Origin of the sequence: Palleronia sediminis, from assembly GCF_004358695.1 — a bacterium.
GTDB classification, from domain to species: domain Bacteria; phylum Pseudomonadota; class Alphaproteobacteria; order Rhodobacterales; family Rhodobacteraceae; genus Palleronia; species Palleronia sediminis.
In genome coordinates, this window is sequence record NZ_SNAA01000005.1 from 1 (window position 1) to 57333 (window position 57333).

At 69.0% G+C, this 57333-nt stretch carries 50 protein-coding genes and 1 pseudogene (1 of these 51 only partly in view); 38 read left to right on the forward strand and 13 right to left on the reverse strand.

The window, feature by feature from the left end:
• The 3 genes and pseudogenes from E2L08_RS05975 to edd all read right to left on the reverse strand — a co-directional run.
• A pseudogene (locus tag E2L08_RS05975) lies at positions 1 to 109 on the reverse strand (IS5/IS1182 family transposase); the annotation flags it as partial.
• 200 nt (positions 110 to 309) lie between these two features.
• Complete coding sequence (gene eda / locus E2L08_RS05980) at positions 310 to 951, reverse strand: bifunctional 4-hydroxy-2-oxoglutarate aldolase/2-dehydro-3-deoxy-phosphogluconate aldolase (RefSeq protein WP_133396163.1); 642 nt, start codon at positions 949 to 951, stop codon at positions 310 to 312.
• A 61-nt stretch (positions 952 to 1012) separates the two neighbouring features.
• The gene (gene edd, locus E2L08_RS05985; RefSeq protein ID WP_133396164.1) at positions 1013 to 2818 is read right to left on the reverse strand and encodes a phosphogluconate dehydratase; all 1806 of its coding nucleotides are present in this window, start codon (positions 2816 to 2818) and stop codon (positions 1013 to 1015) included.
• Positions 2819 to 2943: 125 nt separating this feature from the next.
• Between edd and E2L08_RS05990 the strand changes: the two genes are divergently transcribed.
• Both E2L08_RS05990 and E2L08_RS05995 read left to right on the forward strand, forming a co-directional pair.
• Entirely contained in the window at positions 2944 to 4134 is a 1191-nt protein-coding gene (locus tag E2L08_RS05990) for an RSP_2647 family RNA methyltransferase (protein ID WP_133396165.1), read from the forward strand.
• Positions 4131 to 4670, forward strand: a complete 540-nt coding sequence (locus E2L08_RS05995; RefSeq protein ID WP_133396166.1) for an RSP_2648 family PIN domain-containing protein — start codon at positions 4131 to 4133, stop codon at positions 4668 to 4670. Before E2L08_RS05990 ends, E2L08_RS05995 begins: the two co-directional genes overlap by 4 nt.
• 3 nt (positions 4671 to 4673) lie before the next feature.
• Here E2L08_RS05995 and E2L08_RS17365 read toward each other — a convergent pair whose 3' ends face one another.
• The 6 genes from E2L08_RS17365 to E2L08_RS06025 all read right to left on the reverse strand — a co-directional run bounded on the left by E2L08_RS17365 (position 4674) and on the right by E2L08_RS06025 (position 12652).
• A complete protein-coding gene (locus E2L08_RS17365; protein ID WP_133396167.1) occupies positions 4674 to 5813 on the reverse strand; it encodes a calcium-binding protein in 1140 nt (379 codons plus the stop codon).
• Between the two features lie 60 nt (positions 5814 to 5873).
• On the reverse strand, positions 5874 to 7088 hold the full coding sequence (locus E2L08_RS06005; RefSeq protein ID WP_133396168.1) for an NHL repeat-containing protein: 1215 nt from the start codon (positions 7086 to 7088) through the stop codon (positions 5874 to 5876).
• A gap of 168 nt (positions 7089 to 7256) precedes the next feature.
• Positions 7257 to 9611, reverse strand: coding sequence for a TRAP transporter large permease (locus E2L08_RS06010; protein WP_133396169.1), 2355 nt, complete (start codon positions 9609 to 9611; stop codon positions 7257 to 7259).
• A gap of 15 nt (positions 9612 to 9626) precedes the next feature.
• Positions 9627 to 10499 carry a TRAP transporter small permease subunit gene (locus tag E2L08_RS06015; protein WP_133396170.1) on the reverse strand — a complete coding sequence of 291 codons (873 nt, stop codon included), beginning with the start codon at positions 10497 to 10499 and terminating at the stop codon, positions 9627 to 9629.
• 92 nt (positions 10500 to 10591) lie between these two features.
• Positions 10592 to 11674, reverse strand: a complete 1083-nt coding sequence (locus tag E2L08_RS06020; RefSeq protein ID WP_133396171.1) for a TRAP transporter substrate-binding protein — start codon at positions 11672 to 11674, stop codon at positions 10592 to 10594.
• 126 nt (positions 11675 to 11800) lie between these two features.
• Positions 11801 to 12652 (reverse strand): YihY/virulence factor BrkB family protein, encoded by an 852-nt coding sequence (locus tag E2L08_RS06025; protein ID WP_133396172.1) that lies wholly within the window; start codon positions 12650 to 12652, stop codon positions 11801 to 11803.
• Positions 12653 to 13009: 357 nt separating this feature from the next.
• On the opposite strand from E2L08_RS06025, the gene E2L08_RS06030 reads away from it, so the two are divergent.
• The 8 genes from E2L08_RS06030 to E2L08_RS06065 all read left to right on the forward strand — a co-directional run bounded on the left by E2L08_RS06030 (position 13010) and on the right by E2L08_RS06065 (position 23198).
• A complete protein-coding gene (locus E2L08_RS06030; RefSeq protein ID WP_133396173.1) occupies positions 13010 to 14767 on the forward strand; it encodes an acetolactate synthase 3 large subunit in 1758 nt (585 codons plus the stop codon).
• Positions 14768 to 14855: 88 nt separating this feature from the next.
• Positions 14856 to 15413 (forward strand): acetolactate synthase small subunit, encoded by a 558-nt coding sequence (gene ilvN, locus E2L08_RS06035; protein WP_133396174.1) that lies wholly within the window; start codon positions 14856 to 14858, stop codon positions 15411 to 15413.
• A 136-nt stretch (positions 15414 to 15549) separates the two neighbouring features.
• On the forward strand, positions 15550 to 16113 hold the full coding sequence (locus tag E2L08_RS06040) for a CHAP domain-containing protein (RefSeq protein ID WP_133396175.1): 564 nt from the start codon (positions 15550 to 15552) through the stop codon (positions 16111 to 16113).
• Between the two features lie 46 nt (positions 16114 to 16159).
• Positions 16160 to 17194, forward strand: a complete 1035-nt coding sequence (locus E2L08_RS06045) for a ligase-associated DNA damage response exonuclease (RefSeq protein WP_133396176.1) — start codon at positions 16160 to 16162, stop codon at positions 17192 to 17194.
• Between the two features lie 28 nt (positions 17195 to 17222).
• Complete coding sequence (locus E2L08_RS06050; protein ID WP_133396177.1) at positions 17223 to 18818, forward strand: ATP-dependent DNA ligase; 1596 nt, start codon at positions 17223 to 17225, stop codon at positions 18816 to 18818.
• A complete protein-coding gene (locus E2L08_RS06055) occupies positions 18811 to 19674 on the forward strand; it encodes an amidohydrolase family protein (RefSeq protein ID WP_133396178.1) in 864 nt (287 codons plus the stop codon). The genes E2L08_RS06050 and E2L08_RS06055 overlap by 8 nt, the downstream gene beginning before the upstream one ends.
• Positions 19675 to 19734: 60 nt before the next feature.
• Complete coding sequence (locus tag E2L08_RS06060) at positions 19735 to 21555, forward strand: M3 family oligoendopeptidase (RefSeq protein WP_133396179.1); 1821 nt, start codon at positions 19735 to 19737, stop codon at positions 21553 to 21555.
• A 131-nt stretch (positions 21556 to 21686) separates the two neighbouring features.
• Positions 21687 to 23198 carry a calcium-binding protein gene (locus E2L08_RS06065; protein WP_133396180.1) on the forward strand — a complete coding sequence of 504 codons (1512 nt, stop codon included), beginning with the start codon at positions 21687 to 21689 and terminating at the stop codon, positions 23196 to 23198.
• A 9-nt stretch (positions 23199 to 23207) separates the two neighbouring features.
• Here the strand turns inward: E2L08_RS06065 and E2L08_RS06070 are convergent, their stop codons facing one another.
• Positions 23208 to 24179 (reverse strand): Gfo/Idh/MocA family protein, encoded by a 972-nt coding sequence (locus tag E2L08_RS06070; protein WP_133396181.1) that lies wholly within the window; start codon positions 24177 to 24179, stop codon positions 23208 to 23210.
• Positions 24180 to 24267: 88 nt separating this feature from the next.
• Here E2L08_RS06070 and E2L08_RS06075 point away from each other — a divergent pair, with 88 nt between their 5' ends.
• Entirely contained in the window at positions 24268 to 25767 is a 1500-nt protein-coding gene (locus E2L08_RS06075) for an AMP-binding protein (protein ID WP_133396182.1), read from the forward strand.
• A gap of 39 nt (positions 25768 to 25806) precedes the next feature.
• Here E2L08_RS06075 and E2L08_RS06080 read toward each other — a convergent pair whose 3' ends face one another.
• Positions 25807 to 27102, reverse strand: a complete 1296-nt coding sequence (locus tag E2L08_RS06080) for a DEAD/DEAH box helicase (protein ID WP_133396183.1) — start codon at positions 27100 to 27102, stop codon at positions 25807 to 25809.
• A gap of 335 nt (positions 27103 to 27437) precedes the next feature.
• Here E2L08_RS06080 and E2L08_RS06085 point away from each other — a divergent pair, with 335 nt between their 5' ends.
• From E2L08_RS06085 to E2L08_RS06130, 10 genes are all read left to right on the forward strand, one after another.
• Entirely contained in the window at positions 27438 to 28478 is a 1041-nt protein-coding gene (locus E2L08_RS06085) for a TRAP transporter substrate-binding protein (RefSeq protein ID WP_206076975.1), read from the forward strand.
• Between the two features lie 19 nt (positions 28479 to 28497).
• Positions 28498 to 29016, forward strand: coding sequence for a TRAP transporter small permease (locus E2L08_RS06090; RefSeq protein ID WP_240758132.1), 519 nt, complete (start codon positions 28498 to 28500; stop codon positions 29014 to 29016).
• Positions 29009 to 30331 (forward strand): TRAP transporter large permease, encoded by a 1323-nt coding sequence (locus E2L08_RS06095; RefSeq protein WP_133396184.1) that lies wholly within the window; start codon positions 29009 to 29011, stop codon positions 30329 to 30331. Before E2L08_RS06090 ends, E2L08_RS06095 begins: the two co-directional genes overlap by 8 nt.
• Positions 30332 to 30457: 126 nt before the next feature.
• The gene (locus E2L08_RS06100) at positions 30458 to 31693 is read left to right on the forward strand and encodes a lytic murein transglycosylase (RefSeq protein WP_133396185.1); all 1236 of its coding nucleotides are present in this window, start codon (positions 30458 to 30460) and stop codon (positions 31691 to 31693) included.
• Between the two features lie 77 nt (positions 31694 to 31770).
• Positions 31771 to 33435, forward strand: coding sequence for a thiamine pyrophosphate-dependent enzyme (locus tag E2L08_RS06105; RefSeq protein ID WP_133396335.1), 1665 nt, complete (start codon positions 31771 to 31773; stop codon positions 33433 to 33435).
• A 132-nt stretch (positions 33436 to 33567) separates the two neighbouring features.
• Entirely contained in the window at positions 33568 to 34755 is a 1188-nt protein-coding gene (locus E2L08_RS06110; RefSeq protein WP_133396186.1) for an ABC transporter substrate-binding protein, read from the forward strand.
• A gap of 71 nt (positions 34756 to 34826) precedes the next feature.
• Positions 34827 to 35615, forward strand: a complete 789-nt coding sequence (locus E2L08_RS06115) for an ABC transporter ATP-binding protein (RefSeq protein WP_133396187.1) — start codon at positions 34827 to 34829, stop codon at positions 35613 to 35615.
• On the forward strand, positions 35612 to 36451 hold the full coding sequence (locus E2L08_RS06120; RefSeq protein WP_133396188.1) for an ABC transporter ATP-binding protein: 840 nt from the start codon (positions 35612 to 35614) through the stop codon (positions 36449 to 36451). Before E2L08_RS06115 ends, E2L08_RS06120 begins: the two co-directional genes overlap by 4 nt.
• A gap of 116 nt (positions 36452 to 36567) precedes the next feature.
• The gene (locus E2L08_RS06125; protein ID WP_133396189.1) at positions 36568 to 37578 is read left to right on the forward strand and encodes a branched-chain amino acid ABC transporter permease; all 1011 of its coding nucleotides are present in this window, start codon (positions 36568 to 36570) and stop codon (positions 37576 to 37578) included.
• Positions 37575 to 38876: a branched-chain amino acid ABC transporter permease gene (locus E2L08_RS06130; protein WP_133396190.1), complete on the forward strand. Its 1302-nt coding sequence runs from the start codon at positions 37575 to 37577 to the stop codon at positions 38874 to 38876. The genes E2L08_RS06125 and E2L08_RS06130 overlap by 4 nt, the downstream gene beginning before the upstream one ends.
• On the opposite strand, the gene E2L08_RS06135 is transcribed toward E2L08_RS06130, so the two are convergent.
• Positions 38863 to 40140, reverse strand: a complete 1278-nt coding sequence (locus tag E2L08_RS06135) for a glycerate kinase type-2 family protein (protein ID WP_133396191.1) — start codon at positions 40138 to 40140, stop codon at positions 38863 to 38865. The genes E2L08_RS06130 and E2L08_RS06135 overlap by 14 nt on opposite strands.
• 199 nt (positions 40141 to 40339) lie before the next feature.
• Here E2L08_RS06135 and E2L08_RS06140 point away from each other — a divergent pair, with 199 nt between their 5' ends.
• Positions 40340 to 40768: a VOC family protein gene (locus tag E2L08_RS06140; protein WP_133396192.1), complete on the forward strand. Its 429-nt coding sequence runs from the start codon at positions 40340 to 40342 to the stop codon at positions 40766 to 40768.
• 78 nt (positions 40769 to 40846) lie between these two features.
• Positions 40847 to 41476 (forward strand): HAD family hydrolase, encoded by a 630-nt coding sequence (locus E2L08_RS06145; protein WP_168771065.1) that lies wholly within the window; start codon positions 40847 to 40849, stop codon positions 41474 to 41476.
• A 7-nt stretch (positions 41477 to 41483) separates the two neighbouring features.
• On the opposite strand, the gene E2L08_RS06150 is transcribed toward E2L08_RS06145, so the two are convergent.
• A complete protein-coding gene (locus E2L08_RS06150; RefSeq protein WP_133396194.1) occupies positions 41484 to 42176 on the reverse strand; it encodes a TetR/AcrR family transcriptional regulator in 693 nt (230 codons plus the stop codon).
• 122 nt (positions 42177 to 42298) lie between these two features.
• Here E2L08_RS06150 and E2L08_RS06155 point away from each other — a divergent pair, with 122 nt between their 5' ends.
• From E2L08_RS06155 to E2L08_RS06225, 15 genes are all read left to right on the forward strand, one after another.
• Positions 42299 to 43891 carry a gamma-glutamyltransferase family protein gene (locus E2L08_RS06155; RefSeq protein ID WP_133396195.1) on the forward strand — a complete coding sequence of 531 codons (1593 nt, stop codon included), beginning with the start codon at positions 42299 to 42301 and terminating at the stop codon, positions 43889 to 43891.
• An 81-nt stretch (positions 43892 to 43972) separates the two neighbouring features.
• On the forward strand, positions 43973 to 44977 hold the full coding sequence (locus E2L08_RS06160; RefSeq protein WP_133396196.1) for a TRAP transporter substrate-binding protein: 1005 nt from the start codon (positions 43973 to 43975) through the stop codon (positions 44975 to 44977).
• A 32-nt stretch (positions 44978 to 45009) separates the two neighbouring features.
• Positions 45010 to 45513 (forward strand): TRAP transporter small permease, encoded by a 504-nt coding sequence (locus E2L08_RS06165; protein WP_133396197.1) that lies wholly within the window; start codon positions 45010 to 45012, stop codon positions 45511 to 45513.
• A gap of 16 nt (positions 45514 to 45529) precedes the next feature.
• On the forward strand, positions 45530 to 46813 hold the full coding sequence (locus E2L08_RS06170) for a TRAP transporter large permease (protein ID WP_133396198.1): 1284 nt from the start codon (positions 45530 to 45532) through the stop codon (positions 46811 to 46813).
• Between the two features lie 79 nt (positions 46814 to 46892).
• Positions 46893 to 47090 carry a hypothetical protein gene (locus tag E2L08_RS06175; RefSeq protein ID WP_133396199.1) on the forward strand — a complete coding sequence of 66 codons (198 nt, stop codon included), beginning with the start codon at positions 46893 to 46895 and terminating at the stop codon, positions 47088 to 47090.
• Between the two features lie 7 nt (positions 47091 to 47097).
• Positions 47098 to 48357, forward strand: a complete 1260-nt coding sequence (locus tag E2L08_RS06180; protein WP_206076976.1) for a YlbE family protein — start codon at positions 47098 to 47100, stop codon at positions 48355 to 48357.
• Positions 48354 to 49868 (forward strand): acyl-CoA synthetase FdrA, encoded by a 1515-nt coding sequence (gene fdrA, locus E2L08_RS06185; RefSeq protein WP_133396200.1) that lies wholly within the window; start codon positions 48354 to 48356, stop codon positions 49866 to 49868. The genes E2L08_RS06180 and fdrA overlap by 4 nt, the downstream gene beginning before the upstream one ends.
• A complete protein-coding gene (locus E2L08_RS06190; RefSeq protein ID WP_133396201.1) occupies positions 49865 to 50827 on the forward strand; it encodes a carbamate kinase in 963 nt (320 codons plus the stop codon). Before fdrA ends, E2L08_RS06190 begins: the two co-directional genes overlap by 4 nt.
• The gene (locus tag E2L08_RS06195) at positions 50824 to 51696 is read left to right on the forward strand and encodes an oxamate carbamoyltransferase subunit AllH family protein (RefSeq protein ID WP_133396202.1); all 873 of its coding nucleotides are present in this window, start codon (positions 50824 to 50826) and stop codon (positions 51694 to 51696) included. Before E2L08_RS06190 ends, E2L08_RS06195 begins: the two co-directional genes overlap by 4 nt.
• A gap of 57 nt (positions 51697 to 51753) precedes the next feature.
• Entirely contained in the window at positions 51754 to 52446 is a 693-nt protein-coding gene (locus tag E2L08_RS06200; RefSeq protein WP_133396203.1) for a VIT1/CCC1 transporter family protein, read from the forward strand.
• Positions 52447 to 52544: 98 nt separating this feature from the next.
• Positions 52545 to 53315: an SDR family NAD(P)-dependent oxidoreductase gene (locus E2L08_RS06205; RefSeq protein WP_133396204.1), complete on the forward strand. Its 771-nt coding sequence runs from the start codon at positions 52545 to 52547 to the stop codon at positions 53313 to 53315.
• A 59-nt stretch (positions 53316 to 53374) separates the two neighbouring features.
• Positions 53375 to 54502 carry an ABC transporter permease gene (locus E2L08_RS06210; protein ID WP_133396205.1) on the forward strand — a complete coding sequence of 376 codons (1128 nt, stop codon included), beginning with the start codon at positions 53375 to 53377 and terminating at the stop codon, positions 54500 to 54502.
• Entirely contained in the window at positions 54502 to 55293 is a 792-nt protein-coding gene (locus tag E2L08_RS06215; protein WP_133396206.1) for an ABC transporter ATP-binding protein, read from the forward strand. The genes E2L08_RS06210 and E2L08_RS06215 overlap by 1 nt, the downstream gene beginning before the upstream one ends.
• Entirely contained in the window at positions 55293 to 57008 is a 1716-nt protein-coding gene (locus tag E2L08_RS06220) for an MlaD family protein (protein WP_133396207.1), read from the forward strand. Before E2L08_RS06215 ends, E2L08_RS06220 begins: the two co-directional genes overlap by 1 nt.
• A 1-nt stretch (position 57009) precedes the next feature.
• On the forward strand, positions 57010 to 57333 hold the 5' portion of the coding sequence (locus E2L08_RS06225; RefSeq protein ID WP_133396208.1) for an ABC-type transport auxiliary lipoprotein family protein. It continues 303 nt past the right edge of the window; 324 of the gene's 627 nt are visible here — the first part of the coding sequence; the start codon lies at positions 57010 to 57012; its stop codon lies beyond the right edge, outside the window.

Sequence of the window (57333 nt, forward strand, 5' to 3'; positions counted from 1 at the left end):
TCCCACTCAGCACCCGCCTGTCATCGACCCGTGGCTTCCCGTGCGACTTCGGAAAGAAAGGGGAAAGCTTGGCCATCTGCTCGTCGCTCAGCCAGTAGAGGTCGTCCATGTCACCGCTCCGTTTTTCGGGCCGTGAATCACGCCGAACAGCAACAATCAATGCATCCTGACCCTAGGCTGCAAAGTGGGTGAGGAAGCCAAAACCCCAACCCAACCACCAATCCATGCATTAGCACAGGAAACTTTAACTAGTCGGTATTCTCCTGCAACCGCCTGATTTGCGGAACGGCCACCCCCGCCCCAGACCGGTCAGCGGGGCAGTCTTGCTGCCTCGGCCGCGAGGGTTTCGATGGCGTTCCAGTCGCCGGCCTCGAGCGCTGTCTTTGGCGCGACCCACGAGCCTCCGACGCAGAGCGTGTTGGACAGGGCGAGGTAGTCGGGCGCGTTGGACAGGCCGATGCCGCCCGTGGGGCAAAAGCGGATCTGCGGGAGCGGTGCGGCGAGCGCCGCGAGGGCGCGCGCCCCGCCCGCCGCTTCGGCGGGAAAGAACTTCTGCACGGTATAGCCGCGATCGAGCAGCGCCATAGCCTCGGTCGCGGTGGCGGCGCCCGCCAGCATCGGCAGTCCCGCCTCTTCGGCCGCGTCGAGCAGCACGGGCGTCGAGCCGGGCGACACGCCGAAACGCGCGCCCGCCTCGACCGCCAGCGCCACGTCCGCGGGGGTGAGCAAGGTCCCCGCCCCGACCGTGCCGCCCGCGACCTGCGCCATCTCGGCGATCACCTCGAGCGCGGCCGGCGTGCGCAGCGTCACCTCGAGCGCGGGCAGCCCGCCGCGCACCAGCGCCTCGGCCAGGGGGCGGGCCTGCGCCGGGTCGTGGACCACGAGAACCGGGATCACGGGCGCGAGGCGACAGATGGATTCGGTTGACTGGCTGGCCTCGTAAGGGGTCATGGGCGGCTCCGGGCTGAGGGGTCGATGGGTATTTGAGAAAGAGAAGACGAGGAGCGCGGCGTCAGACGACGACGCCCGCGCCCTGGCTGGCAAGGCCGACATTGGCGCGGAAGACCTCGAACATCTCGCGCCCGATGCCGTGGCCGTTGTCGGCAAGATCGGGCTGCGCGGGCACGCGCGCGTCGAGATCGACGCCGACCGCCTCGAGCGTGCCGGCGGTCGCATCCACGCGCACGATATCGCCGTCCCGAAGCCGCGCGATGGGGCCGCCATCGGCCGCCTCGGGCGAGACATGGATGCAGGCGGGCACCTTGCCGCTTGCCCCGGACATGCGCCCGTCGGTAACGAGCGCCACGCGTATGCCGCGATCGAGCAGCACCGCGAGCGTCGGCGTCAGGGAGTGCAGTTCGGGCATCCCGTTGGCCCGCGGCCCCTGGAAGCGGACGACGACCACGGTATCCCCGGTGAACTCGCCCGCGCGGAAGGCGGCCTTGACCGAGTCCTGGTCGTGGAAGATGCGGCAGGGTGCCTCGATCGCGTGGTATTCCGGCTTGACCGCCGAGACCTTCATCGCGCCGCGTCCGAGATTGCCCTGCAGGTCGGCCATGCCCCCGGTCTTTTGGAAGGGGTCCGCGGCGGGGCGCAGGATCTTGTCGTTGCGCGTCAGACGCTCGGCCGTTTCCCATGTGACGGTGTCGCCGTGGAGCTTGGGCTCGGCCACGTAGTCGCGCAGCCCCGCGCCCATCACCGTCATCGTGTCGTCATGCAAGAGCCCCGCATCGAGGAGCTCTCCGATCATGTAGGCCAGCCCGCCCGCCGCGTGGAAATGGTTCACGTCGGCCAGGCCGTTGGGATAGACCTTGGCCATGAGCGGGGTGACGGACGAGATCTCGGCGAAATCCTCGAGATCGAGCAGCACCCCCGCGGCGCGGGCCATGGCCGGCAGGTGGATCAGAAGGTTGGTCGAGCCGCCCGTCGCCATCAGCCCGACCATCCCGTTGACGAAGGCCTTTTCGTCCAGGACATGCCCCGCCGGCCGGAAATCGTTGCCGAGCGCCGTGATCTCGAGCGCGCGCGCCGCCCCCGCATGGGTCAGCGCATCGCGCAGGGGCGTGCCCGGATTGACGAAACTGGCGCCGGGCAGGTGGAGCCCCATGAACTCCATCAGCATCTGGTTGGAATTGGCGGTGCCGTAGAAGGTGCAGGTGCCCGGCCCGTGATAGGAGGCCATCTCGGCCTCCATCAACGCGTCGCGCCCGACCTCGCCCGCGGCGAATTGTTGACGCACGCGGGCCTTTTCATCGTTAGGCAGGCCGCTTGTCATGGGGCCCGCGGGCAGGAACACCGCCGGGATATGGCCGAAGGTGGCCGCCGCGATGACGAGACCCGGCACGATCTTGTCGCAGACCCCGAGATAGACGGCCGAGTCGAAGACATTGTGGCTGAGGGCGACGCCGGCGGCGAGCGCGATCACGTCGCGCGAAAAGAGCGACAGCTCCATTCCGACCTGGCCCTGCGTGACCCCGTCGCACATCGCCGGCACCCCGCCCGCGACCTGCGCCGTGGCGCCTGCGCGGCGGGCCGTTTCGCGGATGAGGTCGGGGAATCGCTCGAAGGGCTGATGAGCCGACAGCATGTCGTTATAGGCCGTGACGATGCCGAGATTGGGCTGGCGTTCCTCGGCGAGTGTCGCCTTGTCGGCCCCCATCGCGGCATAGGCATGGGCCTGGTTGCCGCAGGTCAGATGCGCGCGGCGCGGCCCTTCGGCCGCGGCTGCGGCGATGCGGTCGAGATACCGACCGCGGCTGTCGCGGCTGCGGGCGACGATCCGGTCGGTCACGCGGGCGATGGTGTGGTCGAGGGGCATCGGGATCTCCTTGGCGTCCGGCTGGCGCCGATCCGGCGCGCGCTGCGCCGGACCATAGACGCGTTAGCGCCATCATCAACCCCGTGCGCTTTCCCTTTCCGCCGTCCCGGCGTATCGCGGCGGCCATGGAACATGCCCCTTATCCGACCGTGCGGCTTCGCCCCAAGGCCAATGCGCGCACCATCCGCCACGGCTTTCCCTGGATCTACGAGGACGAGCTGGTCGTCGACCGGCGTACGCGGGCGATGCCGGGCGGCACGATCGCGCTGCTCGAGGATGCCGAGCGGCAGCCGATGGGTGTCGTCGCCGTGAACCCGGCTTCCAAGATCATCGCCCGGATGCTCGACCCCGATCCCGAAGCGCGGATCGACACGGCCTGGCTCGCCGCGCGTCTGACCCGTGCCGCGGATCTGCGCGGAAGGCTTTTCGACGCGCCGTTCTACCGGCTCGTCCATGCCGAGGCCGACGGGCTGCCGGGGCTGGTCATCGACCGCTTTGGCGAGGTCGCGGTGGTGCAGCCCAACGCGGCCTGGATCGACCGTCTGCTCGATCCGCTATGCGATGCGCTGAACGGGCTCGGGGTTGCCCGCGTGGTCAAGAACGCGGCCGGCCGGACCCGCGCGCTCGAGGGGCTGGACGATGCGGGCGGGGTCCTGCGCGGCCATGTCGAGGGTCCGCTGCCGGTGCCGATGAACGGCGCGACCTACATGGCCGATCTGCTGGGCGGGCAGAAGACGGGGCTGTATTTCGACCAGCGCGACAATCACGCGACCGTCGCGCGGCTGGCCCGGGGCGCGCGGGTACTCGACGTGTTCAGCCATGTGGGCGGCTTCTCACTCGCGGCATTGGCGGGGGGCGCGGCCTCGGCGCTGGCGGTGGACGGCTCCGCCCCCGCGCTCGAGCTTGCCCGCGCCGGGGCCGAGGCGTCCGGGCTGGCCGGGCGGTTCGAGACGCGGCAGGGCGACGCCTTTGCCACGCTCGAGGCACTGGCGGACGAGACCGCGCGGTTCGACATCGTCATCTGCGATCCGCCGGCCTTTGCCCCGTCGAAACAGGCGCGCGACGCAGGTCTGCGCGCCTATGAGCGGATCGCGCGCCTGGCCACGCCGCTGGTGGCGCCGGGCGGGTTCCTTGTGCTGTGCTCGTGCTCGCATGCCGTCGACCTCGCCGCGTTCCGCGTGGCCTGCGGGCGCGGGATCGGGCGGGCGGGCGGCACGCCGCGGCTGCTGCATACGGGATTCGCGGGGCCGGACCATCCGCAACTGCCCCATCTGCCCGAAAGCGGCTATCTCAAGGCGCTGGTCTTTGCCCCGTGAGAGTTCTGCTCGATGCGTGCGTTCTCTATCCCACGGTGCTGCGCGAGATCCTGATCGGCACGGCCGCGCACGGCGCGTTTCGCCCCGTCTGGAGCGCGCGGATCCTCGAGGAATGGGCGCGCGCCACGCGCAAGCTCGGCCCCGAGGGCGAGGCGCTGGCCCGCGCCGAGATCGCCGCGCTGAGCGGTGACTGGCCCGAAGCGGCGGTCGCGCCGCGGGCGGGCGATCTCGGGCGGCTCTGGCTGCCCGATCCCGATGACGTGCATGTGCTGGCCGCGGCCATCGCGGGCCATGCCGATACGATCTGCACCTTCAACGCGCGGGATTTCCCGCGCGCGACCCTGGCCGCCGAGGGGCTCGAGCGGCACGATCCCGACCAGCTCTTGCGCGCGCTTCACGAACGCGACCCGCAACCGGTCGAGGCCGCCATAGCGGATGCCCACGCCAGGGCGGAACGCATTTCGGGCGAAGCGTTGTCGCTCCGCCCGTTTCTCAAACGCGCGCGGTTGCCGCGCCTCGCCCGCCGGATGGCGTGACGCTCAGAACAGGAAATCGCCCGCGTCGACGTCGCCCACATCCTTGAGCACCAGTTTGAACCCGTCGTCGATCACGACCAGGTCGTCGCCGCGCTCGCGGATGTCGAGATCGCGGAACGACGTGTCGCGGTCTTGGAAATCGATCACGTCGCGGCCGCCGAAATCGAGAATGACGGCCTTTTTGTCAGACTTGGAAAAGACAAAGGTGTCGGCCCCGCGCCCGCCGGTCAGGCGGTCGCCATCGCCGCCGCCGTCGAGCGTGTCGTTGCCGCCATCGCCGAACAGGTCGTCGCGCCCCTTGCCGCCGATCAGCAGGTCGGCCCCGCCGCCGCCCTTGAGCACGTCATTGCCGCCCTGGCCCTTGAGCACGTCGTTACCGCCGCCCCCCCTGAGCACATCATCGCCATTGCCGCCCTTGAGCATGTCGCGCCCGGCGCCGCCATCCAGCCGATCCTCGCCGCGGCCGCCATCGAGCTTGTCGCCGCCGGTGCCGCCCTTGAGCCGGTCGTCGCCGCCCTGCCCCTTGAGCGTATCGGCACCCTTGCCGCCCTTGGCGACGTCGTCGCCATTGCCGCCATTCAGAACGTCACGGCCGGAATTGCCGAACAGGCGATCCTCGCCGCCATTGCCAAACACGCGGTCGTTGCCCGCGCCGCCCGACGCCTTGTCGTCGCCGCCGCCGCCCTTGATCTTGTCGTTGCCGCCGCGGCCGAGGATCACGTCGTCGCCGCCCCGCCCGAGGATCACGTTGCCACCCTTGCCGCCGACCAGTTTTTCGCCCTGGCCGCCGCCAATGATATCAGGTGTGCTTTCGTCAACATCTCCGACCGAGATCTTGAACGTCTCCTGGATGGAGTCGATCCCATCCGAGACCTCGACCACGATCTCGTGCGAGCGCGCCGTTTCGAAGTCAAGCGACCCTTTCAGGCGCAGCGTGTCGCCGTCCAGCCGGAACAGGTTGCCGGGGTTCGACACCAGCCTGAAGTTGAGCGCATCGCCGTCGAGATCGAGCGCCGACAGCTTTCCGATTTTCGCGCCGCGCCCGGCATCCTCGGCGATCGTCCCGCCGTCGAAGGCAAGCTGTATGGGGGTCAGGTTCGGCAAGACGCTGCCGACGATCTCGAGATTGCCGAAGCCCTGCACATCGGACCCGATCTGCGTGATGTCGCCCGTTTCAGTGACATACCAGAACCGGTAGAAATCCTAATTCAACGGATTGGTCGTCTCGGGCGCGATCTCCTGCATGACCACCCAGCCGCCCGTGACGGCCTCGATATCGGCAATGCCAAGGGATTTTGAGCCCAGATCGTCTATCTCGATCGCCGTCAGTTGGCCCTCATTCCCTACGAGGAACAGCGGCGCCTTGTCGCTTTGTCCCCTCACCAGCGCACCGTCCGCAAGGGACGAGCCCATGAGTGCGGACTCGCCGTCGTCCGATATTTCGAGCTTGTCGGCTCCGTATACGTATTCGTCGACTCCAGAAGAGCTTAACATCATCAATCCCGAATCCATGGGATCGGCGTTGTCATACGTGAAATCGGTCATTCTGAAGAAGGACCGATTGCCGAACACCGCCTCGAACTCCATCCCGTACCCACCCTGGTCGCGGCCCTCGAACCCGGTGGCGCTTTGAATATTTTGAGCGTCGTTAAAAAAATAATAAACCTTATTGAGATTACCAGCTGTGGCGTCAGGTCGCACCAGAATCTGGAAGCCATTATCAAAGGCGATGATTCCGGCCGTTTCGATGGGCGAGCCGAAGTTGCTCGTGAAATCGAACACCGTGTCGTACCTGCCGGTCGCCGGATCGAACTGAACGATGTCGGAATTACCGAAACTGTCTTCGCCGATGGCATAAATGAAATCGCCGACCTGCGCACCGCCATCGAAATCGATATTCAGCCCCGAAGCCCCTCCCGAACCCGGAGTGTAGGTAACCACCTGCCCCCCATCGCCAAGTGCGTAGATGTTGCCGTCGTCGAATTCCTGCCAGTGCAGGACGCCGTCGATACTGCCGAAGTTGGTCCAATAGGCCTTGCCGGATCCCGTACCGCTTTGCAGCGTCATCTCATCCGACAATTTACCCGTCCGTTCGTCGATGACCTGGTAGGTGAACTCCTTGGAGAAGAAGTTCACCGTCAGGATTGCCGGCTTGCCGTCTATGAGGAAGGTAAACGCCGGATAGCCGGCAGGGTCGGCCAGGGATATCGTCTTGCCCTTTGCATCGACGAAATACAGATCACCCGAAAAGTTGTCGTCGTAGAACAGGGCACCCGCAGGGGTTTCGAGAATGAGATCGCCGAGCTCATCCCACGACCCCGGCCCCGGCAGACGGATATCGGTGTCAAAGCCGTTATCGTCAAAGGTATAGACCGGGTTGCCGCTGCGGTCGGATTTGAGAATGATTATGTCACGCACTGTTTTCTGCCTCAGCTGGTCGGGGCCTGTTCACCACACCCTGTAAGACACATTCCGTCGGGTGATCGAGTGCTCTCCGACACCTGGAGTTCACGTTTTGTCATGGTCGACCCCGCGCGGCTGCCCCCGGCCGGCGGCCGGGGGGGGCGGTCAGGCCGGTCGGGCCGGTCAGTTGGGGAACAGGCTCGGCACGATGGTCACGACACCGGGGAAGAACCACAGCAGCGCCAGCCCCGCCACCTGGATCAGGACAAAGGGCACGACGCCGCGATAGATATGGCCCGTGGTGATCTGCGGCGGCGCGACCCCGCGTAGGTAGAACAGCGCAAAGCCGAAGGGCGGGGTCAGGAACGAGGTTTGCAGGTTCACCGCGATCATGATCGTCACCCATTTCGGGTCCATCGTGCCGCCATAGATGACCGGCCCGACGATGGGGATGACGATATAGATGATCTCGAGGAAATCGAGCACGAAGCCCAGCACGAAGAGCACCAGCATCACGATCAGGAACACGACCAGTTCGTTGTCGAAGCTGCGCAGGAAGTTCTGGATGTAGTGCTCGCCTCCGAAGGAGATCACCACGAGGTTCAGAAGCTGCGACCCGATCAGGATGGTAAAGACCATGGACGTGACCTTGGCCGTCTCGCGCACGATGCCGGGCAGGATGCCCCCGAACCACAGGACGGCGCAGGAATAGAGCAGCCCGAAGATCGCGAAGAGGTAAAAGCCCTGCGCGAAGATATAGGCCACCACCTGCGCGAATGTCGTCTCGCCCACGCCGACGCGCAGGTCGAAATTCACCCCGATCAGGATCATGCCGACGATGGCCAGCGCCGTGAGGATCACGATGCGCCCCGTCTTTCCGTCATCCTGCAGCTTGCGATAGGCGGCAAGCATGATCGCACCGCCGGCGCCCAGCGCCGCGGCCGGCGTCGGGTTGGTGATGCCGCCCAGGATCGAGCCCAGCACCGCCACGATCAGCACCAGCGGCGGAAAGATCACCCGCACGAGGTCGTTCGTGCCGAGCCGCATCGCCGCCACGCGCAGCGCATAAAGACACAACAGTCCCGGTATGGCGAGGATCACGGTGGTCATTCCCGGCGTCGTCTCGGGGCCGATCAGCGCGATATCGGCAATGATGGCGAGCGCGACGCCCAGCCCCCCCGCGGCCAGCGGGCGGGGATCGTCGGCGGGCGCGATGCCCCGGCCCAGCGACAGCACCAGCCCCACGAAGAGAAAGAAGATCGCGACGCCGGTGCCGATGGGCGCGGCGTTGGCGATCTGCTCGGCGCGGAGTTCGGCGCGCTGCTCTTCGGTCAGGAGCTCGCCCCCCGCCGCCTGCCCCGAGGCGGCGATGGCCGCCTGTTCCGCAACCGCGCGGTCCCAGGCCTCCTGGCCGTGCAGCTCGATCATCGAGGCCTGGCATTGCGGCGAGACGCGGGTGCGCAGCGACGCGCTTTCGCCCATGTCGGAATAGCTCGAGACGACCGTGCTTTGCGATCCGACCAGCCCGGCCTGCGACAGGCCCACCGTGGCGATGACGGCGGCCAGTGGCACGGCGAGGAACCAGGTCAGCGCCTCGCCGCGGGTGACGTAATCGCCGGTCCCGCCGGTGCTGGGCACCGCGGGGGCCTTGGCCGGGTTCAGCACGGCAAAGCCGAAGGCATAGGCGGCGTAAAGCGCGGCCAGCAGGATGCCCGGCAAAAGCGCGGCCTGGAACAGCGTGCCGACCGAGACGACGGCGGCCTCGCCGAGATAGGTGAGCGCGTCGGAACAGCCCGCCGCCTGGGCGCGGGTCTCCTGCGCGGTGGAGTAGAGATCGCCCGCAAGCGTGCCCAGCAGCACGATCACGATCGAGGGCGGGATGATCTGGCCCAGGGTGCCGCTGGCCGCGATGACGCCGGTGGCCAGCTCGGGCGAATAGTTCGCCCGCAGCATGGTCGGCAGCGACAAAAGCCCCATGGTCACGACCGTGGCCCCCACGATCCCGGTCGAGGCCGCGAGGAAGGTGCCCACCACGACGACCGACACGGCCAGCCCGCCGGGCAGCGGCCCGAAGACGCGCGCCATGGTGGTCAGCAGGTCGTTCGCGATGCGCGAGCGTTCGAGCGTGATGCCCATGAGCACGAACATGAGCACCGCCAGCAGCGTCTCGATGGATTGCCCGGCCAGCACCCGCTCGTTGATCCGGTTCACGATGAAAGACAGGTTGCGGTCGAGCGCGACCTCCCACCCGCCGGGGAACAGCGGCTCGACGACGCGGGGCAGGTCGGGATAGCGGAATTTCGAGATGTTGAGCGGGTTCACCCCCTCGGCCACCAGCGCGCGATAGGCGTCCGACCCGGCATCGACGGCCGCATGTTGCAGGATGCCCGCCCCGTCGAGAATGGCGATGATCCCGAAGGACAGAATGGCCGATCCGGCGATGGCGAAGGCCACCGGAAAGCCCGACAGGATTCCTCCGAACAGGCAGAGGAAGACGATGATGAGGCCGATCTCGACCCCGTCCATACCGAAGAGCATGGTGAACCTCTTGCCTTAATGAGCTGCCGCGGACGCGACGTCGGGGTCGTGATACTTGCCCGCGGAGGACGGCCCCTCCTTGAGTTCGAGCAGCGAGCGGTAGAAGAACGCGACCGCCTGCAGGAACACCATCGCGGTAAAGACGACGAGCAGGACCTTGAACAGGAAATAGCCGTTGAAGCCGTTGGGCGAGAACCCGATCGTCTCGACGTTCCAGCGGATGATCGAGGCCTTGCGCAGCATGAGGTCGAGCTGGTCGCTGGCCGAGACCTTGGGCGTCACGAGATGGCGCCACATGAAATACCACGAATAGATCCACAGCAGCACCGCCACCGGCATCATGAACAGCAGCGCGCCGCACATGTCGACGATGCGCTTGGCGCGGTGCGAGATCGGGGCATAGATCAGGTCGACCCGCACATGCCCGCCCTGCACGAAGGTATAGGCGCAGCACAGGGTGACGACGATCGCGTTGTAGAGCTTGAGCTCCTCGGACCACCAGCTGATGTCGAAGGACACCGTGCTGCCGAAGCCGAAACCGAGCTCGGCCTGCGCGAAGATGCGTTGTGCAAAGACGATGACGATCTGTTGCAGCACCATCAGCAGGCCCGCCCAGGCCGCGACCCGGCCGACGCCGTTGGCAAAGGCCTCGAGCCCGCGCACGGTGCCCCACATGATCGAATTGCGCCACAGTCCGACCCCGGTGAGGATCGCAAAGAGCGTCAGCACGACGAAGAACAGTTCGGACGACGCGCCGTAATAGATGAAACGCACGAGGCTTTCGCCGTTCGACCAGTCGAGCCACTGGCCGGGATGGGTCAGCGCATAGGCCATATGCCAGAAAGATCGCACGATGCCTGTCGCGACCCACAGGATAAAGTCGAGCACGTCCCTTCTCCCCTATGCCGGGCCGTTGATCGGCCCTCGCATCATGGACACCCCCCGGCCGCCGGGCCGGGGGGTGCCGTAGCGCCGGGCGATCAGCCCAGGACGCGGTCGCGCTGGGCGCGGAACTCGGATTCCGAGGTGCGGATCCATTCGGCCGACTTGCGCAGCGACGCCATGTAGCTGTCGTGCGTCTCCTTGTAGATGTCGTCGCCCATCGGCTCGGCCAGAACCTCCTGCGAGGCGGCGCCGAACGCGTCCCAGACGGGTTCGGGGAACTGGCGGATCTGCGTGCCGCCCGACTTGAGACGTTGCAGCGCGGCGCCGTTATTGGCCATGAACTGCGACATGTTCCAGATATTGGCCGACCGCGCGGTGTTCTCGATGATCGCCTGCTGCGCGGGGGTAAGCTCCTCGTACACGTCGAGATTGATGTTGAGGTTCAGGTTCGGCCCCGGCTCGTGGAAACCGGCGGTGTAGTAGATGCTCGCGATTTCCTGGAAGCCCGCCTTTTCGTCGGCCCATGGTCCGATCCACTCGGTCCCGTCGATAGAGCCCGAGCTGAGCGCCTGGTAGACCTCGGCGCCGGGGATGTTCTGCACGCTCGCGCCGAGCTTGCCGAGAACCTGCCCGCCCTGCCCCGGCATGCGGAACCGCAGGCCCTGGAAATCCTCGGGGCTGTTGATCTCCTTGCTGAACCAGCCGCCCGATTGCGGGCCGGTATTGCCCGCGGCAAAGGATTTCAGGCCGAAGATCGAATAGAGGTTGTCGCCGAGCTCCTTGCCGCCGTCATGGTAATACCAGTTCGAGAACTCCATGAAGGTCATGCCGAACGGCACCTGGCTGAAGAACGACAGCGCCGGATGCTGCCCGAGGAAGTAGTAGTCGACCCCGTGATACATGTCGGCCTGCCCCGAGGTCACGGCATCGAACACCTCGAACGCGCCGACAAGCTCCCCGGCGGCTTTCAGATCGACCGTCAACTGCCCGTCCGACATCTCGGTGATGCGATCGGCGCAATATTGCGCGGCATCGTGGACCCCGGCGAGCCCCCGGCCCCAGGTGCTGACCATGGTCAGGGTGCGGTTGCCCTGCGCATAGGCCGGCGCGGCCAGCGACGACGCGGCGACGGCCGAGCCCCCAAGTGCCGAAGTCCTCAGAAACGAGCGACGATCCATGACATTCCTCCCAATAAACGGCCGCGGCATCGCCCGATGCCGCGGCGGATCGTAGATGGGAGGACGTTAGCCGCGATGGATCGTCCGATAAACAAAAAATACCCGCGTCGGGAAAATTACGCAACGTTATGAGCCGGCATCGGCGCGCTCGCCCCGCTGCTCCGGGGCAGCGTCACGCGCGTCCATCACCCGCGCCAGCAGCGCCCCGAGCAGCACGATCGTCGCCGAGAGCCAGAGCCACATGAGCAGGATCACGACCCCGCCCAGCGCGCCGAAAGTCTCTTGGTACGAGCCGAACATCCGCACATAGACCGCGAACCCCAGCGTGCCGATCAGCCACAGCACGCAGGCCAGCGCGGCCCCCGGCACGATCCAGCGCCACGGCAGGTCGCGCCCCGCCGGGCCCACGCGATAGGTCAGCGCCAGCCCCAGCGCGGCGATGACCAGCAGGACGGGCCAGCGCGCCACCGAGACGAGCGTTTCGGTGGACGAGCCCAGCGGCAGCCACGACAGCGCCACGGGGACCGCCACGGCGACCGCGACGCAGAGCAGAAGCCCCACGATCAGGCCGAATGTCAGCGCGAGCTTGAGCGCGGTGGTCTTGACGAAGGACCGCTCGTCGTCGCGCTCGGCCACGATGTTCATGCCATCGATCAGCGCCTGCATCCCCTTGGACGCGGAATAGAGCGCGACGAGGATGCCCAACACCGCCACCAGCCCCAGCCCGCCGCTGTCGCCCGACGCGACCTCGCGCGCCTGGCCCACCACGATCTCGGCGGCGGCCTGCGGCATGACACCGCTCAGCGTGTCGAGCGTCGATGTGACGGTCTCGGGTTCGATCACCAGCCCGGCCACGGCCATCGCCGCGCCGATGCCCGGAAACAGCGCGAGAAGCCCGTAGAACGCGACGCCGGCGGCGATCAGCGTGAGCTTCTTGTCGATCGCCTCGCCCTTCATCTCGTTCAGTATCGCCAGCATATGCGCGCCGTTCCTCTGCCAGATCCCGCTCCGCGCCGTGGGGGCCGCGGTATGAAGATCACAACAGACGAAGCGCGCGCCCGTTCCCCCGCAACATTCGATATGCCGAACGGGGTGGGCGAGACATTTTTGCGCATGTCGCGGCCGTTTCGCGTATTGACCCCCGCCCGGATGCCTCCTATCCCCGGCATGTGAACCGGAGCGGACACGATGGCGGACATCCTTATCGTACCTCGATGCGACAGGCGCGCGGGCTGATCCAGGGCCCGTTCCGGATTACATGCGCCCCCGACTGACCGCCGGGGGCTTTTTCTTGTCATGGATGCTAACAGACGGTCGCGACGACGGAGATACGAGATGACCCAGCCGATGACGGGCGCGCAAATGGTGGTTCAGGCCCTGAAGGATCAGGGCGTGGACGTGGTGTTCGGATATCCCGGCGGCGCGGTGCTTCCCATCTATGACGAGATTTTCCAGCAGAACGACATCCGCCATATCCTCGTGCGCCACGAACAGGCGGCCGTTCACGCGGCCGAGGGCTATGCCCGCTCGACCGGCAAGGTCGGCTGCGCGCTGGTCACGAGCGGGCCGGGCGCGACGAATGCCGTCACCGGGCTGACCGATGCGCTGATGGATTCGATCCCCATCGTGGTGCTGTCGGGGCAGGTCCCGACCTTCATGATCGGCAACGACGCCTTCCAGGAGGCCGATACCGTCGGCATCACCCGGCCCTGCACCAAGCATAACTGGCTGGTCAAGGATACCGCGGCCCTGCCCGGCATCCTGCACGAGGCGTTCCATGTCGCGCGCTCGGGCCGGCCGGGGCCGGTGCTGGTCGACATCCCCAAGGACGTCCAGTTCGCCTCGGCGATCTACACCCCGCGCGAGGCGGCGCGCACCGATCGCTACAATCCGCGGGTCAAGGGCGATATCGAGCAGATCCGCCGCCTCGCCCGCGCCATGACCGAGGCCCGGCGCCCGATCATCTATTCGGGCGGCGGCGTCATCAACTCGGGCCCGCGCGCCTCGCAACTGCTGCGCGAACTCGCGCGCGAGACCGGATTCCCGCTGACCTCGACCCTGATGGGGCTGGGCGCCTATCCCGCCAGCGGCGACGCGTGGCTGGGTATGCTGGGGATGCACGGCACCTACGAGGCGAACCTCGCCATGCATGGCTGCGACCTGATGATCAATATCGGCGCGCGGTTCGACGACCGCATCACCGGCCGGGTGCAGGATTTCTCGCCCCAGTCGGTCAAGGCCCATATCGACATCGACCCCAGCTCGATCAACAAGGTCATCCATGTCGAGATCCCGATCATCGGCGACGTGGCCAACGTGCTCGAGGATCTGCTGGCCGTCTGGCGCGCAGAGGAAGGGTCGCGGACCCAGCGCGAGGCCGTCAAGGGCTGGTGGGCGCAGATCGAGGAATGGCGCGAGGTGCGCTGCCTCGATTATGACACGAGCCCGCGGGTCATCAAGCCGCAGCACGCCGTCGCCCGTCTCGAGGCGCTGACCAAGGGGCATGACCGCTATATCTGCACCGAGGTCGGACAGCACCAGATGTGGGCGGCGCAGTATCTCGGCTTCGAGGATCCGAACCGCTGGATGACCAGCGGCGGGCTGGGCACGATGGGCTACGGCCAGCCCGCGGCCATGGGCGTGCAGGTGGCCCATCCCGATGCGCTCGTCATCAACGTGGCGGGCGAGGCGTCGTGGCTGATGAACATGCAGGAAATGGGCACGATGGTGCAGTACCGCCTGCCGGTGAAGCAGTTCATCCTCAACAACGAACGGCTCGGCATGGTCCGCCAGTGGCAGGAGCTTCTGCATGGCGAGCGCTATTCCCAGAGCTGGTCCGAGGCGCTGCCCGATTTCGTGAAGCTCGCCGAGGCCTTTGGCGCCAAGGGCATCAAGTGCTCGGACCCCGCCGATCTGGACGACGCGATCCGGGAGATGATCGACCATGACGGGCCGGTGATCTTCGACTGCCTCGTGGAAAAGCACGAGAACTGCTTTCCGATGATCCCGTCGGGCGAGCCGCACAACAAGATGCTGCTGGCCAATGCCGAGACGCAGGGGCAGATCACCGCTCCGGGGGCGGTGCTGGTCTGAACGGTCGCACGCGGGGGATGTCGCATCCCCCGCACCCCCTGCGGGGTATTTTCAAAGAGAAGAAACAGGACGGGGCCGGACGAGGGACATGGCGGAACTGAACATCGAGAAAGGGTCGTCGCGCAAATCGGCCTATGACCTGCGCGACCCCAACGCCCATGCGGTCGAGCGCCACACGCTCGCCGTGGTGGTCGACAACGAGGCCGGGGTGCTCGCGCGGGTGATCGGGCTGTTCTCGGGGCGCGGCTACAACATCGAAAGCCTGACGGTCGCCGAGATCGACCATAACGGGCACACCTCGCGCATGACCATCGTGACGACCGGAACGCCCGCCATCATCGACCAGATCAAGGCGCAGCTCGGCCGGATCGTGCCCGTCCACGAGGTCCACGACCTGACCGTCGAGGGCGCCAGCGTCGAGCGCGAACTGGCCCTGTTCAAGGTGTCGGGCAAGGGCAACGACCGGGTCGAGGCGTTGCGCCTTGCCGATATCTTTCGCGCGAGCGTGGTCGATTCCACCCTGCACAACTTCACCTTCGAGATCACGGGTAGCCCCGAAAAGATCGACGCCTTTGCCGAGCTCATGCGCCCCCTGGGCCTGAGCGAGATGGCCCGCACCGGCGTCGCCGCCCTGTCGCGCGGCTGAGCGGCAGGGCCGGGCGCGGCGGAAAACCGCCGGTCACGCCAGCGTGAGACTTGCCATCGTGGCGGTTTTCGCCACGATATCGCCACATTGGCCTGCAAGGGTCCGAAAAAGCGCGAAGCGCAAGGACGAGGGACAGATGAGACTCATGCCAGCCAGCGCCGCATCGCGACGCCTCGTTTACCTTTGCGCCGCCCTTGCCCTGACAAGCGCCTGCGCGCGCAGCCCCGTCACGGATTACACCCCCCGCGCCTCGGGGCTCGACCAGGTGGTCGTCACCCGCGCCATCCAGCAGGCCACCGATTTGCGCGCCCAGGGCAAGCGCGTCTGGTGCGTGCCCTTTGCGCGCAACGTCTCGGGGATCGAGATTCGCGGTAATGCCCACACGTGGTGGCACCAGGCCAAGGGCGAATATGCCCGCACGAACGAGCCGCATGTCGGCGCGGTGATGGTGTTCTCGAAAAGCTCGCGGCTGAGCATGGGCCACATCGCCGTCGTGTCGCGTATCGTGTCGGATCGCGAGATCGAGATCGACCACGCCAACTGGGAACGCAACGAGGTTTCTCTCGGCATGTCGGTAATCGACATCTCGGACCGGGGCGACTGGTCCGAAGTGCGCGTGAAATCGCAGGCCTCGGCCTATGGCAGCCCCTATCCCGTCTCGGGCTTCATCCTGCCGCACCGGATCGCGCGCGACGCCTGACCGCGCCCCCTCGCCCCGCGTGCCGGGCGGGCTATGCTGAAGCCGCATGGCCGACGCGCTCCTGACATTTACCGACCGGGGCATCCATTGCCCCCGCGCCGATGTGTATATCGACCCGTGGCGCCCGGTGGACCGCGCGCTCATCACCCATGGCCATGCCGATCACGCGCGCGACGGGATGGGACGCTACCTCGCGACCGAGGCCGCCGCGCCGGTCATGCGCCACCGTCTCGGCGATATCGTCCTCGAGACGGTCCCCTATGGCAAGACGGTCGAGATCGGCGGGGTCGCCTTTTCGTTCCACCCGGCGGGTCATGTGCCCGGCTCGGCCCAGATCCGCGTCGCCCATCGCGGCGAGGTCTGGGTGGTCTCGGGCGATTACAAGGTCGCGCCCGACGGGTTTTCCGAGCCGTTCGAGCCGGTGCGCTGCCATGCCTTCATCACCGAATGCACCTTTGGCCTGCCGGTCTTTCGCTGGGAGGATCAGGCTCGGGTCGCGGCCGATCTCAACGCCTGGTGGCGCCGCTGTGCGGGCGAAGGGCGCGCCGCCATCCTCGGCGCCTATGCCTTGGGCAAGGCGCAGCGGGTCTTGTCGATGCTCGATCCCGCCATCGGGCCGATCCTGACCCATGGCGCGGTCGAGAACACCAACAAGGTGCTGCGCGCGCAAGGGCTGACATTGCCCGACACGATCCGCGTGACACCCGAGACGCGCGGCGCCGATCACCCCGGCGCGCTGGTCGTGGCCCCGCCCGCCGCGCTGGGCACCCCCTGGGCGCGCCGGTTCGGCCCGGCCTCGTCGGGCTTTGCCAGCGGCTGGATGGCGATGCGGGGCGTGCGCCGCCGGCGCGGTGCGGATCGCGGCTTCGTGCTGAGCGATCATGCCGACTGGGCGGGGCTGAACGCGGCCATCGCCGAGACGGGTGCCGAGCGGATCTTCGTCACCCACGGCTATACCGCGATCTTCCGGCGCTGGCTGGCCGAACAGGGCTATGACGCAGCCATCGTCGAGACGGCCTACGAGGGCGAAAGCCTCGATACCGATACCGAGGCCGGCCCGGATGCCGAGAGCCCGGCATGACCGCCCCCGCCCCGACACCGGTGCCGCGATGAAACGGTTCGCCGCGCTTTTCACCGCGCTCGACCAGACGACGCGGACGAACGCCAAGGTCGATGCGCTGGCCGACTACCTGCGCGAGGCGCCCGAGGAAGACCGGCTCTGGACCATCGCGCTCTTGTCGGGGCGACGGCCCAAGCGCATCATCGCCACGGGGCGGCTGCGCGAATGGGCGGCCGAGCGGGCGGGCATCCCGCTATGGCTCTTCGAGGAGAGCTATCCCATCGTCGGCGACCTGGCCGAGACCATCGCGCTGATCCTGCCCGAGCCCACGCAAGGAAGCGACCTCAGCCTGACGGGCTGGATCGGCGAGATCCGCGCCCTGCCCGCGCTGGACGAACCCGCGCGAAAGGCCGCCATCCTCGACGCATGGGACAGGCTGCCCGCGCGCGAGCGGTTCGTGTTCAACAAGCTGCTCACAGGGGGCTTTCGCATGGGTGTCAGCCAAAAACTGATGACCCGCGCCCTGTCGCGCGCCACCGGCATCGACGAGCCCGAACTGGCGCACCGCTTAATGGGCGACTGGTCGCCCGACCGCACCAGTTTCGACCGGCTGGTGCTGGCCCCCGACCCGGCCGCCGACCTGTCGCGCCCCTATCCCTTCTACCTCGCCTATCAGCTCGTTGGCGGGCCCGAGGCGCTCGACGCGCCGCCCGAGGCCTGGGCGGCCGAGCGCAAATGGGACGGCATCCGAGGCCAGCTCGTCCTGCGCGGCGGGCAGCATTTCCTGTGGTCGCGCGGCGAAGAGCTGATGACCGACCGCTTTCCCGAACTCGCGACGCTGACCGATTTCGTGCCCCCCGGCACGGTTCTCGACGGCGAGGTGGTGGCCTGGGACGGGGCCGCGCCGCTGAGTTTCGCGACGCTGCAAAAGCGGATCGGGCGCAAGACGGTCCCGAAGAAACTGCTGAGCGAGGCGCCCGCGATCCTCTACGCCTACGACCTGCTCGAATGGCAGGGCGAGGATATCCGCGCCCGACCCTTCGACGCGCGGCGCGCCACGCTCGAGGCGCTGGTGGCCGGGCTGCCCGAGGACGCGCCGCTGCGGCTGTCGCCCCTGGTGCCGTTCGACGACTGGGACGCGCTGGCCGCGGCGCGGGACGAAAGCCGCGACCATGCCGCCGAGGGGCTGATGCTGAAACGCCGCGACAGCCCCTATCGCGACGGGCGGCGGCGGGGCGACTGGTGGAAGTGGAAGGTCGATCCCCTGACCATCGACGCGGTGATGATCTATGCCCAGCAGGGCCACGGGCGGCGGGCCAACCTGTTCACCGATTTCACCTTTGCCGTGCGCGACGGGGATGCGCTCGTTCCCTTCACCAAGGCCTATTCCGGGCTGACCGATGCCGAGTTTCGCCGCATCACGGCCTGGGTGCGCAAGAACACGCTCCAGCGGTTCGGGCCGGTGCGGCAGGTGAAACCGGAACATGTGTTCGAGATCGCCTTTGAGGGGATACAGGAAAGCCCGCGCCACAAATCCGGCGTCGCGCTGCGGTTCCCGCGCATGGCGCGCTGGCGCCATGACAAGCCGGTGACCGAGGCCAATACGCTCGACGATCTCAGGGAGATGCTGAACGCCTATGGTTGACGACCCCGACCGCCATCTGCCCGACGCAACGCCGGATCGCGACTACGACACCCTGTCCGAACGGCCCCCCGGCCTGTCGCCCGGCGACCGGCCCAAGGTGCCGTCGACCCTGCCGCCGCGCGGGGCGTTCGACACCCATCTGCCGCTGCCGGACGGCGGCGACACCCGGTTCGACGATTGGGCGCGGCGGCTGCGCACGCATCTCGCCACGCTCGAGATCGACCGCGGCGTGATCGTGGCGGGCGACCGGCGGGGCGGCGGGCCCGCGCTGATCGAGGCACTGGCACGGCTGGGCGACGGGATGCGCGGCGTGGGCGTGGTTTCGCCCGAGACGTCGGACGAGGCGCTCGACCGGATGGCCGCGGCGGGTATCCGCGGTCTGCGCGTGCTGCGGCATGGGCCTTGCAATTTTGACCGGATCGCCGTTGAGGCCCGGCGCCTCGCGCAGCGCGGGCTGCATATCGAGCTGCCCGGCGGGATCGCCGGCGAAAACCTTGCCGATCTTGTCGCCGCCCTGCCCTGCCCGGTCGTGCTGGCCGATTGCGGCGTCGCGCGCCTGCCGGGCGGCCCGGACGATCCCGCCTTCGACGCGGTGCGGCGCCTCGCGGGCGAGGGCCGGGGATATGTCAAGCTGATGGCGCCCGGCGACCCCGCCGATACCGATAGGCTCGCCCCCTTCGTGCGCGCGCTGGCCGAGACCGCGCCCGAGCGGTGCCTGTGGGGCTCGGGCGGGCCGCTCGATGCGGCCACGCACGATGCGGGCGTCCTGCTCGACCGCTTCTTCGACAGCGTCCGCGACCCCGCCGCGCGGCAGGCGATCCTCGTGGACACGCCCGCCGCGCTCTATGGCGGCTGAGCCCTTGGCGCGCGGGGGGTGGGGGCTTATGTCGGGACTTCCACCATTGACGGAGGCCCCATGACCCGCACCCCGATCCTCGATGCCAACGCCACACCGGGCGGAGGCGCGTTCGGCGACCTGCCGGAATGGGACCTGAGCGATCTCTACACCGCCCCGGACGCCCCCGAGCTGTCGGCCGATCTCGACTGGATCGACGGGGCCTGCGCCGATTTCGCCGCCCGGTTCGAGGGTAAGCTCGACACGCTCGACGCCGGGGGGATGCTAGATTGCATCCACCGCTACGAGCAAATCGACCTCAAGGCAGGGCGCGTCATGTCCTTTGCCGGCCTGCGGTATTACCAGCAGACGACCGATGCCGAACGCGCGGCCTTCCTGTCGGATTGCGAGGGGCGCATCACCGAGGCCACCGCCGCGCTCGTCTTTTTTGCGCTCGAAGTGAACCGCCTGCCCGACGATCACCTCGCGGGGCTGTTCGCCGCGAATGACGATCTGGCGCGGTTCAAGCCCGTTTTCGACCGGCTGCGCAAGATGCGGCCCCACCAGCTTTCCGACGAGCTCGAGAAGTTCCTGCACGATCAATCCGTCGTCGGGGCGAGCGCGTGGAACAAGCTTTTCGACGAGACCATCGCCGGGCTGGAGTTCGAGGTCGATGGCGAGGTCATGGGCATCGAGGGCACGCTGAACCTGCTCACCGAACAGGACAGGTCGAGCCGCGAGGCCGCGGCCCGCGCGCTGGGGCAGGTCTTTACCGCCAACGTCAAGACGTTCGCCCGCGTGCACAACACGCTCGCCAAGGAAAAGGAGATCGAGGATCGCTGGCGCAAGATGCCGTCGCCCCAGACCGGGCGGCACCTTGCCAACGATGTCGAGCCCGAGGTGGTCGAGGCGTTGCGCAATGCCGTGGTCGACGCCTATCCGCGACTGTCGCACCGCTATTACGAGCTCAAGCGCAAATGGCTCGGGCTCGACCGGATGCAGGTCTGGGACCGCAACGCGCCCCTCCCGATGGAGGACGACACCCGCGTGCAATGGGACCGGGCGCGCGGCATGGTGCTCGATGCCTATGCCGATTTCTCGCCCCGGCTGGCCGAACTGGCCGAGCCGTTCTTCGAGCGCGGCTGGATCGACGCGGCCGTGACCCCCGGCAAGGCGCCGGGCGCCTTTGCGCATCCGACCGTCACCGACGCGCATCCCTATGTGCTGCTGAACTATCTCGGCAAACCGCGCGACGTGATGACGCTGGCGCATGAGCTGGGCCACGGTGTCCACCAGCGGCTTGCGGCCGAACAGGGCGAATTGCTGTCCTCCACCCCCCTGACGCTTGCCGAGACGGCCAGCGTATTCGGCGAGATGCTGACGTTCCGCAAGCTGCTGGCGAACGCGGCGGACGACGCGCAGCGCAAGGTGCTGCTGGCCGGCAAGGTCGAGGACATGATCAATACGGTGGTCCGCCAGATCGCGTTCTACGATTTCGAGTGCAAGCTGCACGACGCCCGACGCGCCGAGGGCGAATTGACCCCCGACGAGATCAATGCGCTCTGGATGAGCGTCCAGGGCGAAAGCCTCGGCCCCGCCTTCGACTTCATGCCGGGCTACGAGACCTTCTGGGCCTATATCCCGCATTTCGTGCATTCGCCCTTTTACGTCTATGCCTATGCCTTCGGCGACGGGCTGGTGAACGCGCTCTACGCCGCCTACGAGGACGGCGCGCCCGATTTCCAGGAGAAATATTTCGACATGCTCCGGGCGGGCGGCTCCAAGCACCATTCCGAGCTGCTGGCACCCTTCGGGCTCGACGCGACCGACCCGACCTTCTGGAACAAGGGGCTGTCGATGATCGAGGGCATGATCGACGAGCTCGAGGCGATGGAGGGCTGATCCACCGCCCTCGATGCGTGGAAACGTGCCTCGGGGAACACGGATCGCGCGAAAATGACAGTATGGGCCGCAGACCTCTTCGGGCGGGGGGTGTGCGGCCTTAATCTGGGCCGAATCGAAAGGCCTGCGCGATGATCGACCCGACCTTCTACGGCAATGGCGCCCTCATGCTGGCGGCGCTGGCCATCGCGTTTCTCGACGTGAATTTCCTCGACGAGGCCGGCAAGGCGCTCGGGCTTAAAGATGACGACGACGAGATCGACACATCGGGCCCGATCATCGAGGGCACGGATGGCGACGATCTCGTGTTCTCGGACGAAGATATCGGCCAGAATATCGACCTCAAGGCCGGCGACGACATCCTCCAGGCAAGCTTTCGCGACGACACGATCTTTGGGCGCGAGGGCGATGACGACCTCAATGCCGGGGGCGGTGCCGACTCGGTGAATGGCGGCGCGGGGGCCGACACGCTGCGCGGGCAGGACGGCGCGGACCTGCTGGTGGGCGGCGCGGGCGACGACAGCCTCGTGGGCGGCGCGGGGCAGGATGCGCTGGTCGGCGGTGCGGGCGACGACATCCTGTCGGGGGGCCTGGCCAATGACGTGCTGCAAGGCGGCGGCGGGCTCGATATCCTCTTTGGTGGCTCGGGCGACGACGCACTTTCGGGCGGGCGCGGCGATGACGAGATCTCGGGCGGCGATGGCGACGATACGCTTGCGGGCGACGAGGGCGACGATATCCTCGGCGGCGGCGCGGGCGACGACATCCTGTCGGGTGGCGATGGCGACGACGTCATCGCAGGCGGCGGCGGCGCAGACAGCGCCACGGGCGGCGATGGCGACGACCGGTTCGACATGGGCGGTGGCGAGGACGAGGTGTTCGGCGACGCGGGCGACGACACCATCGTGACCGGCGGCGGCGCCGACGGCGTTTCGGGCGGCAAGGGCGATGACCTGATCCGCAGCGGCGACGGCGCCGACACCGTTCTGGGCGATGAGGGCGAGGACACCGTTTTCGCGGGCACCGGCGACGATATCGTGTCGGGCGGGCTGGGCGACGACTTGATCCGCGGCGATGCGGGGGCGGATACGCTCTCGGGTGGCGAAGGCGACGACATGCTTTTCGGCGGTGCGGGCAATGACGAGATCGCCGGCGGCGAGGGCGACGATGCGCTTTACGGCGGCGCGGGCGACGACCAGATGGCCGGGGGCGACGGGAGCGACCTGCTGGCTGGCGGCAAGGGCGACGATACGCTGATCGGCGCGGGCGACGATGCCGATGGCGATGTGCGCGGCGCGGCCGATACGCTGAAGGGTGGCGAGGGCGACGACCGGCTGGTGCTGGGCCGCGGCGACGAGGCCACGGGCGGTGCGGGCGCCGATACATTCGTCGTGACCGAGGGCGTGACCGACCCGCTGATCGACGATCCCGACGTCGCGAACGAGGGCGTGACGATCACCGATTTCGACCCCGACGAGGATACGCTGACGCTCGAGGTCGATGCCGACAATCCGCCCGACGATATCGAGATCGAGGATACGCCGGGCGGCGATGCCGTCATCCGCGTCGACGGGCGGATCGTGGCCACGGTCAAGGGCGGCGCCGGCCTGACCGAGGATCAGATCGAGATCCGCGGCGTCTGATCTGTCCGCTCAGGCGACACCGCCCGCGGCGAAAGCACGGTCGATCATCTCCTGCGTACCGCGCGCCGCCTCGAGCGGCCAGGCATAGGGCGTGCCTTTCCGCGCGGCCGCGGCGAAAGCCTCGACCTGGCAGACATATTGATCGACGCCCGGCCAACGCCATGTCCTCGTCTCGAAACTGTCCTGCCGCCGCAGATGCAGCTCGGCCATGTCATAGACCCGCGCGTTGAACGGCGCGGTCAGCGTCATGTAGCCGTCTTCGCCGTGAAAGGTGACGTATTGGCGCGCGGCCAGCCGCATCGACACCACCGCGTGATAGGCAAAGCCCGGAAAGCCCGCGGTGATCTGGGCGAAGGTGTCGAAATCGCCCTCCATCTCGAGCGTCGCGTGCAGCGTCTCGGGCTCGGCCCCGGTGACGAAGCGGGTGGCGCCGAACGTGTAAACCCCGATATCGCGCAGACCGCCCCCGCCCATACCGGACCGGTTGCGCACGTTCTCGGGGTCGGGGTTGTTGTAGGCGAACACGGTATCCACGAGCCGCAGCCTGCCGATGGCGCCCTCGGCCAGCAGGTCGCGGGCCTTGTGCCATTGCGGATGATGCACGATCATGAAGGCCTCGGCCGCCAGCTTGCCGGCCTTGTCCCGCGCCTCGATCAGCCGGTCGAAATCCCCCGCCTGCATCGCGACGGGCTTTTCGCAAAGCACGTGCTTTCCCGCGCGCAGCGCCTTGAGCGTCCATTCGACATGCAGGTGATTGGGCAGCGGGATATAGACCGCGTCGATATCCCCGGCCGCCAGAAGCGCGTCGTAATCGTCATACACGACGAGATCGGGGGCAAAGGCTGCGAACCCCTCGGCCTTTGCCGGGCTCGAGGTGGCGAGCGCGGCAAGCCGGTTGCCCTCGGCCGCGTGGATGGCGCGCGCCATCTGTTTCCGCGCAAAGCTCGACGCTCCCAGAACGCCCCAGCGCATATGCTCCATGATCGGACCCTTTCCTGCGCGACGCCCGCCATGGACAGGGCGGCGCCGCGGTTTCAAACTGGTCCCTGCCATCGCAAGGAAGACTCCGTTGCCCAACCCGCTTTACGACGAATTGTTCGCCCGCCACGCCGGATCGGACGCGCCCTTTGCCTTTCGTGACGGCGGGACTCTTGGCTACGGCGCCTTTCTCGACCGTGCGGCCCGCTTTGCCAATGCGCTGGCGCGCATGGGGCTCGGACCCGGCGACCGGTTGGCCGTGCAGGCCCCGAAATCGCTCGACATGCTGGCGATATATGCCGCCTGCATCCGGTCGGGCATCGTCTTTCTGCCGCTCAATACCGGCTACACCCCGGCCGAGATCGCGTTTTTTCTGCAAGACAGCGGCGCCCGGTTGCTGATCTGCGCGCCGGACCGGGCCGAGGCGTTGCTGGGCGCGCTCGGGGGCGCGATGCTCGAGACGCTGGACGCGACCGGGGGCGGCAGCATGGCCGCGGCGGCCGATGCGGCACCCGCGATCTTCGACACGGTTACGCGCGAACCGGGCGATCTCGCGGCACTGCTCTATACCTCGGGCACGACGGGGCGCGCCAAGGGTGCGATGCTGACGCAGGACAACCTGCTGAGCAACGCGCTGGCCCTGGCCGATCTGTGGCGTTTCACCGCGTCGGACCGGCTTGTACACGCGCTGCCGATCTTTCACACGCACGGGCTTTTCGTCGCGGTGAACGTGACGCTCGCGGCGGGTGGCGCGATGATCTTTCTGCCCGGTTTCGACGCCGACCGCATCGTGGCGGAACTGCCCCGCGCGACGGTGCTGATGGGGGTGCCGACCTTCTACAGCCGGTTGCTCGCGCATCCGGGGCTCACCTCGGACCGGACCCGCGACATGCGCCTCTTCATATCGGGGAGCGCGCCGCTTTCGGCCGCCACGCATCGCGCCTTCGAGGCGCGGACCGGGCATCGCATCCTCGAGCGCTACGGCATGACGGAAACCAACATGACCAGTTCGAACCCGTATGACGGCGCGCGGCGGGCGGGCACGGTGGGCTTTCCCCTGCCCGGAGTCGAGCTGCGGATCGCCGACGCCGAGGGGCGGGCGCTGCCCGAAGGCGAGATCGGGGGGATCGAGGTGCGGGGGCCCAACGTCTTTGCGGGCTACTGGAACCTGCCCGACAAGACAGCCCAGGAGATGCGCGCGGACGGGTTCTTTGTCACCGGCGATCTCGGCCGGATCGACGAAGAGGGCTATCTGCAAATCGTCGGGCGCAGCAAGGATCTGGTGATCTCGGGCGGCTACAACATTTACCCCAAAGAGATCGAAGAGGTTCTGGACGCCCAGCCCGGCATCGCGGAAAGCGCGGTGATCGGCGTGCCGCATCTCGACCTGGGCGAGGTTCCGGTGGCCGTCATCGTGGCGCGGGACGATCCGGCGCCCGCGCCCGAGACGATCCTGGCGCGCGCCGCCGAAAAGCTGGCGCGCTACAAGCTGCCGCGCCGCGTGATCGCGCTCGACGCGCTGCCCCGCAACGCGATGGGCAAGGTGCAGAAGGCCGAGCTGCGCGACCGGTTCAGGGACATCGTGGGCTGAGCCTGCGCCCGTCCGGGGATCGGACGGGCGCGGCGCGGATCACGCGGCGCGGGTGCGGCGCGGACGCCGCCCCTTGGGCGCGCTGGCGGGGCGACCGGCACCGCCCTGGGGGCCGCCGCTGCCGCCCGGCTTGCCGCCGCGCCCGCGACCGCCGCCATTGCCGCCACCGCCGCCGCGCCGCCGCGCGCCGGCGGGAACGGTGCCCTCGTGCGGGGTGCCGCTCGCCACGGGGATCTCGGTCTTCATGACCTTCTGGATCTGGCGCAGCAGATCGGCCTCGTCCGGGGCGCAGAACGCGATGGCCTCGCCCTCGCGCCCGGCCCGCGCCGTGCGGCCGATGCGGTGCACATAGGCGTCGGGCACGTCGGGCAGGTCGTAATTGACGACATAGGCCACGCCCGGAATGTCGATGCCGCGCGCGGCGACATCGGTCGCGACCAACGTCGTCACGCGGCCGTCACGGAACGCGCCGATGGCGCGGTCGCGCTGGCCCTGGCTCTTGTTGCCGTGGATCGAGGCGGCGTTGTAGCCATCGGCCACGAGCCCCTTCATCAGCTTTTCGGCGCCATGCTTGGTGCGCGCAAAGACGAGCGTGAGCGCCGTCAGGTCGCGCGACAGGATCTCGCGCAGGCGGGCGGGCTTGTCTTCTTTCTGAAGGAAATGCACCGATTGCGTGACCTTGTCGGCCGCCTTGCCGGGGGGCGAGACCTGAACCTTCTGGGGATTGGTCAAGTAGGCGCGCGACAGTTCTTCCATCTGCTTGGGCATGGTGGCCGAGAACAGCATCGTCTGGCGCGGCGTGCCCAGACGCGGCGCGATGCGGCGCAGCGCGTGGATAAAGCCCATGTCGAGCATCTGGTCGGCCTCGTCGAGCACGAGATGCCGGACCTGGCCCAGATCGACCGCGCCCCGCTCCATCAGGTCGATGAGGCGGCCGGGGGTGGCCACCAGGATGTCGGTGCCCCGGGCGAGAACGCCGATCTGGCGCCCGATGCTCTGTCCGCCGACCACGGTGGCGACGTGCAGCCTGGTCTTGTCGGTCAGTTGCCGCAGGTTGTCGGCGATCTGGTTCACCAGCTCGCGCGTGGGCGCGAGGATCAGCGCCTTGGCCGTCTTGGGCGCCGGGCGCCTGGGCTCGGCCAGCAGGTGATTGACCAGCGGCAGGCCGAAAGCCAGCGTCTTGCCGGTGCCGGTCTGGGCCAGCCCCATGATGTCGCGGCCTTCGAGCGCGGGCGGAATCGCCTGATTCTGGATCGGCGTCGGTTCCGAGAATCCGGCGGCGCGAATGACGTCGTTGAGTTCCGGCGCGAGGCCGAGCATGTCGAAATCGAACATGGAATATCCTGTGCGGACCGCACGTTGCGCGCGCGGCATGTGAGGCCGCGGGTCATCCACGCGGCGCAGGGGATGCGCGGGCGACCTATCGGGCGCCGCGAGCATGTCGAACCCTGCGTGAGGGGGAACGGGTGAAGCCTGGACGCCGTCCGCGAGCCGTCAGGTGCGGGGGGCTGCTCACGCGGCAGCGCAGCGTCACGGGGACCAGATGGGACCAACGGCACGACAAGTCAAGCGGCCCGGCCGCCACGCCCCACCAAGGCGGCACTGTTTTGGCTGGACCTCGCGCGTCCATGGCCCCAACAAGGGCGCAGCCGATCCTGCCCGGAGAATGCATGATGGACCGACGCACGTTCCTTGGCACCGCGACCGCGGCCGGCGCCGCGGCGTCCCTGCCCCACATGGCCCGCGCGCAAGAGGTGACACTGCGCCTGCACCAGTTCCTTTCGCCGATCTCGACGCTTCCCGCCGAGGTGCTCAAGCCCTGGGGCGAACGGCTTTCCGCCGCCTCCGACGGGCGGATCGAGGTGCAGCATTTCGACTCCATGGCGCTGGGCGGACGGCCGGGCGACCTCATGGACCAGGCGCGCGACGGGGTGGTGGACCTTGCCATGACGCTCGTGGGCTACACGCCGGGCCGTTTTCCCCGATCCGAGGTGTTCGAGCTGCCCTTTACCATGCGCGACCCGGTGGCGACCTCGCGCGCCTTCTGGCGCATGATGGAAGAGGATTTCCAGGCCTCCGAATTTGCCGACGTCAAGGTGCTGGCCGCCTGGGTCCACAGCCCCGGCGTGCTGCACAGTGCCGAGCCGATCACCCGGCTCGAGGACATGCAGGGCAGGACGCTGCGCGGCCCGACCCGGATCATCACCGACCTTCTGGCCGAGCTTGGCGCGACCCCGGTGGGAATGCCCCTGCCCGCCGTGCCCGAGGCCCTGTCCAAGGGCGTGATCGACGGCACCGCGATCCCGTGGGAGGTGGCGCCGACGATCCGCCTGGCCGAGCTTCTGGACAACCACACCGAGTTCGCCGGGCCCGAGGCGCTTTATACCGCGACCTTCGTTCTGGTGATGAACCGCAATGCCTACGCGGCCCTGCCCGACGACCTGCGCGCCATTCTCGACGCGGAAAGCGGGGCGGGGCTGTCGGCGCGCGCGGCCGCCACCCAGCTTGCCGCCGATGCGCCGAACCGTGCCGAGGCCGAGGCGATGGGCAACACCATCCACCGTCTCGATGCGGCCGAAACCGCGCTCTGGAAAGAGGCGGCGCAACCCGTGATCGCGGCCTGGATCGCCGAGATGGAGGGGCGTGGCATCGACGGCGCGGCCCTGATCGACCGCGCCGCGGAACTCATCGCGGAAGAAGGCGCCTCCTGACCCGAGAGGACCGCGACCCGTGTATCACCGGCTTTCGCGCATGGCCGAGGCGCTGGCCCGGCTGCTGGCGCTTGCGGGCGGCGCGGTGCTGCTGGCAATCGTCGCGCTGACCTGCGCCTCGATCGCCGGGAGGGCGCTCGCCCCCCTCGGCCTCGGCGCCGGACCGATCCGGGGCATCTATGACCTGACCGAGATCGGGCTGGCCACGGCGGTGTTCGCCTTCCTGCCGTGGTGCCAGTTTTCACGCGGTCACGCGACGGTCGATCTGTTCGCCGCGCGCATCCCGGCACCGGCCAACCGCGCGCTCGACTGGTTGTTCGACCTTGCCATGCTGGGGGTCGCGGGCGTGATCGCGTGGCGGTTGGCGCTGGGCATGCTCGACAAGGCGCGGTTCGGAGAGGTGACGCAGATCGCGCAAATCCCCGTCTGGTGGGGCTATGCCGCGGGTCTTGCGGGAGCCATGGGGTTTGCGCTGATCGCGGCCTTTTGCGTGCTGCGCTCGGGCCGGGCGCTGCTGACGGGCCGGACCGATGAGTGACCTGTCGCTGGCGCTGTGGTCCATCCCGCTTCTGCTCGGGCTGGTGCTGCTGCGCATGCCCATCGCGCTTGCGATGATCGTCGTGGGCGCCGGAGGCGGCATCGCGATCCTCGGGACGCCCGCCATGGTGCTCAACCAGCTCAAGACGCTGAGCTATGGCACCTTTTCGACCTACTCCTTTTCCATCGTGCCGCTGTTCCTGCTGATGGGGCAGTTCGCGACGCTGTCGGGCATGTCGCAGGCGCTGTTCCGCGCCGCCGAAGCGTTCCTTGGGCATCGGCGCGGCGGCGTCGCCATGTCGGCGGTGGGCGCCTGCGCGGGGTTCGGCGCGATCTGCGGCTCGTCGCTGGCCACCGCCGCCACGATGGGCCAGGTCGCCCTGTCCGAGCTGCGCCGCTACGGCTATTCGGGCGCCCTGTCGACGGCGACGCTGGCGGCGGGCGGAACGCTGGGCATCCTGATCCCGCCCTCGGTCATCCTGGTGATATTCGCCATCCTGGCCGAGCAGAACGTCGAAAAGCTCTTTGTCGCCGCGCTGGTGCCGGGCCTGCTGGCGGCGGGGGGCTACATGCTGACCATCGCGCTGTGGATGCGGATTTCACCCGGCGCGGCGGCGGTAAAGCCGCGCGTCGCGTGGCGCGCAAGGTGGCGCGCGCTCGGCGCGATCTGGCCTGTGGCGGTGCTTTTCGTGGCGGTGGTGGGCGGGATCTATGCCGGGATCTTCACCCCGACCGAGGCCGCGGCGGTGGGCGCCGCCGGCACCGCGCTGGCCGCGTTGGCCGCCGGGCGGCTGAACCGCGCGACGCTGGGCGAGGCGATCCTCGCCACCGCGCAGGCCACGGCGATGATCTTTCTGATCGTGCTCGGGGCGGGGCTCTACAACAACTTTCTCGCGCTGGCCCGCCTGCCGCAGGAGGCCGCCGCCTGGATCGGCGGTCAGGCGGTGTCGCCCTGGGCCGTGCTGTGGATCGTCCTCGTCATGTACCTCGTTTTCGGCTGCGTGATGGATTCGCTGTCGATGATCCTGCTCACGGTGCCGATCGTCTATCCGATCGTCGCGACGCTCGATTTCGGGCTGGGCCCGGACGAGTTCGGCCTGTGGTTCGGTATCCTCGTGCTGATCGCGGTCGAGGTCGGGCTCATCACGCCGCCGGTGGGGATGAACCTGTTCATCATCAACCGGTTGGACGCCCGCACCCCCATCGGGCAAACCTACCGCGGGGTGCTGCCCTTCGTCGCGTCCGACCTGCTGCGCGTGGCAGTGCTGGTCGCGTTTCCGGGCCTGACGCTCTGGCTCGTTCGGATCCTCGGGTGATATTCACCCTTCGTTCACATCTGGGGGCGATGCTACGGGAAATCTCAAGCCGGAGTGATCGAATGACCGCTGAAACCCCGCCGGTTCCGGGCTAGAAGGCCCCGATTCCAACCGAAAAGGCCCGTCATGCCCCTTCGTGTCCTCCTGATCGCGCTGATGTTTCTCGCGGCGCCGCTTGCCGCGCAGGACCGCGCGGCCGTCGAAAGCCAGTTCCGGACATGGCTCGAACAGACGGTCTGGCCCCGCGCAAGGGAACGGGGCGTGTCCCGCGCCACATTCGAGCGGTCGTTCGCGGGCGTCACGCTCAACTGGGATCTGCCCGATCTCGTGCCTCCGGGCACGACCCCGCGCACGCCCGACCGGCAGACCCAGGCCGAGTTCGGATCGCCCGGCGCCTATTTCAACCGTGGCAGCATCGACGGCGCCACGGCGGTCGGGCGCGAGATGGCGCGCCGCCACGCGGCCAGCCTTGCCGCCGCGGAAAAGGCGACCGGCGTGCCGGGCCATATCGTTCTGGGCATATGGGGCCGCGAAAGCGGCTATGGGCGCGTCGCCATTCCCCACAACGCCTTTCGCGTGCTGGGCACCAAGGGGTTCATGTCCACGCGGGCCGCGTATTTCACCGATGAACTCGTCGCGGCGCTGACCATCGCCCAGGGCGGGCACGCGCCCGGCGGCGCGCTGAAAAGCAGTTGGGCCGGCGCGCTGGGCCAGCCGCAATTCATGCCGTCCAACTTTCGCCTTTATGCCGCGGATGGCGACGGCGACGGGCGTGCCGATATCTGGACCTCCGAGGCCGACACGATCGCGTCGATTGCCACTTACCTGCAACGTCACGGCTGGGTGGCGGGCCGCGACTGGGGGTTCGAGGTCAGGGTGCCCGACGCGGTCTCGTGCACGCTCGAGGGGCCCGACCAGGGGCGCCCCATCGCGCAATGGGCGGCCATGGGGATCGAGCGGGTATCGGGCCGCCCCTTTCCCGCCAACGAGCTCGCGGGCGAGGGATTCCTGCTGATGCCCGCGGGGCGAGGCGGCCCGGCCTTCATCGTCACGCCCAATTTCTACGTCCTCAAGGACTACAACATGAGCGATCTCTACGCGCTGTTCGTCGGCCATGTCGGCGACCGCATCGCCTATGGCTCGGGCGATTTCGCGGCCCCCTGGGGGCAGGTCGGCGGGCTCTACCGCTCGGACGTGGCCAGGATGCAGCGCGCGCTCGAGCGGATGGGCCACGATGTCGGCGGGGCGGACGGGCTGCCCGGCTTCAAGACGCGGCGCTCCATCGGGCGCTGGCAGGAGGCGGCGGGCCGCCCGGCCACCTGCTTTCCCGAGGCCGCGATGAAATCTGCGCTGACACCGTGACGCAGGGGACGGCTTGCGGACCCGGCCGGGGTTGCGCCACGGTGCGCCCGGTCACGAACGGATCGGGGGACGGGGCGATGGGACATGGCGGCAAGGTTCTGGTCGAAAGCCTCGTGGCGCTGGGTGCGCGAAAGGCGTTCGGCGTTCCGGGCGAGAGTTTCCTCGCCGCGCTCGACGCGATGCACGACACGCGGGGGCGGCTCGACTTCGTCAACTGCCGCCACGAGGGCGGCGCGGCCTTCATGGCCGCGGCCTGGGGCAAGCTGACCGGCACGCCCGGCGTGGCCTTCGTCACCCGCGGGCCGGGCGCGACCAATGCCGCCATCGGCGTGCATACGGCCATGCAGGACAGCGCGCCGATGATCCTTTTCGTGGGGCAGGTCGGCACCGACATGCGCGACCGTGAGGCCTTTCAGGAGGTCGATTATCGCGCGGCCTTCGGCCCCCTCGCGAAATGGGCGGTCGAGATCGACAGCCCCGCGCGGCTGCCCGAACTGGTGTCGCGCGCCTGGACCACCGCGCTTTCGGGCAGGCCGGGGCCGGTCGTCGTGGCCCTGCCCGAGGACATGCTCTCGGCGCCCTGCCCCGCCGCCCCGCTGACGGGGTCCGTCCGCATCGCACCACCCGCCCCCGACGCCCCCGCGCTGGCCGAGGCGCAGGATATGCTCGCCCGCGCGAAACGCCCGCTGATCCTCGTGGGCGGGTCAAACTGGTCGGATGACGCCCGCGCCGCCCTGCGCGATTTCGCCGAAAACTCGGACATCCCGGCGATCTGCGCGTTCCGGTTTCAGGACCGGTTCGACAACCACAGCCCCTGTTACGCGGGCGAGGCCGGTGTGGGGATGCCGCCCCATGTCGCCCGCCTGCTGCGCGAGGCCGACACGATCCTCGCGCTCAACGTCCGCTTCGGCGAGATGACGACCGGGGGCTACACCCTGCTCAGCGTGCCCGATCCCGACCAGGCCCTGATCCACGTGCACGCCTGCGATCGCGAAATCGGCAAGGTCTATCGCCCCCGGCTGGGCCTGCATGCCCATCACGACGCGGTGGCGCGCGCGCTCAGCCCCGTACGGGCCGACCGCGGAACATGGCGCCGCGACGCCCGCGCGGCCTATGAGGCGGCGCTGAGCCCCGCGCCACAGCCCTCGCCCGTCGATATGGGGCAGGTCGCGATGCACCTGCGCGAGGTTCTGCCGCCCGACGCCATCGTGACCAACGGCGCGGGCAACTTCACCGTCTGGCCCAACAAGTTCCTGACCTACGGCCCCGATGCCCGGCTGCTGGCGCCGCAATCGGGGGCGATGGGCTATGGCCTGCCCGCGGCCATCGCCGCCCGGATCGCCCATCCCGGCCGCATGGTCGTCTGTTTCGCCGGCGACGGCGATTTCCAGATGACCGCGCCCGAACTCGCGACCGCCGCCCAGGAAAGCGCGGCGCCGATCGTGCTGATCGTGAACAACGGGACCTACGGCACCATCCGCGCGCACCAGGAACGGGAATATCCCGACCGCGTCTCGGGCACGACGCTCAGCAATCCCGATTTCGCCGCCCTCGCCCGCGCCCACGGACTGCATGCCGAGCGGGTCGCAACGACCGATGCGTTTCCCGCGGCCTTCGCCCGTGCCATGGCCGCGCCGGGCGGCGCGGTGCTCGATCTCGCGGTATCGGCCGAGGCCCTGACCCCCGGCGCGACCCTGTCGGCCATCCGCGCGGCCGCGCTGGCGCGCGACGCAGCAAAATGACCGGATCGAGGCGGAAAACGCGGTGTATAGGCCCTTGCGGCCTCTGGTGGCGTCGTGAAAGATGCCGTAATCTGCCGCGAGGCTGAACCGAATGCCGGGCGAAACCCGGCTGGAACGACGACAGGGAGCATCATGAAACACCTCTTGACCGCCACCGCGGCGGCCGCCCTTCTGGCGGCACCGGCACTTGCCCAAGACGACACCGTCAAGATCGGCATCCTGCTCGGCTTTACCGGGCCGATCGAATCCATGACCCAGGGCATGGCCACGGGTGCCGAGTTCGCGATCCAGGAGATCAACGATTCGGGCAACTTCCCCCTCGGCACGGTCGAGCCGGTGCGCGCCGATTCGACCTGCATCGACGCCGCCGCCGCGACCGCCGCGGCCGAGCGTCTGATCACCTCGGACGGCGTGGCCGCGATCATCGGCGCGGCCTGCTCGGGCGTGACCGGCGCGGTTCTGCAGAACGTGGCGCGGCCCAACGGCATCGTCATGATCTCGCCTTCGGCTACCTCGCCCGCTTTGTCGGATGCCGAGGATGACGGGCTGTTCTTCCGCACCGCGCCCTCCGACGCCCGCCAGGGCGAGGTCATCGCCGAGGTGCTGGCCGAGCGGGGCGTGAACGAGATCGCGCTGACCTACACCAACAACGACTACGGCAAGGGCCTCGCCGACTCGATCCAGAGCGCGTTCGAGGCGCAGGGCGGCACCGTCACGATCTCGGCCGCGCATGAGGACGGCAAGGCCGACTATTCGGCCGAGATCGGCGCGCTGGCCTCGGCGGGCGGCGATATCCTCGTCGTCGCGGGCTATGCCGACCAGGGCGGCCAGGGCATCGTGCGCGCCGCGCTCGACGCGGGCGCCTTCGACACGTTCCAGCTTCCCGACGGGATGGTCTCCGACAGCCTGACCGATACGTTCGGCTCGGAAATCGACGGCTCCTACGGGCAGATCGGCGGCTCCGACAGCGAAGGCGGCGTCACCTTTGCCGAGATGGCCGACGAGGCCGGGTTCGACGCGACCGGCGCCTACACCGCCGAAAGCTATGACGCGGCGGCATTGATGCTGCTGGCCATGGCCGCGGCCGGCTCGACCGAAAGCGCCGAGTTCAAGGACAAGATCACCGAGGTCGCCAACGCCCCCGGCGAGCCGATCCAGCCGGGCGAGCTGGGCCGCGCGCTCGAGATCCTGGCCGAGGGCGGCGATATCGACTATGTCGGCGCCACCGCGATCGAGCTTGTCGGCAACGGCGAAAGCGCGGGCAACTTCCGCGAGGTCGAGGTCAGGAACGGCGAGTTCGAGACGATCGGCTACCGCTGATCCCGTATCGCTCCAGGAAAAGCGCGGCTCGGAACCCCGGTTCCGGGCCGCGTCGTTGAAGGGTCCCGCGCATGATCGTGGTCAAGAACCTGCACAAGCATTTCGGCGGCTTCCACGCCGTCGACGGCGCGTCGCTGACAATCGAAAAAGGCACGATCACCGGGCTGATCGGGCCCAACGGCGCGGGCAAGACCACCTTGTTCAACGTGATCGCGGGGCTTTTGCCGCCGACCTCGGGCCGCGTCACGATGGAGGGGCGGGACATCACCGGCCTTCCCCCCCACGAGCTGTTTCACCGCGGGCTCCTGCGCACCTTCCAGATCGCGCATGAATTCGCCTCGATGAGCTGCCGCGAGAACCTGATGATGGTGCCGCCCCGCCAATCGGGCGAGACGCTGTGGAACACTTGGTTCGGGCGCCGCCGCATCGCCGACGAGGAACGCGCCCTGCGCGCCAAGGCCGACGAGGTGCTCGAATTCCTGACCATCGAACACCTGGCCGATCAACGCGCCGGACAGATCTCGGGCGGGCAGAAGAAACTGCTCGAACTGGGGCGCACGATGATGGTCGACGCGCGGATCGTCTTTCTCGACGAGGTCGGCGCGGGCGTGAACCGCACCCTGCTCAACACCATCGGCGAGGCGATCCTGCGCCTCAATGCCGAGCGCGACTATACCTTCGTCGTGATCGAGCATGACATGGATTTCATCGGCCGCATCTGCGGGCCGGTGATCTGCATGGCCGAGGGGCACGTCCTGGCCGAGGGCACCCTCGACGAGATCCGCGCCAACGAGGACGTGATCGAGGCCTATCTCGGCACCGGGCTCAAGAACCGCGCCAAGATCGGGGCCACGGCATGAGCGCCGGGAACGGCACCGGCCCCTATGGCGGGCGCGGCAATAACGACGCCTCCATCGTCAAGCCGGGCAGCGGCAGCTCGACCGTCGCGGCCGGGCCGGGCGGCGATCCCAGACCCGCGCGCGGCACCCGCCCCTTTCTCGAGGGGCGCGGCATGACCGGGGGATACGGGCGGGGGCCGGATATCCTCCACGATTGCACCATCGCCGTGAACCCCGGCGAGATCGCGGTGATCGTCGGCCCCAACGGCGCGGGCAAATCGACCGCGATGAAGGCGATCTTCGGCATGCTGGACCTGCGGGCGGGCACGGTCGTGCTCGACGGCACCGACATCACCGCCCTGTCGCCGCAGGACCGCGTGGCGCGCGGCATGGGCTTCGTGCCGCAGACCGGCAATATCTTTACCACCATGACGGTGGAGGAGAACCTCGAGATGGGGGCCTTCATCCGCCGCGACGACATCGCCCCGACGATGGAGCAGGTCTATGACCTTTTTCCGATCCTGCGCGACAAGCGCCGCCAGCAGGCGGGCGAGCTCTCGGGCGGCCAGCGCCAGCAGGTCGCCGTCGGCCGCGCGCTGATGACCCGGCCCAAGGTGCTGATGCTGGACGAGCCGACCGCGGGCGTGTCGCCCATCGTCATGGACGAGCTTTTCGACCGCATCATCGAGGTGGCCCGGACGGGCCTGCCGGTCCTGATGGTCGAGCAGAACGCCCGCCAGGCGCTCGAGATCGCCGATCGCGGCTATGTGCTCGTGCAGGGGGCCAATGCCCATACCGGAACCGGGCCGGGATTGCTGGCCGACGCCGAGGTCCGGCGTTCTTTCCTGGGGGGCTGAGCGATGCGCAATCACCCGCCCGACCGACATGGGTATTTGAAGAAGAGAAGAGAGACCGCGCGGTTTCTCTGTTTCCCGAAATACTCGAATCCGACGATCGCGACCGGGGATGGTTCATGGATTTTCTGAACGCGCTCGTCGCGCTGCTCAATTTCGTGGTGGTGCCCGCGACGGCCTATGGCGCGCAGCTTGCGCTGGGCGCGCTGGGGGTCACGCTGGTCTATGGCATCCTGCGGTTCTCGAACTTCGCGCATGGCGACACGATGGCCTTCGGCACGATGGCCACGATCCTGTTCACCTGGGGCCTGCAGGCCGCCGGCATATCGCTCGGGCCGGTGCCCACGGCCCTGCTGGCACTGCCCGCCGGAATCGCGGCCGCCGCCCTGCTCGTGCTCGGCACGGATCGCGCGGTCTATCGGTTCTACAGGCGCCGCAAGGCCAATCCGGTGATCCTCGTCATCGTGTCGATGGGGGTCATGTTCATCTATAACGGGCTCGTGCGGCTCGTCATCGGGCCCGGAGACCGCAATTTCGACGATGGCGCGCGGTTCATCTTTACCGTGCGCGACTTTCGCGAGGCGACCGGGCTCGACGAGGGGGTCGGGCTGCGCACGAGCCAGGCCATTACCGTCATCACGGCGGTGATCGTCGTGGCCGTGCTGTTCTGGTTTCTCAACCACACGCGCACGGGCAAATCGATGCGCGCCTTTTCCGACAACGAGGATCTCGCGCTGCTGTCGGGCATCAACCCCGAGCGAGTGGTCATGGTCACCTGGCTCATCGTGGCCGCGCTCGCCACCGTCGCGGGTGTGCTCTACGGGCTCGACAAGAGCTTTCGGCCGCTGACCTATTTCCAGCTACTTCTGCCGATCTTTGCCGCGGCCATCGTGGGCGGGCTCGGTTCGCCGCTCGGGGCAATCGCGGGCGGTTTCGTCATCGCCTTTTCCGAGGTCACGATCACCTATGCATGGAAAAAGGTGCTCGAATACCTCCTGCCGCAATCGCTCGAGCCGTCGGGGCTCGTCCAGCTGCTCAGCACCGATTACAAGTTCGCGGTGAGTTTCATGATCCTCGTGGTGGTGCTGCTGTTCCGGCCCACGGGGCTGTTCCGGGGGAAATCGGTATGAGCCAGGGCCTTCGCAATGCCGCCCTTTTCGCCGGGGTGGGCCTGTTGATCGTGCTGACGGGCTTTGTGCAGAGCTGGAACACCGCGCTGGTGATCCTCAACATGGGGCTCGTCTCGGCCATCATGGCCATCGGGGTGAACCTGCAATGGGGCTTTGCGGGGCTATTCAATGTGGGCGTGATGGGGTTCGTCGCGCTGGGTGGGCTGGCCGCGGTCCTGGTGGCCGCCGACCCGGTGCCCGAGGCCTGGTCGGCGGGGGGCGCGCGCGTCATGGCGGGGCTGGTCCTCGGCGCCCTGACCATAGCCGCGGCCGCCCTGTTCTGGGCGCGCATGGCGCCGGGCCGGGCCCGCGCGCTGGGGCTGGTGGCGATCCTGCTCGTCGGGTTCTTTGCCTTTCGCGCCGTGCTCGATCCGGGGGTCGCGGTGATCGAGGCGATCGACCCGGCGGCGACAGGCTATCTCGGCGGGCTGGGCCTGCCGATCCTGCTGTCCTGGCCCGCGGGCGGTCTGCTGGCTGCGGGCGCGGCCTGGGTGATCGGCAAGACCGCTTTGGGGCTGCGGTCGGATTACCTTGCCATCGCGACGCTGGGCATCGCCGAGATCATCATCGCCGTGATGAAGAACGAGGATTGGCTGTCGCGTGGCGTCAAGAACGTGATCGGCCTGCCGCGCCCCGTCCCCTACGAGGTCGATCTGCAACGCTCCGAGACCTTCGTCGCGCGCGCGGCCGAGTTCGGGCTCGACCCGATGACGGCCTCGGGGCTGTGGGTCAAGGCGGCCTACGGGCTGTTGTTCGCCGCGGTGCTGCTGGCGATCTTCGTTCTGGCGCAGCTTGCGCTGCATTCGCCTTGGGGGCGCATGATGCGAGCGATCCGCGACAACGAGACCGCCGCCGAGGCGATGGGCAAGAACGTCACGCGCCGGCATCTGCAGGTCTTCATCCTCGGCAGCGCCATCTGCGGCATCGGCGGCGCGATGATGACGACGCTGGACGGGCAGTTGACGCCGTCCTCCTACCAGCCCTTGCGGTTCACCTTTCTCGTCTGGGTGATGGTGATCGTTGGCGGATCGGGCAGCAATCTCGGCGCGGTTCTCGGCGGGTTCCTGATCTGGTTCCTCTGGGTGCAGGTCGAGCCGATGGGCCAGCTCTTGATGTCGACGCTGGCTTCGGGCCTGCCAGAAGGGTCGGACCTGCGCGCGCATCTGCTGGATTCGGCCGCGCATGTGCGGCTGCTGACGATGGGGGTGATCCTGCTTTTGGTGCTGCGCTTCAGCCCCAGGGGCCTCATCCCCGAATAGGCGCGACGAGGATCGCGCGGAAATCGTTCACGTTGGTCAGGGTCGGGCCGGTGACGATCCCGCAGCCCAGCGCGGCAAAGAGGCCATGCGCGTCGTTGCGCGCCAGCGCCTGCGACAGCGACAGGCCCGCCGCGGCGGCGCGCGCCGGGGTGTCGGGGCCGATGGCGGCGCCCGCGATCGCGGCCGCGCCGTCCACCCCGTCTGTATCGCAGGCGATGGCATGGATGCCCTCGGCGCCGTTCAGCGCCAGCGCGAGCGCCAGCGCATATTCGGCATTCGGCCCGCCCAGCCCGTCGCCCCGGCGGGTCACGGTGCATTCGCCTCCCGACAGCAGCGCCAGCGGCGCATCCCCCGGCCCCAGCGCCGCCTGACGCCGCAGCGCCAGCGCGGCATGATCGCGGGCAAGGTCGCGCGCCTCGCCCTCGAGCGCATCGCCCAGGATCTCGGGCCGCCAGCCCAGGCCCTGTGCCGCGCGGGCCGCCGCGGTCAGCGAATGTGCGGGCGCCGCGATGACGCGCGTGACGCAGCGCGACAGGCGGGGGTCGTCTGGCGCGCAGACACCCGAGGGGCGCGACAGCGCCGCGCGGATCGCGGGCGGCGGCGCGATGCCGTGACGGTCGAGCGCGGCCAGCGCGTCGGCGGGGGTCGAGCCGTCGCCCACCGTCGGCCCCGAGGCGATCAGCGCCGGATCGTCGCCCGGCACGTCCGAGATGACCAGCGCCGTCATCCGCGCCGGGTATGCCGCCGCGGCAAGCTGGCCGCCCTTGACCGCGCTGAGATGCTTGCGCACCGTGTTGATGGCCGAGATCGGCGCGCCCGAGGCCAGCAGCGCCGCGCCCAGCGCCTGCTTGTCGGCAAGCGTGACACCCTGCGCGGGCTGCACCAGCAATGCCGAGGCCCCGCCCGAGACGAGGGCGAGCGCGTGATCCCCGTCGCCCAGCGCGCCGAGCATCCCCAGCATCCGGGCCGTGGCGGCTACGCCGCGCGCGTCGGGCACGGGATGGGCGGCCAGCGCGATCTTGATCCCGCGGGTCGGGCGGTCATGCCCGTCGCGGGTGATGACAAGGCCTTCGCATGGCCCCCAGGCGGACTCGACCGCCTCGGCCATCCGCGCCGACGCCTTGCCCGCGCCCACCACGATCACCCGGCCCGCGGGGCGGTCCGGCAGGGCGCGGGGCACGCAATCCATCGGGTCGGCCGCGGCGATGGCGGCGTCGAACAGGGCGCGCAGGCCCGCCTGCGCAGAGATGGCGCGCGATGTCATGGAGGCCCGCCGCCGCGCCTCATGCCCCCGATCCGATGCGTCATCGCCCCCCTGCCCGCCGCCCTGCACGGGTCCACGCTAGGCCGCGCGGCGGGGGTCTGTCACGACCGCATGGCGCGGCGGCGCAAGAGCCCCTTGGACGCGGGCGGCCCGCCGGTCTAGACCGGGGCCAGTGCCGCAACCCCCCGGAGCCGATACCATGACCGACCGACAGATCCGCCCCTTTCACCTCGCCTTTCCGGTCGACGATCTCGACGCGGCGTGCGAGTTCTACAAGGGCCTGCTGGGATGCGCCGAGGGGCGCAGCAGCGAGACATGGGTGGATTTCGATTTTCACGGCCACCAGATCGTTGCCCATCTCGCGCCCGACGAATGCCGCAAGACGGCGACCGGCGCCGTCGACGGGCACGGCGTTCCGGTGCGTCATTTCGGCATGGTGATGGATATGGAGACCTGGCACCGGACCGCCGAGCGGCTGCGGGCGGCGGGCATCGAGTTCCTGATCGAGCCCTATACCCGTTTCGAGGGGCAGCCGGGCGAGCAGGCGATCATGTTCTTTCACGACCCCGCCGGCAACGCGGTCGAGCTCAAGGCGTTCAAGGATCTGGGCCAGCTTTTCGCCGCCTGAGCCTTTACGGGCGATGGAACGCAAGGCGGGGCTCGCGCGATGGGTCAGGGCCTGTTTCCCGAACCCGGAGTGACCTTCATGCCCGCTTTCATCATCGGATCGACCGGCGTGCTTGCCGACACGGACGATCATCACCGGCGCGCGCTCGACGCGGCGCTGTCCGAGGCGGGCCATGGCTGGCGCTGGAGCGCGCCGGTGCCTGCCGGACGCGGCGCCATCAAAGAGGCCGCCGCCGCGCGCGGGGCGCGCCTCGATGCCGGGGCGATCCGGGCGCGCGCGTCCGAGCTGTTCCGCGAGGCGCTCGCCCCCGGCATCGCACCCCGGCCCGGCGTGATCGACGCGCTCGATGAGATGCGCCGCGGCGGCCGGTCGCTGGCGCTGGTCTCGACCGCGTCGCGGGCCGATATCGACGCCACGATCGAGGCGGCCGGGATCGATGCCGGGGCGTTCGACGCCATTCTCGACGGCGGCGAGGATGGCGGCGCGGCCCCCGGTCCGGCGCGGTTCGCCGAGGCGCTCGGGCGGCTTGAGGCCGAGGCGGGCGACGCGCTCGCCGTGTCCGACAGCCCCGAGGGGGTTGCCGCCGCCCGCGCCGCCGGGATCGACTGCATGGCCTTTCCGGGCGCGGGCCATGCGGCACAGGATTTCGACCGCGAAACGGTCGTGCTCGACCGGCTGGCCCCCGCCCCGGCGACGCGGTCCGATTGACCCCGGCCTAGGGCGCGCCTCGGCGCGCGCCCGTGGCACCTGCGCCCAGATAGCTCATCAGCAGGTCGAGCGAATGGGCGCGCCGCGCGGCCAGCCAGCCGGGATCGGTCAGGTCCTCGTCGAACAGGACCGACAGCGTGAAGCGGTTCGAGATATGCAACTGGCTTTGCGCGACGATGGACACGTAGAACTGCACCGCGTCGACATCCGCCCGGAACACGCCCTGCCGATGGCCGCGCGCCAGCAGGTCGCGGATCGAATCCGTCAGCGGCGTGGTCATCGCCTGGATATCGGGCAACTGGCGCAGGAACCGCGCGCGCTGAATGTTCTCCGACCCGATCAGCGCAAGGAAATCGCTGCGCGTGGCGAAGAAATCGAAGGTGAACCCGATCAGCCGCCGCATCCCCTCGAGCGGGTCGGCCGAGGCGAGGTCGAGCTGGCGTTCCTGCGCGCGGATCTCGCCATAGACGGCGCCGAGCACGGCGAGATACAGCCCCTCCTTGTTGCCGAAATAATGATAGATCATCCGCGTGTTCTCGCGGCTCTTGCGGGTGATCCGCTCGATCCGGGCGCCGTTCAGCCCGTGGGTGCAGAACTCTTCGCGGGCGGCATCGAGAATGGCGCGGCGCGTCCGTTCGGGGTCGCGCGTGCGGGGCCCGGCGGCGCGCGCGGGTTCGTTTCGTGACGGGCTGGCGGTCATCTCGCCTCTTTTCTCGGCATGTCCGCCGGTCAGGCTGGACTCATCGGGGCGGCTATACAAGATTTCTTGACAAGACGCCCATAAGTAAGTGAGCGTTTACCAAACGGCATCGGAGCGCATGAATGTTGCACACGACCCGCGGATATGGCGGCATGGTCACGGGACCGCATCACCTTGCGGCGCAGGCCGGGCTGGGGGTGCTGCGCGATGGCGGGAACGCGATCGAGGCGATGATCTCGGCCGCCGCGACAATCGCCGTGGTCTATCCGCACATGAACGGGTTGGGCGGCGACGGGTTCTGGCTGATCGGGCGCAAGGGCGAGATGCCCCACGCGATCCAGGCCTGCGGGCGTTCGGCGGAAATGGCGTCGCGCGACTACTACGCCTCGCTGGGGCTCGATGCGATCCCGACGCGCGGGCCGCTCTCGGCGCTGACCGTGGCGGGGGCCGTCTCGGGATGGGGGGCCGCACATGATCTCAGCGCCGCGCGCCATGGCGGGCGGATGCCGCTGTCGCGACTGCTCGAGGATGCGATCCGCCATGCCCGCGACGGGGCCGCGGTGACGCGCACGCTGCATCTCAACACCGCCGCCAAACGCGCCGAGCTCGAGGATGTGCCCGGCTTTGCCGAGGTCTATCTGCCCAAGGGCGCGCCGCTGCCCATCGGGGCGCGCCTGGTTCAGGACCGCATCGCCCGCACGCTCGAACGGATCGCCGAGGCGGGGCCGGAGGATTTCTATCGCGGCGATCTCGCCGCCAGCATGGCCCGCGATCTCGAGGCGGCGGGCAGCCCGCTGCGGCTGTCGGACCTGCGCGATCATCGCGCCGCGGCGGTCGAGGCGCTGTCGGTGATGGTGGGCGGGCATCGCGTCTACAACATGCCGCCGCCGACGCAGGGGCTGGCCTCGCTCATGCTGCTGGCGCTTTACGACCCGATCCGCGCCGACGCGCCCGAGAGCTTCGATTTCGTGCACCGGCTCGTCGAATGTACCAAGGCCGCCTTTCGCGTGCGCAACGACAAGGTGGGCGATCCGGCCTACATGTCGGAACCCGCCGAGAGCTACCTGACCGACGAATGCCTCGACGGGCTCCGGGCCGGGATATCGACCGAACAGGCCGCGCCCTGGCCGCATCCGGCGCAGCCCGGCGATACCGTATGGCTGGGCGCGGTCGACCGCGACGGCCTGTCGGTAAGCTATATCCAGAGCATCTATTGGGAGTTCGGATCGGGGCTCGTTCTGCCCGAGACGGGCGTGACCTGGCAAAACCGCGGCACCGGCTTCAGCCTGGCCGAGCGGCATCCCAACCGCCTCGACCCCAAGCGCCTGCCCTTCCATACGATCCAGCCCGCGATGGCGGATCTGAAGGACGGCCGTTTCATGGTCTACGGCACCATGGGCGGCGAGGGGCAGCCCCAGACGCAGGCCAAGGTCTTTGCCCGCCACGTCCTGCACGGGATGCCGCTTCAGGCGGCGGTTTCGGCGCCGCGCTGGCTTTTGGGGCGGACCTGGGGGGCGGGGACCACGACGCTCAAGATCGAGGATCGCATCGGCGCCGATATCATCGACCGGCTGCGCGCGGCCGGCCACGATGTCGAGGTAGTCGAATCCTATGCCGAGAGCATGGGCCATGCGGGCGCCATCGTGCGTCATCCCGACGGCCTGCTCGAAGGTGCGACCGACCCGCGCAGCAACGGCACGGTCGCCACGAGATAGCGGCGGGCGCGACGCGCCCCTCGTCCGACAGGATACAACCGGCGCACCCGCGCCATTCAGTCAACCGGAAGGGAACGCACCATGAAGATGACCACCATCCTTGCCCCCCTCGGCATCTGCGCGGCGATCGGCGCCGCACCGGCCGCCTTTGCCGAGACGGTGCTGAAATTCCATCACGACCTGCCCGAGGACAGCGCCCAGCATGTCGCCGCCGAACGCTTTGCCGAACTGGTGGCCGAGCGCACCGACGGCGAGATCGAGGTAAAGATTTTTCCCAACAACGCGCTGGCCGACGACGTTCAGGCGGTGCAGCAGATGCAGTTCGGTGCCATCGAGGGGGCGATCATCCCCACCGCGAAGCTGTCGAACTTCAAGCCCGAGCTTCAGCTTCCCGACCTGCCCTTCCTGTTCCCGACCCCCGCCATCGCCCATGCGGTGCTCGACGGCGAGGTGGGCGAGGCGCTGCTCGACAAGCTGGGCGAGGTCGGGCTCGAGGGCGTGACCTTCTGGGAAAGCGGCTTCAAGCAGTTCACCTGCAACAATCCCGTCGACTCGCCCGACGATTTCTCGGGCCGCAAGGTGCGCGTGATGGAAAGCCCCATCATCATCTCGCAGTTCAAGGCCATGGGCGCGACGCCGGTGCCGATCGCCTTTTCCGAGACCTATACCGCGCTGCAACAGCGCGTCGTCGATTGCCAGGAAAATCCCTTCGTTTCGATCGTGAACATGAAGTTCCACGAGGTGCAGAGCGACGTGATCCTCAGCAACCACGCCTATCTCGGCTATGCGCTGGTCTTTTCCAAGATGTGGTTCGACAAGCTCGACCCCGAGACGCAGGAGATCCTGAGGACCGCCGCACGCGAGGTCACGCCGTTCCAGCGCGAGGAAACCGCGCGCCGCGAGGCCGGATATATCGACACGATCAACGAGGGACAGGCGACCCTGACCGAGCTCGCTGCCGACGCCCGCCCCGCCTTCGAAGAGGCGACGCGGTCGGTGCATGACGAGTTCCGCGAGGCCATCGGCGGCGACCTCATCGACCAGGCCTATGCCGAGATCGAGGCGCTGAAGGGCGCAGGGCAGTAAGGGCCGGACGAAACGAAAGGGCGGGTGCCGCGATGTTCAGCAAGCTAGACAAGGCACTCGCCCATCTCGAGGAGGTGTTCATCGCGATCCTTCTCGGATCGGCCTCGGTGATCCTCTTCGCCAACGTGGTGGCGCGCTACGGCTTCAACACCGGCGTCGTCTGGGCCGAAGAGGTCGTGCGCTACCAGATCATCTGGCTGGTCTTCATCGGCAGCAGCGTGGCGGTGCGCAAGGGCATCCATATCGGCATCGACGCGCTGCCGCAGGTCCTGCCTGCGCCGCTGGCCCATGCGCTCAGGGTCGCGGTGCTGTGCATCTGCGTGCTGTTCTGCGCCGCGCTGCTCTACTACAGCATCCTGCTGGTCATGCAGACCCGTGCCTTCGGGCAAAAGACCTCGGCCATGCAGATGCCCTTCTGGATCGTCCAGCTCGCCATTCCCATAGGCGCCGGGCTGATGGGGCTGCGATTTTCGCAGGCCCTGTTCCGAACGCTGACCCGAACCCGGCCGCAAGCCGAAACACAGCTTATCAACTGAACCGGGCGGACCCACGATGAACGCGATATTCTTCTCGCTGCTGGGCCTTTTGCTGGCGTCCAGCACGCCGATCTTCATCGCGCTGGCGGGGGCGGTGATGATCGTCATCTGGCTCGACGGGATGATGCCCATGGCCATCGTGGTCGAGCGGATGTTCTCGGGCATCGACAGCTTTGCGCTGATGGCGATCCCGTTCTTCATCCTGACGGGCAACCTGATGGGGGTCGGCGGGCTCTCGCGCCGGATCGTGGGATTCGCTGACCTGCTGGTGGGGCGGCTGACCGGCGGGCTCGGCATCACCACGGTCTGCTCGTGCATGTTCTTCGGCGCGATCTCGGGGTCGAGCCCGGCCACCGTGGTCGCGGTGGGCAACATCCTCTATCCCGCGCTGACCGACGGGGGCTACAAGAGGCGCTTTTCCATCGGGCTGATCGTGGCTTCGGGCTCGCTCGGCATCATCATCCCGCCCAGCGTCGTGATGATCGTCTATGCGGCCGTGACCGGGGTGTCGGTCGGCGCGCTCTTCATGGCCGGGGTCGGCGCGGGGCTCGTCTATGCGCTGGTCTTCATCGCCTATGCGGTGTTCCACGCGCGGCGCCACGACATCCCCCGCACCCCGCCGCCGACATGGGGTCAGCTCTGGCAGGGGCTCAAGGATGCGTCCTGGGGGCTCGGGGTGCCGGTGGTGATCCTGGGCGGGATCTATGGCGGCATCTTCACCCCGACCGAGGCCGCGGCCGTGTCGGTCGTCTATGCGGGTTTCGTCTCGGCGGTGATCTACCGCGAAAAGACGCCGCGCGAACTTTTCGCCGCGGTGGCGGGGTCGGCGGCGACCACGGCGCAGGTCATGATAATCCTGTCCGCCGCCGGTGTGCTTGCGTGGTATCTGACCTCGCAGGGGCTGGCCGTGGCCATCGCCAACACGATCCTGTCCTTCAGCGACACCCCGACCGAGCTGTTCCTGCTCATCAACGTGGCGGTCCTCGTGGCGGGGATGTTCCTCGACGCGGCCTCGATCATGGTGATCCTCGGGCCGCTTCTCTACAAGGTCGGGCTGACCGTGGGGATCGACCCCGTGCATCTGGGGGTCGTGCTGACCGTCAACGGCGCCATCGGCATGTTCACCCCGCCCTTCGGCCTCAACCTCTTCGTCGCCAGCAGCCTCGGCAACGTGACCTACGAGCAGGCGGTGCGCGGCAGCCTGCCCTTCATCGGGCTGGCGCTGCTGGCGCTCGGCGTCGTGACCTATGTGCCCGAGATCAGCATGTGGCTGCCGCGGCTACTCTATGCCGGGCTCTGAAGGGGCCGCGGCCAGCGCGAGATTGACAAAGTAAAAACTTACTTACTAAGCTCGAGTCGTGCGACAACGGGAGGACCCCATGCCTGCGGATACCAGCCAGACCCCAAGCGGCGCGGCGCGCCTCCTGACCGAAAAGATCGCTGTGGTGAATGTCGGGCTCGACGGGTTCGTCGCCGACCTGCGCGCCAATGCCGTCGAGGTCGTGCATGTCGACTGGGCGCCGCCGGCGGGCGGCGATCCCGAGATGGCCGCGCTTCTCGCGCGGCTCGGGGGGTGATCGGGCCATGGGTGTGATCGAGACGATCCGAACCGCCAACGACACCGCGCTGTCGCGCATCTTTGCCGCCGAGCCGGTGCTCGTCGACGTGATCCCCGCATCCGAGGCGATCCCCGCCCTGACCGAGCGCATGATCCTCCATGCCGGGCCGCCGATCACCTGGGACCGGATGTGCGGCCCGATGCAGGGCGCCGTCGCGGGCATCGCCGTGTTCGAGGGCTGGGCCCCCGATCTCGATGCCGCCGCCGCGATGGCCGCCGCCGGGGACATCGCCTTTCATCCCAACCACCATTTCGACGCCGTCGGCCCGATGACCGGCATGACCACGATGAGCCAGCCGGTCATGGTCGTCGAGAACCGCGCCTTCGGAAATCGCGCCTTCTGCACCGTCAACGAAGGCCTGGGCAAGGTCATGCGTTTCGGCGGCAACGATGCCGAGGTGCTGGACCGGCTGCGCTGGCTGCGCGACGAGTTCGGCCCGAGCCTCGGGGCCGCGCTGCGCGCGCGCGGCGGCATCGGGCTCAAGGCCATCGTCGCGCGGGGCCTCGGCATGGGCGACGAGATGCACCAGCGCAACGTCGCCTGCTCGGGGCTGTTCCTGCGCGAGATCGCGCCCGACCTCGCCCGCACCTGCGAGGATCGCGCGGCGTTGGCGCGGGCGCTGGCCTTCATCGCCGCGAACGACCAGTTCTTTCTCAACGTCGCGATGGCGATGGGCAAGGCGATGATGGACCCCACGCGGGGGATCGAGGGCGCCACGCTCGTCACCGCCATGTGCCGCAACGGCACGGATTTCGGCATCCGCGTCAGCGGCACCGGCGACCGCTGGTTCACCGCCCCCGTCGAGATGCCCGAGGGGCTGTATTTCCCCGGCTACTCGGCCGCGGACGCGAACCCCGACATGGGCGACAGCACCATCGTCGAGACGATCGGGCTGGGCGGGTTCGCCATGGCCGCAGCACCCGCGGTCGCGGGGTTCGTGGGCGCGGGCGCCCCTTCGGCAGCGGCCAATTTCACGCGCACCATGTCCGAGATCACGATGGGCGCGAACCCCGAATGGACCATTCCGGGCGCCGACTATCTCGGCACGCCGACGGGCATCGACATCCGCCGCGTCGTCGATACCGGGCTCGCGCCCGTCATCAACACCGGCATCGCCCATCGCGAACCGGGCATCGGGCAGGTCGGCGCGGGCATCGTGCGCGCGCCCATGGCGTGTTTCACACAGGCCGTGCGGGCCATCGCAGAGGAGCTTGGCGTGGCATGAGCGACGTTCTGGTGAACGAGATCCGGCGGGGCTTCTACCTCGATTCCGTGGCTCTCATGCGGCTTTCGCGCGAGGTGGCCGGCGCCGAGGGCGTGATCGAGGCGGCGCTGATGATGGGATCGCCCTCGAACCTCGCCATCATGCGCGATGCGGGGCTGATCGAGGCGGGCTGCGACGCCCGGCCCAACGACCTGGTCCTCGGGCTGCGCGCCCGCGACGCCGCCGCCGCCGAGGCCGCGAGAGCGCTGGCGCTCGAGGGGCTCGACCGTCCCCGCGCCTCGGCGGCGGCCGAGGACTGGCGCCCGCGCAGCATCGCCGCCGCGACCGAGGCGCTGCCCGCGGCGAACCTCGCGCTGGTCTCGGTGCCGGGCGATTTCGCCGCCACCGAGGCGCGGCGCGCATTGGGCCGGGGGCTCAACGTGCTGATGTTCAGCGACAATGTCGCGCTCGAGGACGAGCGGTCGCTCAAGCTCGAGGCGCGCGAGCGCGGCCTGCTGATGATGGGCCCCGATTGCGGCACGGCGATCCTGAACGGCACGCCGCTCGCATTCGCCAACCGGGTCGCGCGCGGCGCGGTCGGGATCGTCGGCGCTTCGGGCACCGGCATCCAGGAGGTGTCGTGCCTGGTCTCCGAGGCCGGGCGCGGGATCTCGCATGCCATCGGCGTCGGCGGGCGCGACCTCAAGCACGAGATCGGCGGCATCACGACGATGATGGCGCTGGAACTGCTCGACGCGGACCCGGCGACCGACCGGATCGTGCTGATCTCCAAACCGCCCCACCCCGAGGTGGCGGCGGCCGTGCTCGACCGGATCGCCCAAAGCGCCAAGCCGCATGTCGTGTGCTTCATCGGGGCCGACCCGATGGATCTGCCGCCCGGTGCCACGCAGGCCTTCACGCTGCACGAAGCGGCCGAGATGGCGCTGGACGGCGCGCGGATCGGGGCGGGCTTTTCCCCCGACGCCGCCCCGCGCGACATGCAGGGCGAGCGCCGCGCCGGCCGGATAGAGGGGCTGTTCTGCGGCGGCACGCTTGCCGCCGAGGCGCAGATCGTCCTGCGCCGCGCGGGCCGCAACCCGGTCTCGAACGCGCCGGTGCCCGGCGTCGCCCATGTCGGGGACGGCGCCGCGGGCGACCGGGTGCTCGACCTCGGCGCCGACGAATACACCCGCGGCAGGCCCCACCCGATGATCGACCCCTCGGTGCGCGACGAAATGCTGGCCCGCGCCCTGGGCGACGACGCGGTGGGCGCCATCCTGCTCGACCTCGTCATCGGCTTTGGCGCGCATGACGACCCCGCGGGACAGACGGCGGAGGTGCTGGCCGCCCATGCCGGACCGCGCCCGCCGGTGGTGGCCTCGGTCACGGGCACCGCGGCCGATCCGCAGGACAAGGCCCGGCAGGCCGCGACCCTGCGCGCGGCGGGCATCGTCGTCGCGCCCTCGAACGCGCAGGCCAGCGCGCTGGCGGTGACGCTGGCCCAGACCGCCCGCGCCGAGGCCGCGTCATGACCCGCCCTAAGGGCATCCCCGAGCGGCTGCTCATCGCCATCGGCGGCAACGCCACCCACCCCGAGGACATGGCCGGAAGCTCGGGCGAACAGAAAAGCGTCGCCGAGCGGACCGCCGCATCGCTCCTGCCGCTGTTGCGCCATGTTCCCGAACTGGTCGTGACCCATGGCAACGGCCCGGTGGTCGGCAAGATCATGATGCGCCAGATGCTGACGATGGACCGCATCCCGCCGATGTCGCTCGATATCTGCGTGGCCCATAGCCAGGGCGGCATCGGATACCTGCTGATGCAGGCGATGGAGAACGCCCTGCGCGAGGCGGGCGACCGGCGCCACGTGGCCGCGCTGCTGACGCAGGTCGAGGTCGACCCCGACGATCCCGCTTTCGACGCGCCGTCGAAATTCGTGGGCCCGTTCTTTACCGAGGACGAGGCCCGCCGGATCGAGGCCGAGCTCGGCTGGCTCATGCGCGAGGATTCGGGCCGGGGCTGGCGCCATGTCGTGCCCTCGCCCGTCCCGCGCCATATATGCGATATCTCGCGGGTCGACGACCTGGTGAAACGCGGCACGGTCGTGATCGCGGCGGGCGGCGGCGGCATCCCCGTCGTGCGCCAGGGCGCGACCCGCGTGCGCGCCGGGGTGGCCGCGGTGATCGACAAGGACCTGAGTTCCGCGCGAATGGCGAACGTATTGGGCATCGACACGATGATGATCCTCACCGCGGTCTCGCGGGTGGCGATCGATTTCGGCACGCCCCGGCAATCCGACCTGACCGAGATCCGCGTGGACGATCTCAAGCGGCTGCGCGACGCGGGACAGTTCCCGCCGGGCAGCATGGGGCCCAAGGTCGACGCCGCCATCCGCTTTGTCGAGGGCGGGGGCAAGCGCGCCGTGATCGGCCACCTGGACGAGGCGATGGCCGCGCTCGGCGGGGATGCGGGCACCCACGTCCTGCCGTGAGGCCCGCCACGATCGGCATCGCCGCGGCCGACCGGCTCGGCCCCGGCACGGGCGAGGTCGTCGCCGTCTTTGCCCGCTCGGCCTATCTGCGCCTTGCCGGGGGGCTGGTCTGCATCGGCGACGGCACCATCGGCGACGGTCCGATCAACCTGCCCTGCCCCGGCCTGCCGGGCGCCGCACTGGCCGCGCTCGCCCCCGGCGCACCGGTCAGGGTGACGGCGGGGCGGCTTTCGCTCGGCCCCCTCGTGATCGAGACCGGCGGCGTCTCGCGCTGGAGCCCGCCCGCCCCCCCGGTTTTCGACCCTCGCGCCATGGCGCGCGGTCTGGCCGTCTTGCGCCGGGCCGCGCCCGCGCGGGTGCCGGATGGCGGGCTGGGCGCGTGGCTGTGCCCCGACCGGCCGCAAGGCGCGGTTCTGCGCGCCGCGGCGGGGCATCTCGGGGCCATCGCGGATTGGGCGGCGGGACCGGCGGCGCAGGGCGTCCCCGCGGGGGCGGTGGCCGCGCTTTTGGGGCTGGGGCCGGGGCTGACGCCCTCGGGCGACGATTTCCTCGCCGGGGCGCTCGTCGCGCTGCGCCGGGCGGGGCTGGCCGGGCCGCACGACGCGCTGGCCGCCTGCATCGCGCAAGAAGGACCGCGCCGCACCCACGCGATCAGCCTCGCGCATCTCGACGCGGCGGCGCGCGGTTGGCTCCATGCCGATCTGCACGCCGCGCTCGATGCCTTGGCGCGCGGCGGCGACGGCCTTGCTCCCGCGCTGCGGGTGCCGTCCTTCACCGGCCACAGCTCGGGATGGGACGCGCTCGCGGGCTTTGCGCTGACGCTCGACGCCGCGATGGCCGGGCCTTGCCCGTGCGGCCCGGCGGGATAAGGTGACGTATGGCGGGGCGCGTGCGGATCACGCGCGCCACCCCGCCGCGGAGTTACGATGCCACCGGACCATGACAAGCCAGGCGCCCCGGCGCCGAAAGCCAGTCATCTTCGAGACGCCGTCTATGGTGGGATCGACGGTGCGGTGACGACCTTCGCCATCGTCGCGGGGGTGGCCGGCGCGGGGCTGCCCACCGGCATCATTCTCGCGCTCGGGTTGGCCAACGTGGCGGCCGACGGCTTCTCGATGGCGGCGGGCAACTACTCGGGCACCAAGGCCGACCGCGACGACCGCCATCGCCTGCGCGCCGATCTGCACACCCGCATCCAGCGCGAACCGGCCGCGATGCGCGATGCGCTGCGCGAGGTGTTCCGCGCCAAGGGCATGAGCGGCGCGGGGCTCGGGGCGGCGGTCGACGCGATCTCGGCGGATCGCGAGATGTGGGTCGCGATGATGCTGGCCGAAGAGCATGGGCTGGGCTCGACCGAGCCCCGACCGCTGGTCGCGGCCAGCGTCACCTTCGCCGCGTTTCTCGGCGCGGGGATCGTGCCGCTGATCCCCTTCGTACTGTCGCTGCCCGCGCCGCTGCCGGTCTCGGCCGGGCTGACGATGGCGACATTCGCGGCCATCGGCGCGATCAAGAGCCGCTGGTCGTTGACGGCCTGGTGGAAATCCGCCGCCGAGACGCTGCTCATCGGCGGAACGGCGGCGATCATCGCCTATTCCGTGGGAACGCTCTTCGACTTCTGATCCGGGGCCGGTCCGGTCTGGAACAATGCCGCCGCGAGGGGCATGCTGTGGCAAAGCCCGGCCGTCTCGCTGTGCCGGTCAACGAGGAGATCACGCGAATGACACGTTTGCAGGACAAGATCGCGCTCATCACTGGCGGCGCGGCGGGAATCGGGCTCGAGACGGCGCGGCTGTTCCTGGCCGAGGGCGCCAGGGTCGCCCTGGTCGATCTGCGCGAGGACGATCTGGACGCCGCCGCCGAACGGCTCGGGGGCGGCGACGACGTGCTTTGCGTGGCCGCCGACGTCTCGTCGCCCGAGGATACCGCGGCCTATGTCGCGGCGACGCTCGACCGGTTCGACCGGATCGACGTGTTCTTCAACAATGCCGGTATCGAGGGGCGCGTGGCCCCGCTCGTCGACCAGACGATCGAGGATTTCGACCGCGTGATGGCGGTCAACGTGCGCGGCGCCTTCCTGGGACTCAAGCATGTGCTGCCCTCGATGATCGAGCGCCGCTCGGGCAGCGTCATCAACATGTCCTCCATCGCGGGGCTTCAGGGCAGCGCGAACGTGGCGCCCTATATCACGTCGAAACACGCCATCGTCGGTCTGACACGCGCCGCCGCCATCGAGGCCGCGCCCGCGAACGTGCGGGTGAACTCGGTGCATCCCTCGCCGGTGAACACGCGCATGATGCGCTCGCTCGAGGAGGGTTTCGCGCCCGGCGGCGGGGCGGACATGCAAAAGCAGCTTCAGGCGACGATCCCGATGGCGCGCTACGGCGAATCCATCGACATCGCCAACCTCGTGCTGTTTCTCGCCTCGGACGAGGCGGCCTTCATCACCGGCGGGCAGTATCCCGTGGATGGGGGGCTGGCGGCGGGCTAGGCCGTGCGGGCGGCGCCCCGACAGATGCGGGCCGTGACCGCCCGGCCCGGCGCGCGGCCATGACGGCGCAGCGCCCGGACCGGATCGCCCCCGTCATCGCGACCGCCGGGGGCCGCGTCGAGCTTTCGGGCGATCTGCTGATCGGAACGGTGGCGGACCTGGTGTCCCATGCGCCGGCGCCCGGCGCTGACGTGCAGGCGGTCGACCTGTCGCGGGTCGAGCGGATGGACACCGCCGGCGCGTGGTTCGTCCTCGACCTTGCCGCGCGCCTGTCGGGCGGCGACGCGCCCGCCCCGATCGAGGGCGCGAGCGACTCGCAGGCCACCCTGCTCGACACCGTGCGCGAGAACATGCCCCGCGCGACCCCCGCACCCGAGCCGCGCGCGTCGCTCACCGACCGGATCGCGCGGCTGGGCCGGGCGACCTATGGCGTCGGGCTGGTCGCGGTCGAGATGACGGCGTTTCTGGGACAGGTCGTCGCCGCGCTGGCGGGGCTGGTGCTGCGGCCGCGGCGGCTGCGGCTGACCTCTCTCGTCCACCACATGCAGGAGGTGGGGTGGAACGCCATCCCCATCGTCACGCTGATGGCCTTCCTCATTGGCGTGGTGCTGGCCTTCCAGGGCTCGGCGCAGCTCAGGCAGTTCGGGGCCGAGGTCTTCGTCGTCGACCTCATCGCCATCGCCGTGCTGCGCGAGCTGGGCATCCTGCTGACCGCGATCATCGTCGCGGGGCGCTCGGGCTCGGCCTTCACCGCCGCCATCGGGTCGATGAAGATGCGCGAAGAGGTGTCGGCCATGCGCACGCTGGGGCTCGACCCGGTGCAGATCCTCGTGGTGCCGCGCGTGCTGGCGCTGTTCCTGACGCTGCCGCTGCTGGGCTTCATCGCCGATGTCGCGGGGCTGGTGGGCGGCGCGGTCATGTCCTGGATCGAGCTCGGCGTGTCCCCGGTGGTGTTCCAGTCGCGGCTGGTGGCCAATATCGACCTGTGGCAATTCGGCGTGGGCATCATCAAGGCCCCGTTCTTCGCCCTCATCATCGGGGTGATCGGCTGCTACGAGGGGTTGAAGGTCGGCGGAAACGCCGAGTCGCTGGGCCGCCTGACCTCGACCTCGGTCGTGGTGGCGATCTTCATGGTCATCGTGGTCGATGCGCTGTTCTCGATCTTTTTCGCATTGGTGGGTGTCTGATGGAGGACGATGCCGATCGGCCGATCATCCGGGTGCGCGGGCTGGTCAAGAGCTTTGGCAACCACACCGTGCATGACGGCGTCGATCTCGACGTGCGCCGCGGCGAGATCATCGGCATCGTCGGCGGATCGGGCACCGGGAAATCGGTCCTGCTGCACCAGATCGTCGGCCTGCTGAAACCCGATGCCGGGCGGATCGAGGTGTTCGGCGAAAGCGTGCGCGACACTTCGGACGAGGAATACCGCGCGTTGCGCCGCCGGTGGGGCGTGATGTTCCAGGACGGCGCGCTGTTCTCGTCGCTGACCGTGCGCCAGAACGTCGAGGCGCCCATGCGCGAGCAGCTCGACCTGCCCGACGACCTGCGCGAGACGCTGGCGGGGATCAAGGTGCGGATGGTCGGGCTGCCCGACAACGCGCAGGGCAAGTATCCGTCGGACCTGTCGGGGGGGATGCGCAAGCGGGCGGGGTTCGCGCGCGCCATCGCGCTCGACCCCGAGATCGTGTTCCTGGACGAGCCGACCGCCGGGCTCGACCCCATCGGGGCCGCGGCCTTCGACACGCTGATCGGCCAGTTGCAGACGGCGCTGGGGCTGACGGTGTTCATGGTCACGCACGATCTCGACTCGCTTCACGCGATCTGCGACCGGGTGGCGGTGCTGGCCGAGAAAAAGGTGCTGGCGGTGGGCACGATGGACGAGATGCTCAAGGTGGACCACCCCTGGGTTCACGAGTACTTTCACGGACCCCGCGCCCGCGCCGCGTTGGCCGGGACTGCGTCGGAGGGCGATTGATGGAAACGCGCGCGAATTTCGTCCTGATCGGCGCCTTTACCCTCGCGGGGATCCTCGGCGCGCTGGGCTTCATGATCTGGCTCGCCAATGTCCAGCTCGACCGGGAATACGCCTATTACGGGATACTCTTCGACGACGTGTCGGGGCTCGATTCCTCGGGCGACGTGCAGTTCAACGGCATCGACGTGGGCCAGGTGCTCGAACTCGATATCTACGACGAAGACCCCTCCAGGATCTTCGTGCGGATCGAGGTCGATGCCGCGACCCCGGTGCGCGAGGACACGGTGGCGCAGCTCAGCTCGTCGGGCGTCACCGGCGTCTCGTATATCTCGCTGTCCAATTCGCGCCGCGAGGCCCCGCCCCTGACCGCCGACGAGGGCGAGGTGCCGATCATCGCCTCGCGCCCCTCGACCCTGCAACAACTGGTCGACACGGCACCCGACCTGCTCGCGCAGGCGACCGACCTGCTGGCCGAGTTCCAGCGCATCGCGGGGCCCGAGAACCAGGCCTATGTGACGAGCATCCTGCGCAATCTCGATACCGCCTCGGGCGGGCTCGACCGCGCGCTTTCCGATTTCTCGGACATCACCGGCACCGTGGCCGATGCGACCACGCAGATCGGCGGGTTCGCCGACCGGCTCGACGAGTTCGGGGGCGCGGCGCAGACGACGCTGTCGGGGGCCGACACGGCGCTTGCCGCGGCCACCCGCGCCTTCGACGCCGCCGAGACGACGCTGACGGGCTCGCGAGACGCCATCGACAGCGCCGCCGCGGCATTCGCACAGACCGAGGCGCTGATGCAGGACGAGGTGCCCGCCATCCTCGCGCAGATCCGCGAGACGGCCGCCGCGCTGGATGCCGCGGTGGCCGATATCTCGGGCCGGACGGGCAGCGCCATCGACGGGTTCGGGCAGACAGCGGACCTGCTGAACGCGCGGCTCGCGCAGCTCGAGGGGACGCTTTCCGAGGCCGAGACCGCCTTTGCCGCCGTCACCGAGGCGTCGGACAGTTTCGACCTGTTGGTGGATGGCGACGGCGCGCTGCTGGTATCCGAGGCCCGCGACGTGCTGGCCGATTTCCAGGCCACGCTCGCCACGGTCGAGGGGATCGTCGAGACCGACGTGCCCGCCGTCGTGGCCGATATCCGCGGCGCGGTCGCGCGCGCGTCCGAGGCGGTCGACCGCGTGGCGGATGACGTGACCTCGGCCACCGGGCGGCTCGATCCGCTGGCCGAGGACGCGCAGGCCGCGCTGGTCTCGGCGACCGCGCTTTTCGACCGCGCGCAGGGAACGCTCGACGGGCTCGACGGGGCGCTGGCCGCGGCCGAGACCACGCTGCAATCGGCCGACCGGACCTTCGGCGCGGCGACCGATGCGCTCTCGACCGATTTCGCGCCGCTGCTGGGCGATCTGCGCGCCGCCTCGGACCGGGTGCGCGACGCCGCCGAAGGGATCGCCGAGGACCTGCCGCAGGTCACGGCCGACCTGCAGGGGCTCATCGCGCGCGCCGATGGCGTGGTCGCGCAGGTTCAGGGCGTGGTCGGCGACGCCGCGCCCGGCATCCGCAGCTTTACCGGCAGCGGGCTGAACGAACTGACCGGCCTCAGCGCCGAGGCACGGACGCTGGTGCAATCGCTCGAACAACTCGTGCGGCGGATCAGGCAGGACCCGGCGCGGTTCCTGCTCGACGACCGCGTTCCCGAATACCGGAGGTGACATGACGCATCTGACCCCCCTGACCCGACGCACGGCCCTGCTCGGCGCGGTCGCCGCCCTTGCGGGGTGCAGCGCGGTGTCGTCGCTGAACAACGCCGCGACGCCGCTCGACACCTTCGATCCGATCCCGGTGCCGGGGTCGCGCTCGGGGCCGCGGTCGTCGCGCACGATCCTCGTGGCGCGGCCGCTGGCGCCGGCCTCCATCGAAAGCGACCGCATCGTCATCAAGCCCGACCCGCTCAGCATCGCCTACCTGCCCGAAAGCCGCTGGCCGGACGAGCTGCCGGCGGTGATGCAATCGCTGCTGGTCCGGTCGATCGCGGGG

Excerpts from the sequence above, each read along its gene's own strand:
- E2L08_RS06110 (WP_133396186.1), top strand. The coding sequence starts at position 33,568 with ATGAAACACCTCTTGACCGCCACCGCGGCGGCCGCCCTTCTGGCGGCA.
- E2L08_RS06055 (WP_133396178.1), top strand. The coding sequence starts at position 18,811 with ATGGTTGACGACCCCGACCGCCATCTGCCCGACGCAACGCCGGATCGC.
- E2L08_RS06020 (WP_133396171.1), bottom strand. The coding sequence starts at position 11,674 with ATGGATCGTCGCTCGTTTCTGAGGACTTCGGCACTTGGGGGCTCGGCC.
- E2L08_RS05990 (WP_133396165.1), top strand. The coding sequence starts at position 2,944 with ATGGAACATGCCCCTTATCCGACCGTGCGGCTTCGCCCCAAGGCCAAT.
- E2L08_RS06165 (WP_133396197.1), top strand. The coding sequence starts at position 45,010 with ATGTTCAGCAAGCTAGACAAGGCACTCGCCCATCTCGAGGAGGTGTTC.
- E2L08_RS06205 (WP_133396204.1), top strand. The coding sequence starts at position 52,545 with ATGACACGTTTGCAGGACAAGATCGCGCTCATCACTGGCGGCGCGGCG.
- E2L08_RS06145 (WP_168771065.1), top strand. The coding sequence starts at position 40,847 with ATGCCCGCTTTCATCATCGGATCGACCGGCGTGCTTGCCGACACGGAC.
- E2L08_RS06120 (WP_133396188.1), top strand. The coding sequence starts at position 35,612 with ATGAGCGCCGGGAACGGCACCGGCCCCTATGGCGGGCGCGGCAATAAC.
- E2L08_RS06135 (WP_133396191.1), bottom strand. The coding sequence starts at position 40,140 with ATGACATCGCGCGCCATCTCTGCGCAGGCGGGCCTGCGCGCCCTGTTC.
- E2L08_RS06070 (WP_133396181.1), bottom strand. The coding sequence starts at position 24,179 with ATGGAGCATATGCGCTGGGGCGTTCTGGGAGCGTCGAGCTTTGCGCGG.
- E2L08_RS06115 (WP_133396187.1), top strand. The coding sequence starts at position 34,827 with ATGATCGTGGTCAAGAACCTGCACAAGCATTTCGGCGGCTTCCACGCC.
- E2L08_RS06085 (WP_206076975.1), top strand. The coding sequence starts at position 27,438 with ATGATGGACCGACGCACGTTCCTTGGCACCGCGACCGCGGCCGGCGCC.
- E2L08_RS06025 (WP_133396172.1), bottom strand. The coding sequence starts at position 12,652 with ATGCTGGCGATACTGAACGAGATGAAGGGCGAGGCGATCGACAAGAAG.
- E2L08_RS06160 (WP_133396196.1), top strand. The coding sequence starts at position 43,973 with ATGAAGATGACCACCATCCTTGCCCCCCTCGGCATCTGCGCGGCGATC.
- E2L08_RS06060 (WP_133396179.1), top strand. The coding sequence starts at position 19,735 with ATGACCCGCACCCCGATCCTCGATGCCAACGCCACACCGGGCGGAGGC.
- E2L08_RS06050 (WP_133396177.1), top strand. The coding sequence starts at position 17,223 with ATGAAACGGTTCGCCGCGCTTTTCACCGCGCTCGACCAGACGACGCGG.
- E2L08_RS06045 (WP_133396176.1), top strand. The coding sequence starts at position 16,160 with ATGGCCGACGCGCTCCTGACATTTACCGACCGGGGCATCCATTGCCCC.
- E2L08_RS06030 (WP_133396173.1), top strand. The coding sequence starts at position 13,010 with ATGACCCAGCCGATGACGGGCGCGCAAATGGTGGTTCAGGCCCTGAAG.
- E2L08_RS06155 (WP_133396195.1), top strand. The coding sequence starts at position 42,299 with ATGTTGCACACGACCCGCGGATATGGCGGCATGGTCACGGGACCGCAT.
- eda (WP_133396163.1), bottom strand. The coding sequence starts at position 951 with ATGACCCCTTACGAGGCCAGCCAGTCAACCGAATCCATCTGTCGCCTC.
- ilvN (WP_133396174.1), top strand. The coding sequence starts at position 14,856 with ATGGCGGAACTGAACATCGAGAAAGGGTCGTCGCGCAAATCGGCCTAT.
- E2L08_RS06125 (WP_133396189.1), top strand. The coding sequence starts at position 36,568 with ATGGATTTTCTGAACGCGCTCGTCGCGCTGCTCAATTTCGTGGTGGTG.
- E2L08_RS06140 (WP_133396192.1), top strand. The coding sequence starts at position 40,340 with ATGACCGACCGACAGATCCGCCCCTTTCACCTCGCCTTTCCGGTCGAC.
- E2L08_RS06210 (WP_133396205.1), top strand. The coding sequence starts at position 53,375 with ATGACGGCGCAGCGCCCGGACCGGATCGCCCCCGTCATCGCGACCGCC.
- E2L08_RS06130 (WP_133396190.1), top strand. The coding sequence starts at position 37,575 with ATGAGCCAGGGCCTTCGCAATGCCGCCCTTTTCGCCGGGGTGGGCCTG.
- E2L08_RS06105 (WP_133396335.1), top strand. The coding sequence starts at position 31,771 with ATGGGACATGGCGGCAAGGTTCTGGTCGAAAGCCTCGTGGCGCTGGGT.
- E2L08_RS06200 (WP_133396203.1), top strand. The coding sequence starts at position 51,754 with ATGCCACCGGACCATGACAAGCCAGGCGCCCCGGCGCCGAAAGCCAGT.
- E2L08_RS06170 (WP_133396198.1), top strand. The coding sequence starts at position 45,530 with ATGAACGCGATATTCTTCTCGCTGCTGGGCCTTTTGCTGGCGTCCAGC.
- E2L08_RS06095 (WP_133396184.1), top strand. The coding sequence starts at position 29,009 with ATGAGTGACCTGTCGCTGGCGCTGTGGTCCATCCCGCTTCTGCTCGGG.
- fdrA (WP_133396200.1), top strand. The coding sequence starts at position 48,354 with ATGAGCGACGTTCTGGTGAACGAGATCCGGCGGGGCTTCTACCTCGAT.
- E2L08_RS06150 (WP_133396194.1), bottom strand. The coding sequence starts at position 42,176 with ATGACCGCCAGCCCGTCACGAAACGAACCCGCGCGCGCCGCCGGGCCC.
- E2L08_RS06175 (WP_133396199.1), top strand. The coding sequence starts at position 46,893 with ATGCCTGCGGATACCAGCCAGACCCCAAGCGGCGCGGCGCGCCTCCTG.
- edd (WP_133396164.1), bottom strand. The coding sequence starts at position 2,818 with ATGCCCCTCGACCACACCATCGCCCGCGTGACCGACCGGATCGTCGCC.
- E2L08_RS06010 (WP_133396169.1), bottom strand. The coding sequence starts at position 9,611 with ATGCTCTTCGGTATGGACGGGGTCGAGATCGGCCTCATCATCGTCTTC.
- E2L08_RS06215 (WP_133396206.1), top strand. The coding sequence starts at position 54,502 with ATGGAGGACGATGCCGATCGGCCGATCATCCGGGTGCGCGGGCTGGTC.
- E2L08_RS06080 (WP_133396183.1), bottom strand. The coding sequence starts at position 27,102 with ATGTTCGATTTCGACATGCTCGGCCTCGCGCCGGAACTCAACGACGTC.
- E2L08_RS06220 (WP_133396207.1), top strand. The coding sequence starts at position 55,293 with ATGGAAACGCGCGCGAATTTCGTCCTGATCGGCGCCTTTACCCTCGCG.
- E2L08_RS06180 (WP_206076976.1), top strand. The coding sequence starts at position 47,098 with ATGGGTGTGATCGAGACGATCCGAACCGCCAACGACACCGCGCTGTCG.
- E2L08_RS06040 (WP_133396175.1), top strand. The coding sequence starts at position 15,550 with ATGAGACTCATGCCAGCCAGCGCCGCATCGCGACGCCTCGTTTACCTT.
- E2L08_RS06190 (WP_133396201.1), top strand. The coding sequence starts at position 49,865 with ATGACCCGCCCTAAGGGCATCCCCGAGCGGCTGCTCATCGCCATCGGC.
- E2L08_RS06065 (WP_133396180.1), top strand. The coding sequence starts at position 21,687 with ATGATCGACCCGACCTTCTACGGCAATGGCGCCCTCATGCTGGCGGCG.
- E2L08_RS06100 (WP_133396185.1), top strand. The coding sequence starts at position 30,458 with ATGCCCCTTCGTGTCCTCCTGATCGCGCTGATGTTTCTCGCGGCGCCG.